The sequence below is a fragment of the Sphingobium sp. R-21 genome (assembly GCF_049913335.1).
GTDB lineage: Bacteria > Pseudomonadota > Alphaproteobacteria > Sphingomonadales > Sphingomonadaceae > Sphingobium.
In genome coordinates this window covers 284,697-341,379 of the sequence record NZ_CP184375.1, presented here as the reverse complement: position 1 = coordinate 341,379, position 56,683 = coordinate 284,697, and the positions used below count along the sequence as shown (strand labels likewise).

Genomic DNA, 56,683 nt, shown 5'->3' with positions numbered 1-56,683 from the left:
AGTTGCAGCCATATTCGCAGTTGCAATTGGCGAACTCGCGCCCCCTGAGCATCCAGTAGACCATGGTCCGACTCCCTCACAGCCCGCAACGATCATAGCAGATTCACGCAGCCGCGTCGCGTTTTCGGCGGAAGGGATAGAGGAATTGCGCGCGATATCCCTGGGGCACCTGTTCGGGCACGCCATAGCCCGTCGGCCATGCGCCGTCAGGCAGATGATGGGTGCCGAACAAACGGTCGAGAAAGGGGAAGTGGATCGCGAAATTCTTGTCGACCGCAACTTCTTCTATCGCATGGTGCCAATGGTGGAAGCGCGGGGTCGCGACGATCGCGCCCAGGCGATTGAAATCACCGCGCAGATTGGCGTGGAGGAGCGAGGAGTAGATATAGACGAAACCGATATAGGCCTGCATCACCAATGGCGAAAAACCGAAAGTGAGCAACGGCAGGGACGTCACGCCGCGCAGCGCGATGATCTCGAAGAAATGCATGCGCGCGCCCGCCAGCCAGTCCATGGATTTGGCCGAATGATGGACGGCGTGGAAACCCCAGAGAAAGGGGACGCGGTGGAAGGCGCGATGAAACCAATATTGGACGAAATCGGTCAGCAGCACCACTTCCAGGAACTGCAACGGCCAGGGCTGGCTGGCGATCATGCCGCGTATGCCTGCCAGGCCGGCCGTGTTGGCGTTGATAAGGCCGGATGGCGCCAGCGCAAGGAAGGTGATGAGCTGCACCATCATCGAACTGATCAGATAATAGAACAGGTCCTCCCGCCATTCCTGGCGAAACAGGCGCTGCTGGGCCCTGTGCGGAAAGAGGCGCTCGATCGGGGCGAACATCAGCCCGGTCGCCACCATGTTGACGGCGAAGAAATCCAGCCCGAAGAACACGCCCCAGTCATGGGTCTCCTGCGGCTGGACTTCCGCCCCTCCCAACAGGGTGGCGAACAGCGCGGCAAGGAGCGCGGTCGCGCCGATGGCTTTGCGTGTACGCAAAAGCAGGCTGAGCAACGCCAGCGCATAGCCGCCGATCAGAAGCGCGTGGACCAGAGGACGCAGCCCGCCCCACGCATGCAGCGCCGCCAGTTCGGGCGTCGAAAACCAGTCTGGCCAGCGTAGCGCCATAACCAGGCAAAGCCCGGTGAGGCTGAGCAGCAGCGCGAAGAAGCCCGAGAACCAACCGCTGCCAAGGCGCCGCACCGCGAGCGGCGATTGCAGGTCGCGTTCCAGGCTGTCGAACCAGTTTGCCACGATATGTCCCCTCTTGCCGCCCACCCGCCCATAGGGAGCGCCCACCGATATGTTAGAGCCTTGCCCCCGCCGCCCTCAAGCTTTCCTTGACGCGCGCCGTGGCCATTTCGAGGGGGGCAGTCTCACCCAACAGGGCAAAGCTGCCGTTGAGGGCGAAGGTGCAATGGCCGTGCACCGTGGCCACCAGCGATCGCGCGAGCCGCGGCGCGCCATCCCTGGCGCTCGGCGGCAGGACGGCGGCGACTTCGCGCACGACGACTTCCGTCAGCCCCGCCCGCTGCCGCGCATAATCCTCCGGCATGGCGACGCCAGGCGGCAGGCGATGGTCGTAGATCGCCATCCAGATATTCGTGTTTTCCGAGGCGAACTGGAAATAGCCCTCCACCAGCGCCGCGATCCGGTCCTGCGGCTGGCCGGCAAGGCGCTTTTCCAGGAAGGCGGCCCATTGGTCGAAGGTGCGCGTGTTGATGGCGACGACCAACCGGTCATAGCTGCCAAAGACGTTGTAGAGCGTGCCCACCGAATAGCCGATGCGCTTGGCCACCTCTCGCGAGGAAAAACGGGCGAAACCGGCCTCCGCCATGTGCCGGTGGCCTTCTTCAAGGATGAGCGCCTCCAGTTCCTCGCGGCTATGATCGGATCGTCTGCCCATGCGAACAACGGATAAGAGAACAATTAGACGCTGTCTAATTATTTTATTGAACAGTGTTGAATTTTTGGGTAGCCCTCATGCCATAGGCGGGGTTTACAGGGATTCGACTCATGCTCGTGACACTGGTTCTGCTGGTTTTCGGAATAGTGCTGTTCGACATGCGCGGACGGTTGAAGGCAACCGAGAAAAGGCTGGCACTATTGGAAGAGGTTATGGGAAATGCCTCTTCCCCCATGCGCCACGACCATCCCCGCGAGGATGAGGATGACGAGCCCGCGCAAGGGACGTCCGCACCCGCCCGCGTGGTGGAGCGGGATATCACGCCTCCTGCGCCAGCGGTCATATTGAGCCGTCGTTCCGGCGAAGACGGAACGCCCTCCACCCAAGCCGCCACCACGGATGCGATCGAGGAGACGGGTTCTCTCGCCCCGGAACATGATCGGATCGAAGCGCAAGCCATCGCCCCTGAACGCGCCCGGCCTGCCCGCGCCACCTTCAGTTTCGAGGAACTGTTCGGCCGCCAACTGCCGATATGGGCGGGCGGAGTGACGCTTGCCGTCGCGGGCGTGCTGCTCGTCAAATATTCCATCGATGCGGGATTGCTCTCACCGCTGGTGCGCGTGCTGTTGGGACTGTTGTTCGGCGGAGCGCTGATCGGCGGGGCCGAGGCAGCGTTGCGGCTGGAGGAACAGGTGCGCGACGCCCGGGTGCGGCAGGCGCTGGGGGGCGCAGGGCTGGCGACACTCTACGCAGCGATCCTGGCGGCGCACATGCTGTACGGTTTGGTGGGGCCAGGCGTCGCCTTTGCGGGGCTGGCGGGCGTCACCGGGCTGGCCATGGCGCTGTCGCTGCGCTTCGGCGCACCCAGCGCGCTTCTGGGACTGGTCGGCGGACTGGCGGCGCCCGCTTTGGTCAAGGCGGGGCAACCCAATATACCGTTGCTGAGCTGCTATCTCGCCCTGGCGGTAGGCGGTCTTTGCATGCTGTCGCGCACCCAGCGCTGGATGTGGTTGGGCATAAGTGCGCTGGTGGGCGGAGCCGGCTGGGGCGTTGTCATGCTAGCCATGGGCGCGCTGGATTGGGCATCATCGCTGTCGATCGGCTTGCTGGTGCTGATGCTGGGCGTGGCTTTGCCCGTCCTCGCCTTTCCCGGAACGCGGGCGGCGCTGCTGCGCACGGGCGCGGCATTGGCAGCGGCGGCGCAGATGGCGGCGCTGGTTGCGACGGGCGGCTTCGGCCTGTTGCAATGGGGACTGTTCGGACTCTTGTCGATCGCCCTGGTCTGGCTGGGACGGGAGGCGGCATTGCGGCCGCTGGCGGCGGTCGGGGTGAGCGTCGGGCTGCTTCTGACGGCGGTGTGGCCGGCGCCGGAAACAGGGCATTTCGCATTGGTGATGCTGGGCTTGACGGCGATTTACGGCGGTACGGCCCTGCTTCGGGTCTGGCGCAGTGGGCTTGTCGAGGCAGGGCAGATCGCAGGGTTGGCGCTGGGCGGCTTTGCCGTGGCGCTGGGACAGCTCTGGCGGGCCGGGCTGGATGGGGAATTTGCCCTGCTTGCGCTGGCCGCAGCCGGATTGCCGGGCGTGGCCATGGCAATGGGCTGGCGTTGCGAAACGCGACACAGGGACGCGCGCTTCGTAACGCTGGCGAGCGCGGCAGCGTTGCTGCTGGCTGTGGCGGGCGGACTGGGACTGCCGCAATGGATGCTGTCGATCGTGATCGCGGCCCTTGCCGTTGGCCTGCTGGCGCTGGCGGAGCTGGCGAAGGATAGACGGGTCGAATGGAGCGGCTGGAGCGGCTGGAGCTTCGCCTTCATCGCCCTGGTGGTTCTGGCCGGATCAGACGAGGTCGCCAGGCTGTGGGGCGATGGGGCGGATGTTCCGGGCTGGCAGGGCGTCCTCCGCTGGACGGCGGGCGCGGCGATGGCGACTCTCTTCGCCTGGCGCGCACGCTTTGCCGAGGGACGGATGGTGGCGCAGGGCGTGGCGGTGCTGCTCGCCTATGGGACGGTCGCGCAAGCCGTGCCGGCGCTCTGGCTGCCGGTGGCAGCTGCCCTGGGACTGGCTGTGTTGGCGCAAGGGGTGCGCAAGCTGTCGCTCCGGTCGACCATGCCCGCCCTGGGAGTCGCCTTGACGGTGGTGATGCTTTGGGCCGGCTGGCCTCTGGCCCTGTGGCTCGGCCGGGCTTTGCTGTCACTGGTGGGCGAACCCGTGCTGGTGAGCGATCTGCCTCCGATTGGCGAGGCGATGCGGCGGCTGGCCCTGCCTGCTGCGGCGACGGGATTTGCCCTATGGCGGAACGGTTCGATCATGGGTCCGATCGGGCAGCGGATCGGCTGTGCCGTCGTGGGAGCGCTGGGCGGCATTGCGGCGCATATCGCGTTCAAGCAGATCTTCGGCCTGGCGAGCCTTGGGGACGTGACGCGCCTCGCTCTGGCGGAGCGGACAGTTTGGGAGGGGATACTCATCATATCGGGGTTCGTCGCATGGCGAGGTGGGATCGCCCTGCCGCATTCCATGCCACCAAAGAACGACACGCGCCTTTCTGCGGCGCGGGCCAATGGGACGATTTCAGGGCGATTGGTAGGGACTATCCTCGTCGGCGCGGGATTGGGCCACTTGGTGGTTTATTCGCTGCTGCTGCACAATCCCCTCTGGTTTCCGCAGGTGGTGGGAAGCTGGCCCTTGTTCAATCTGCTGCCTGTCCTGCTGGCCCTTGCCTTCGTGGCGCTCGAGGTCGCCGACGACTGGTTGCCGCGCGTTGCGGATGGGGTCCGCATGGGTTTGATCTCGCTGGTCGGCCTGGCGATGCTGCGGCAGCTTTTCGTCGGGCCTCTGCTGACCGTGCCGGGAGTCAGCGCGACGGAGGATATTCTCCGGTCGGTGCTCGCCCTGGCGCTGGCGATCGGCTTCCTGCTCTGGGGCATCCGCAGGCAGGCGCGAGACTGGCGGATCGCTTCGCTGCTGCTGATGCTGCTTGCCGTGGCCAAGGTGTTCCTGTTCGATGCTTCGGGATTGACGGGGCTGCTGCGGATCGCATCGTTCCTGGCCCTTGGCTTCAGCCTGATCGGCATAGGGTGGCTCTATAATCGCCTGTTGCGCGAGCCGGTTAACAACTCCGCGACTATTGCTGCATAATGCGTGAAGGACGGGGGTAAGAAAATGTCCGCACCTGATCTGTCATTGCTGGGTAAGCGCCGTTTCGCGCCATTGTTCGTGGTTCAGTTCCTGGGCGCCTTCAACGATAATCTGTTGAAGTTCGCGCTGTTGTTCCTCGCCAATTTCGGCCTGTACCGGGCCGAGCCGGACAAGGCGGAGATGCTGGCGACCATCGCCACGGGCCTGTTCATCCTGCCCTATTTCCTCTTTTCCGCGCTGGCCGGCCAATTGGCCGACGCCTGGGACAAGGCGAAACTGGTGCGAGCGGTGAAGGCGGCGGAAATCATCATCATGACCCTCGCCGTCACGGGCTTCTGGCTGGAATCGGTGCCGCTGCTGCTGTCCTGCCTGTTCCTGATGGGACTGCATTCGACCATCTTCGGGCCCGTCAAATTCTCCATCCTGCCACAGCATCTGCATACCGATGAGATCATGGGCGGCACCGGCCTGATCGAGGCGGGAACATTCCTCGCGATATTGAGCGGACAGTTGCTGGCCGGCGTGATCCCGCCCTGGGAAGCGGGATTGGTGGCGGTGGGGCTGGCGACGCTGGGCTTCCTGGCCAGCCTTGCGATTCCCTCGGCACCGACCGTGGTGCCTGGCCTGCGGATCGAGCGGAACATCTTCAAGAGCACCTGGCATATATTGAAGGCGGCGCGGCACGGGCGCGGCGTGTGGCTGTCGATCCTGGGCATCAGCTGGTTCTTCGCCGTGGGCGCGGTGTTGCTAGCCGAGTTCGCTCCGCTGGTGAGCGGCGTGCTGAAGGCGAAGCAGGAGGTCGCGACCTTTTTCCTGCTGATCTTCTCGATCAGCGTGGCGCTGGGGTCGATGCTGGTGAACCGGCTGCTCGGCGGGCAGGTGTCTGCGCGCTTCGTGCCGGTGTCCGCGCTGACGCTGGCCGGATTCATGATCGACCTGTGGCTGTCGACCAGTTCCTATGCGCCCGCGCATTCGGGCGCGGGCATCACGCAATTCGTGGCATCGCCGGGAAGCTGGCGGATCATGGCCGACCTCACCGGCATCGCCTTTTCAGGCGGCATGTTCATCGTGCCGCTCTATGCGATCCTTCAGACGCATAGCCCGCGCGAAGAACGATCGCGCACCATTGCGGCCAACAATATCGTCAATGCGGCGGTCACGGTGGCGGTCGTCACGGCGGTGACGGCGATGCTGGCGCGGGGCGAGAGCGTGCCCGGCGTGATCGGGGTGATGGGCTTTGCAACCCTGGCAGTGGCGCTGATCAGCTGCTGGCTGCTGCCGGAAACGGTGATCAAGGCCATAGTGCGCGGGATGCTGCGGCTATGCTATCGGGTGCAGGTGGTGGGAGCCGAGAATATGCCCGGCGCGGGCGAACCGGCCGTCGTCGTGGTCAACCATGTGTCCTTCCTCGACGGCCTGCTGCTGGCCGCCTTCCTGCCGGGCAAGCCGACCTTTGCGGTGCACACGCGGATTGCCAGGGCGTGGTGGGTAAAGCCGTTCCTCTCGCTGTTCGACGCCTTTCCAGTCGATCCGACCAATCCGCTGTCGGCCAAGGCGATGGTGAAGGCTGTGCGCGAAGGACGGACGCTGGTGATCTTTCCGGAGGGGAGGATCACCGTCACCGGGGCCTTGATGAAAGTGTTCGACGGCCCCGGCATGGTCGCGGACAAGGCCGATGCGCCGATCATTCCAGTGCGGATCGACGGCGCGCAATTCACGCCCTTCTCGCGCCTCAGAGGCAAGGTCCGGCTGCGGCGCTTTCCCAGGATCACGCTTACCGTTCTGCCGCCGCGCCGTTTCGCCATAGAGGGCGAAATGACGGCGCGGGCACGGCGCGCGATCGCCGGTCGGCGGCTCTATGACGAGATGAGCCAGATGATGTTCGCGACGTCCGACACGGACAGGACCTTGTTCGAAGCGCTGCTGGAGGCGAGCCACGTGCATGGGCGCGGATCCCCCATCGTCGAGGATGTGAAGCGCGATCCGCTGACCTACGGGCGGCTCATGACCGGATCGCTTGTGCTGGGCCGTATCCTGGCACGATCGACGCGACAGGGCGAGGCGGTCGGCGTGCTGTTGCCCAATGTGGCGGGGGTAGCCGTGGCCTTCTTCGCCTTGCAGGCCGGCGGACGGGTGCCGGCGATGCTGAACTTCACCGCCGGGCTGGCCAATCTGAAAGCCGCCTGCATGGCGGCCGGCATTCGGACGGTGATGACGGCACGAACATTTGTCGAGCAGGGCAAGCTGGGCGACATCGTCGCGGGGCTGGAGGCTGAAGGGATCACCTTCCTCTGGCTGGAGGATGTGGCGGCAGGCATCGGCCCCGGCGCAAAGCTGCGCGGCCTGATCGCCAGCCGTTTCGCCGGGCGGGCGCACAGGCGGCTCAAGGTTTCGCCGGACGATGCGGCGGTGATCCTCTTCACCAGCGGATCGGAGGGCCTGCCCAAGGGCGTCGTGCTGACGCATCGCAATCTTTTGTCCAACTGCCGGCAATTGGCGGCCAGGATCGACTTCAACTCCGCCGATGTGGTGTTGAATGCCCTGCCGGTGTTCCACAGTTTCGGCCTGACCGGGGGCACTTTGCTGCCGATCTTCCACGGGGTTAAGACGCTGCTTTATCCCAGCCCGCTGCATTACCGGATCGTCCCGGCGCTCGCCTATGACGCCAATGCGACCATCCTGTTCGGCACTGACACCTTCCTGTCGGGCTATGCGCGAATGGCGCATGGCTATGACTTCTATTCGCTGCGCTACATCTTTGCCGGCGCCGAACGGGTGCGGGACGAGACGCGCAAAATCTATGCCGAGAAATTCGGATTGCGCATCCTGGAGGGCTATGGCGCGACGGAGGCGGGGCCGGTGATCGCCGTCAACACGCCGATGCATTTCCGCGCCGGGTCTGTCGGCCGGCTGCTGCCGGGGATCGAAGCGCAGCTGGACGATGTGCCGGGGATCGAGGAAGGCGGCCGGCTTTCGATCCGGGGGCCGAACATCATGGCGGGCTATATGAAGGCGGATGCGCCGGGCGTGCTGCAACCGCCGGAGGAGGGCTGGCACGATACCGGCGACATCGTGACCATCGACGACCAGGGATTCGTGACGATCCGGGGACGAGCGAAGCGCTTTGCCAAGATCGGGGGCGAGATGATCTCCCTGCCTGCTGTGGAGGGCTATGCCTCGGCCATATGGCCGGACGCGGATCATGCGGTGGTGACGCGGCCCGATGCGCGCAAGGGGGAGCAACTGGTGCTGTTCACCACTGCGCAGGACGCGAAGGCGGCGGCATTGCAGGCGTGGGGCAAGGCGAATGGTGTGGCGGAGCTGGCGTTGCCGCGCGATATCAGGGTGCTGGACGCGCTGCCACTGCTCGGAACCGGGAAGACGGACTATGCGTCCATGACGCAGATGGCGGCCGGGTAGGAAGAGATCCATCCCTGTCGACGACGCGTGGGGAGAAATCGGATGGTGGAACGGCCTTCGCGATTGATGCGGCGCCTGCTGGTCGGGAAGGTGCGGGGCGTGTTTCACGACAGCGCGGCGGGTCAGGCCCCGGTAGTCGCGTCGGACCAGGCGCTCTATCCCCCGGGCGCTGTGATCCGGCGGGTGCATGGCGATGTCACCAGCATGATGATCGGCGGCGTCAGCGCATTGCTGCTCCAGATGCTGCATCCCGCGGCGCTCGCGGGCATATGGGACCACAGCCGGTTTCGCGATGACATGCTGGGCCGATTGAGGCGGACGGCGCGCTTCATTGCCGTGACCACCTATGCCGAACGGGCGGAAGCGGAGGCAGAGATCCTGCGGGTGCGCAGGGTGCATGAGCATGTGCGCGGAACGCTCCCCGACGGGACGGCTTATGCCGCAGGCGATCCGTGGCTGCTTGCCTGGGTGCATGTTTGCGAGGCGACGAGCTTTCTCGACGCTTGGATGGCCTATGGCGAACCGTTCATGCCGCTGGCGGAACAGGATCGCTATTTCGCGGAGGCCGCGCTCGTGGCGCGGGCTTTGGGCGCCGATCCGGTGCCAGAGAGCCGGGCGGAGGCCAGAGCATTGATGACGCGCTTCCGCAGCGAACTTGCCGTGACGCCGCGCACGCGGGAGGTGGCCCGGATCGTGCTGCGGCAGCCGGCACCCTCCCTGGGGTTGATGCCGGCGCAGGCGATGATGATGCAGGCGGCCGTGACGCTGCTCCCCGGATGGGCGAGGCGGATGCATGGTTTTTCCATGCCTGCTCTTGCACGGCCGCTGGTTCGGGCCAGCGCCTTCGCGCTGGCGGGGACGATGCGATGGGCGTTCAAAGCGGAGAGGTAACGTTTCAGATTTTCGCGCCTGGTGATCAAGATATTTCATTTTGAAGGAATAATGGCGACAAACTGAAACCCGTTTTCTCTTCGAAGCTGCGATAAGATGCGCATGGCATATGTGATGGACCGCTCCGCAGACCTTCTGCACCGGACAATCCAGGGTTGTGGCCAGGGTTGTGGCCAGGATTATGCAGGGGCTGAAATAGCATGTTGATGCAGGAATCGGTGGCGGACCGCGAAATTTTCAGCCGTCTGGCGATCCAGCCTCCTGACGCGCTGCTGGGCCTGATCGGCCTGTATCGCGCGGACAGGCGGCCGGGGAAGATTGATCTGGGCGTCGGCGTGTTCCGGGATGATGCCGGTCGGACGCCGGTAATGCGTGCGGTGAAGGCGGGTGAGGCGAAGCTGCTGCGGGACCAGGAGAGTAAATCCTATCTGGGCGCCGAGGGTGACATCCGCTTTGTCGAATTGCTCGCGGAGGTGGCTTTCGGAGCCGGCGCGGATCGGCCGGTCGGGATCCAGACGCCCGGCGGCACCGGGGCTTTGCGGCTGGGCGCGGAACTGATCGCGCGCAGCAGACCCGACGCGACGGTATGGATCGGGACGCCGACCTGGCCCAATCATGCGCCGATCTTTCGGGAGGCGGGGATGATGACCCGCACGCACCGTTTCTACGACGTGGCGAGCGCCGCGATCGATTTCGACGGCATGATAGAGGATCTGCGCGAAGCCAAGGCGGGCGACGTGCTGTTGCTGCACGGCTGCTGCCATAACCCGACCGGAGCGGACCTCAACAGCGCGCAATGGCAGGAAATTGGCCTGCTTTGCGCGCGCCGGGCGCTGGTGCCGTTCATCGACCTCGCCTATCAGGGACTGGGCGATGGGCTGGAGGCCGATGCGGCGGGAATGCGCGGCCTGCTCGACATGTTGCCGGAGGCGCTGGTCGCCTATAGCTGCGACAAGAATTTCGGGCTGTATCGGGAGCGTGTAGGCGCGCTGTGGGTGCAATCCGGTGCGGCGGAACTGGTGCGCAGCAACATGCTGGCGCTGGCGCGGTCGCTCTGGTCGATGCCGCCGGATCATGGCGCGGCGGTGACGAGACTGGTGCTGGAGGATGACGCGCTGCGCGCCGATTGGGTGTCGGAACTCGATGCAATGCGGGCGCGCATCAACGAACTGCGCTCGGTGCTGGCGGCAAGTCATCCCCGGTTGGCGGCCATAGGCGATCAGCGTGGCATGTTTGCGCTATTGCCCCTGACGCCAGAGGCCGTTGATGCACTGCGCCGTGACCATGGCATCTACATGGCCGGCAATGGACGCATCAATATTGCCGGCCTCACGCTGGAAACCGTTCCTGCTTTCGTTGCGGCCCTTGCATCCTATCTGTAATCGACGGCCAGAGCGGATCGAGGAGTTCGTCAGTCGATAGCAGTTGAGGATATAGTTTAGCCCGTTTTGGACTTAATATATCCCCATCGGCTACCTCTTGCGTGATCCAAGCCCGCAAAACGCTGATTTGCAATCCGCCGACCGCATATCCCCGCGCCAATACTTTTCACCGTAACGGTTGCTTCTTTCATGCCCTGACAACAGCACTAGGGCTATGAATTTTCCAGTTGAAGCGTTTTGCGTTCACGCAAGGTGCTGCTGGGGGAAAGCAATGCGTCTGGGTTCCAAGGCCAAGCTGACGATCGCCGTCGGGCTGACTGCCGCTGCGGCTTTTCTGGCGCTGGGCGTTCGGGAATTGCGCAATAGCTCCGCCGCAGCGGCGCAGGGTCCGGCCGCGCCCATCAGGGCGGCTGCGCCTGTCCTGATGGTGCAGGCGGCCCGCCCGATCCGGACCGGTGAAACGATCACGGCGGCGATGATCCGCAACGCGGCGGGCGATCCGGCGCGCTATCCCTATGCGGCGACATCGACTGAGGTGGTGGGCAAGGTCGCGACGCGGGACATAGGCTTGCATGCGCTGATCGCCCGCGATGCGGTCGGGATGGAGAGCAAGCTTGCCATCCGCGTACCGATGGGGATGCGCGCCGTCAGCATCGACACCACGGCGGAGATTGCCGTGGCCGGTCTGATCCGGCCTGGCGATCGGGTCGATGTGCAGGTCGTCTATCCCGGTGCCGACGCGATCAGCGGGGCGCGCGGATCGGGACGCAGCCGGGCGCAGGCCTTGCTCCAGATGGTGCAGATACTGGCCGTTGGCGAGGTGGTGGTGGGAACGCAGCAGTCATCGGGGGCCGATGGTGCCGAGGGCGCTCTCTCCTCCCCTCCCCCACCCGCGCGGACCGTGACGCTCGCCCTGACGCCGGAACAGGTGTCCCTCCTTTCGCTGGCGAAGAATACGGGGGCGCTGACGCTGTCGCTGCGCAATCCGGCGGACAGCGCGCAGGTCGCGGTTGCCGTGGCGGCTTCGAGGGGTCCCGATCCAACAGCGGTGCAGGCGCCCCCGCCCATAGTGGCTGCACCCGCGCCCCGCGCGACAGCGCGTCCGGCGCCTCACGCCATCGAACTCGTCATGGGCAACCGGCGCGAGACCATCTATTCCGGGAGCGCCGCCAAGTGAGGATTTTGGGCTGTTGCGGGTTGGCGGCGATCGCGCTAGGCCTGCCCATGCAGGGCGCCGCGCAGACGGCGTTGCAAGTGAAGGAGCAGCGCACCCTCTCCTACCCCCGCGCCATCGGGCGGGTCGAGGTCGACCGGGAGGGTGTCTTATCGATCACCGCGCCCTCTTCGCGCTCGCTGCGGCTCACGGCGATCGGCGAAGGCGCGGCGACCGTCAGCGTCTATGGCGGCGATGGCGGGTTGATGGCGCGGGAGCCGGTCAGCGTCACGCCCGATGCGGCGGCGAGTGCGCCGATTGTCCGGGCGGGCGAGCAGGTGGTGGCGGTGGACGTACAGTTCGCGGCCGTCTCTGCGACGACGCTCAAGGCGCTCGGCTTCAACTTCTCCAAGCTTTCAGGCGATATCCAGGGGGCTATCGTTTCGCCCAGCAGTCTGGGGAGCGCTTCGTTCAATCCCGATGGGCTGGCGCTGGAGGCGAGCGCGCCGATCCAGAACGCCTTCAACCTGTTCCTTTCGGCGCCCAATCGAGGGATCGGGGCGGTGTTGAGTGCCCTGTCCTCCAATGGACTGTCGCAACTATTGGCGCAGCCGACCTTGCTCGTACGCTCCGGCGAGCAGGCGAGTTTCCTGGCGGGCGGTGAATTTCCGGTGCCGGTTCCGCAGGTTTCGGGATCGGGCAATAGTTTGTCCATCCAGTATAAGGAATTTGGCGTGCGGTTGTCGGTGACGCCCTTCGTGTTGTCGAAGGACCATATCGTGCTGAAGATCGCGCCGGAAGTCAGCGAACTCGACTATAATAATGGCGTGCAGTTGCAGGGCTATGTCGTGCCGGGACTGCGGCGGCGGTCGGCCGAGACGACGGTCGAACTGGGCAGCGGGCAGAGCTTCGTGATCGCGGGGCTCAGCTATTCCAGCCAGACGGTGACGACGGAAAAGACGCCCTTCCTGGGCGATATCCCCGTGCTCGGGGCCTTCTTCAAGCGGCAACAGAACCAGAAGGAGAAGCAGGAGCTGATCATCGTCGCCACGCCCCGGCTGGTGGGGCCGGTGAAGCCGGAGGAGTTGCCGCCCCTGCCCGGCGCGGCAACAGCAGGGATCGACCCCGGCATAGGCGACATGATCCTGGCGACGGACGGGCTGGACCAGACCAATATGCCCTTCGGCGTCGTGAGGCGCTGAGATGGCCAGGATCCTTCTGCTGTCGGTCGACCGCATGCTGGCACAGCGCATCGAGGACGCTGCGGGCGGGCGCGTACCAGTCGAACTGGTGCAATCGGTGGAACGAGAGGCGCTGGATGGGCCGGGGCTGATCATTATCGACCGTGCCGCCATCCCGCCCGATCGCGCCCTGTCGGTTGCGATCGGCGCCGTGGTGTCGAGCGCGGAGGGTCGGCCCGTGCTGCTCGCCACCGACGAGATGGAGGCCGAGCCCTTGCTGCGCGCCATTCGGGCCGGCGTGCATGATGTTGTTCCGCGCAACGGAGAAAAAGGGGAGATCGCCCCCATATTGGCGCGTCTTTTGAATGAGGCGGCGGTGGATCAGGGTAGCCGGGGGCGGTTGACGCTGCTGCTGGGTGCGGATCGCGATGCGTGCGCGATGGTGGCGACGGACATGGCCATTGCCATGGCGGGACAGGGATCGACGCTGCTGATCGACTGCACCCTGCCGACGAGCGCGGCGGCGACCTATCTGGACCTGGGCGTCGACTATGGGCTGGCTTCCGCGATCAGCGATATGGACCGGCTGGACGCCAGCCTGCTCGCCAGCACGGTGGCGCGGCATGGACCCAGCGGATTGATGCTGTTGACCTTCGACGGGGGGACTGGCGCCGAACCTGCGGGACTGACACCGGGCGACCTGGCGGCGCTCATCCGGCTGCTGCGGGGCTGTTGCAGCCATGTCGTGCTGAATGCGGGAAGCCTGCGCCATGGCGGGCTGCTGCGCGAGGTGGTGGCGGAGGCGAGCCAGGTGGAACTGCTGTGCGGCCAGTCGATCCGGGAGATCGAGGCGTGTCGCCGATTGCTGGACAGGATTGGGACGGAACGCGAGCGGATAGAGGCAATGCGGCTGCTGGTGTGGGATCATCTGCCCGGCGTGCTGCTCGACGCGCGGCGCATGGCGGATGCGCTGGGCGTCGGCGCGGCGATGGCGCTGCCCATCGACCGGGCGCGGATCCGCAATGCGCTGAACGCGGGCCGGCCATTGGCGATGGAGGCGGATGGCGGGACCTATATGGCGACGATCCGACGGGTTTGCGGGGTGACGTCGAAGGCCGGCGGGATCGACCGGCTGCGGGGGGCGATGCTGCGTATCGTCCAGCGTGCATCATGAGCCTGCTGACCGGCGAAGAGGCCTTCATTCCTGCGCGGGAGGTGCGGATCATGCCCGTCGCGCAGCCCGCGGCACAGCGGATGAGCGACATCTATCAGCTTGCCAAGGCGCAGACCTGCGCCCAGTTGATCGAGCAACTGGAAGCGCGCGGGGACACGGCTGAGACCTTGGGTCCGAGAGCGCTGCGCGAGGAGATCGAGCAGATCATCGCCAGCCGCAGCCGCCGGGGGCAAATGGCGCTCAACAGCGCGGAGCGGCTGCTGCTGATCGAGGATGTGGAGGACGAGGTGGCGGGCATGGGTCCGCTTGCGCCGCTGCTGCGCGATGCGGGCGTGGACGACATCATCGTCAACGGCCCGGGACATATCTATGCCGAGCGGGGCGGGTTGCTGGAGAAGGTCGAGACGCGGTTTCGCGACGACGCCCACCTCATGAACGTCATCCAGCGGATCGTCGGACCGATCGGCCGCCGGGTAGATGAGGCCAGTCCCTATGTCGACGCGCGCCTGGCTGACGGGTCGCGGGTGAATATCGTCATTCCGCCGGTGGCGCTGGACGGGCCGACGCTGTCGATCCGCAAGTTCCGGTTGCAGAGCATGACGATCGAGGACTGCGTCGCCAATCAGGTGATGAGTGCGGACATGGCGGAATATCTGAGCGCGGCGGTACGGTCCCGGCTGAATATCCTGATCTGTGGCGGGACCGGCGCGGGCAAGACGACTTTGCTGAACATGCTGTCGTCCTTCATCGGGGATCGCGAGCGACTGATCACCATCGAGGACGCCGCCGAACTGCAGTTGCGGCAGAGCCATGTGGTGCGGCTGGAGACACGGCCGCCGACAGTCGACGGCAGCCGGGAAGTGAGCAGCCGCGAACTGGTACGCAATGCGCTGCGGATGCGGCCCGACCGGATCATCCTGGGCGAGGTGCGCGGGGTCGAGGCGGTCGAGATGTTGCAGGCCATGTCGACCGGGCATGACGGGTCGATGGCAACGCTGCACGGCAATAGCCCCAGGGACGCCTTTGCCCGGCTGGAGATGCTGCTGGGCTTTGCCGGGGTACAGAGCGATGTGCGGGCGATCCGGCGCTTCATCGCCAACAGCGTGCATGTGGTGGTGCAGCTGCAGCGGCTTTCCAACGGCAGCCGACGGGTCATGTCGGTCAGCGAGGTGACGGGGCTGGAGGGCGACGCCTATTCGCTCAACGAACTTTTCGCCTTTCAGGAGCAGCCGGCCCTGTCGGGACTGGGCGAGTTCCGGACATTGTCGCTGCGGCCCCATTTCCTGCCAAGGCTGCGTGATTACAGGAGCGGCCGATCGTGCTGAGCGGGGCCGCCTACCTTCTGCTGTCGCTGCTGATCATAGCCGGGATTGGCTGGCAACTGCTGGCCGAACAAGCGCGGCAGCGGGCAGTGATCGACCGCCGGTTGGGACCGGCCTTGTCCGCCGCGCCGCCACGCGCCGCGGCGCTGACGGTGCCCGACCGGATAGCGCCCCTGCTGGCGCGGGCCCAGATCGAGTTCACGACGCGGGCGGTGGGGATGGCGGGCGGCCTGCTGCTTCTGATCGCGCTGTCCGCGCTGCTTGCGGCGGGGCCGGTGGCTGCGCTGGCGGTGATGGCGGGCGTGCCGACGGCGCTGCTCGGTTGGGTGCGCCGGCGGGCGCAGCGGCGCGTCGAAGCACTGATCGAGGCGCTGCCCTATTATATCGACGCCGTGCGACAGATGCAGGCGGTCGGCAATTCCCTGGCGCAGGCGCTGGAACGGGCGCTGGCCGATGCGCCCGCCGTGGTGCAAAGCTATATCGCGCCGGTCGCAAGACGGCTGGAACTGGGCGCATCGGTGGCCGACGCCATGCAGATGCTCGCGGAGCGGCTGCGCGTTCCTGAAATATCGATGCTCGCCGCCGCGATCCGCACGAACATGCGTTATGGCGGGTCGATTTCCACGGTACTGCTGAACCTGGCCAACATCCTGCGCGAGCGCATCCGCATCAAGCGCGAGCTGAAAGCCGCCATCTCCGAGGCGAAGATCAGCGGACGGGTGCTGATCGTCATGCCGCTGGTGGCAATGGCCGCGCTGGTGGCGATGAACCCGGATTATATCGACTTCTTCCTGCGCGATCCGCGCGGGCATCGGCTGGCCATCGTCGCCATGGTCCTGCAGGGGCTGGGCATGCTGGTGATGCGGCGGGTGATGAGGCTCACCTTCTGATGGGCGCGCTGTTGCTTTTCTGCGCGGCACTGGGCGTCCTGTGCGCCGTAATGGGCATGCGGATGCTGCTGGCCGACCAGCGGCTGGAAGCGCGGCTGGGCATGGCAGGGGATCGGCCCGGCTTTCGCCTCCCCGCGGCCTTCACCGCGCGCGGACGGGACCGATCGGAGATCGCTGACAAGCTGATGCTGGCAGGGTTTCAGGATGCAAGGGCTGCGGACCGTTTCGTCTGGGCGCGCATGGCGACGACCGTCGGCGCGGGGCTGGCAGCGATGCTGGCTTCGCGGATTGGCTGGGGCGGCTTGTTTGCCCAACCCCTGCTGATCGTCATTGCCACCGGCCTCGCCTATGTCGGGGCAAAGCAGGCGATCCACCTGCTCGCGGCGCGGCGAGCGCGGGCGATCATGGCGGAATTTCCCTTCCTGCTCGACCTGATGCTGATGATGCTGGAAAGCGGCATTTCGCTCGACCAGTGCTTTCGCTCCATCGCCCGCGACGAAGCCATTGCGGTGCCGCACCATGCACGGCTGGTGGCGATGCTGGTGGCCGATCTCGACCGGGGCATGCGCTATGATCAGGCGCTGGATCGCTGGGCAGCGCGGGTGGCGGTGAATGGGGCAAGGGAACTGGCCGCCCTCTTCCGTCAGGCTCTGTTCCAGGGGGTCGAACTGGCCCCTGCCCTGCGCGAATTCGTGCGGGAATTTACCCAGCGCCGCGTCGCCCGCGCGCGGGAGGCGATGGGCGGCATCACCGTGCGCATGGTGGTGCTGATGATCCTGTTCTTCATGCCCGCCCTGTTCGTGGTGCTGGGCGGGCCGCCGGTGGTGGCGATCTTCGATACTTTGCGTGGAGTGTCGCAATGAGGCGTTTCATGCTGGCCGCAATGCTGATGGCGGCGGTGCCCGTGCAGGCGCAGGAAACGCCAGACACGCGGGGACTTTATCTGCAACTCATCCATCAGGCGCGGGCGGACGGTCGGCCGCGGGCGGCACTGGCCTATCTCGACGATTTCGAGCGCCGCTATCCCGGCGATACGGAGGCCCGGCTGCTGCGGGTCAACAGCCTGATCGACCTGGGACAGATCGATGCGGCGGAGGCGGTGTCCTTGCCGCCTGAAACCACCGGCGGCGACGTCAGCGCGGTGCGCGGACATCTGCTGGCGGCGCGGAGTCGATGGGGCGAAGCGGCGGCCTGCTATGAACAGGCGAGCCGGTCGAGCCCGGCCGATCCGCTGCTGCGCAACGCACTGGGCTATGCGCTGTTGCGGTCCGGGCGGGTCGGCGCGGCGATAGAGGCGTTGCGTGGGGCAAGTGATCTGGCGCCGCAAATGGCGGTGGTCCGCAACAATCTGCTGCTGGCGCTGATGGTGGGCGGGCGACGCGATGAGGCGGAGGCTGCATTGCGTCGGTCCGGCGACGGCGCGCTGCGGCAAGAACTGGCAGCGGAAGCGGCACGGATCGGCAAGGGGGTTGAGAAATGATGGCGCTGTTACTGATGATGTCCACGACAACGCCAACATCCGCGACAACGCCGGTGCCGGCTGGCGAAGCACGGCAGGTCGTCGAGGCGCAGCTGAAGGCACCGGCACGCGAGGATGCCCTGCTGTCGGCGGAGGAGGCCGCGCTCATCCGGCAGCGATATCTGGAGTCGATTGGGCGGCAACTCGATCGGGCGGCGGATGCGGCGCGATGATCCCGTGGAGTTGGTCGATCAGAGCCACCATCCGATCCGAGTTATCGCGATTTTCTGGTCTCTTTCCGACGCCTTTGTGGGAGCAGCTATCCTGTTGGGCGCAGGTTCGCTCGCTGCTTGGCGACCAATCCGCCGCCGTCGCGCCAATGGTCGCTGCGCTGGGGGCGGTGTTGATCGGCGCGGTCGGATTCGCGCTGGATGCAGGGCTTTATTATGTGAGCGAGCGCGATCTGCGCGCCGCGACCGATGCGGCCGCGTTGGCTGCGGCGCAGAACCCGGCTCAGGCAGCGGCACGCGCGCGGGATAGCCTCAGCCGCAACGGATATGACCCCGCCATTCTCCGCTCGGTCGAATTGGGCCGCTATTGCGCCGATGCCGCGCTTGGTGCCGCGCAACGCTTCGACGCCAGCATGGCGCTTTGCCCCGGCAATGGGCGGGTCAACGCCGTGCGCATCCGCACCGGCAAGCCGGCGCGACAGTTCCTGATGCGCGTGCTGGGTCCGGCCAATCCCCTGCCCGACCTGTCCGCCACTGCCACGGCAGCGCGCATCGACGAGGCCGGCATCGGCATCAGCTCCGGCGTACTGACCGTCACCAATGCGCTGGTGAACAGCGTCAATGACCTGCTGGGCGCGCTGCTGGGCCTCAAGCTGCGCCTCTCCACAGCCGATGTGGAGGCGCTGATGGCGAGCGATATCGATGCCGGCCTTTTCTTCGACGCGCTGGCGCGGCGGGTCGGGGAAAGCGGCACCTATGGCGCGCTCACGGCCCGCACCGTGGGGCTTGGCGACCTGCTGGCCGCCGCGGCCAGTGCCGCAGACGACAGCGCCACCGCCGCCGCCCTCACCCTGCTCGCCGGGCAGGTCGGCAATGGCTATGCGGTACCGCTTAACGGCTTGTTCGGCCTTGGCGTGTGGAAGAACATGCCGGTCGGCGGCGCAGACGAAAAACCCGCTCTGCGCGCCGGCATCAATGCCTATCAACTCTTTTCCTACGCCGTTCAGGCGGGCAACGGCGCGGTGGACCTGTCGGACGCGGTCGGCACCGTCGCGCCGGGCAGCAGCGTCCTGCTGGCGGCAATGGCGACAGGGCCGATGGACCGGCCACGCTTTTCCTTTGGCCCAGTGGGCGAAACCCATGTTTCCACCTCCGCATTACGGCTGCAACTGGATGTCGGGATCAGGAATGTCAGCCTGCTCGGCGCTTCGTTGATCTCCGTCAACCTGCCGGTCACCATCGACATCGCGGCGGCCCAAGGGCAGGTCAGCGCCATCGATTGCCCCGATACGGCCGAACAGGCGCGCGACACGCGGGTGACGGTCCAGGCCAACAGCGGCCTCGTCAACGCCTATATCGGCGCGTTGCCGGCCGGTGCCATGACGCGGCCGATGCCGCCCCTTTCGGTCGCCGATCTGCGCCCGGTCCGGATCGTCAATGTCCTGGGTCTCATCACGGTGGACAGCCGCGCCGTGGCGCAGCCGGTCATGGGCGCGAGCGGCGCGATCATCTTCGGTCCCGGCGGACAGGGCAGCATAGGCCGCCCCGGATCGCCCGGTACGCCTGCCAGCATCGGCAATGAGGCGCAGGTCGGGCCGCTGCTGACCTCACTGGTGGGCAGCCTTGGCGGACAGGACGGATTGCAGATCAATCTGTTGGGCGCATGTCTGCCGCTTGTCTGCGACACGACCAGGGCGCTGGCACGATCACAATTGTTGAGCGCGGTAGTTAATCCGGTCGCCGGGCTGGTCGGCACCACCATCGATCCTCTGGTCACCAACCTGCTTGCAGCGCTGGGCATCCAGCTTGGCCATGCCACGCTCTGGGCGACCGGCGCGCGCTGCGGAGTGCCGGTGCTGGTGTGAGTCTTACGGCGGCGCGCGGTTCCCCCCGTCGCGCGCAGCCGGTCATTTGCCGAGGGGATAGGAGGACTAGGATGAACAAGTTTCTGGGTTCGCTGATCGCGAAACTGGCGCGGGATGAAAAGGGCCTGACGGCGGTCGAATATGCCGTTCTGGGCGCCGTGGTGGTCGCGGCCATCGTTGCGGTGGGCACCAATTTCCGCACGCAGCTCGGCGCCGCCTTCACGACGATGTTCAACAGCATCCCATCAAGCTGATCGCCATGCGAAAACGACAGCTGCGGACATGCGAGCAGGGGCTGGCGGCGCTGGAATTTGCACTGCTGGCTCCTGCCTTGCTCATGCTAGTCTTCGCGGTCGTGCTTTATTCCTTTTATTTCGCCGCCCTGATGGGCGTGCGCCATGCAGCGATCGAGGGCGCCCGCGCCGCTGTTGCCGGCCTTTCCACAGCGGAGCGTACGGCGCTGGCGCAGGATCGGGCACAGGCGATGATCAGCGGATACGGCACCTTGCTCGCGGCAGGGGGCGGGCCGGTCGTCACGGCCGTGCCGGATGCGACCGGCACCTTCCGGGTGCGTGTGAGCTACAATATGAGCGGCAGTCCGATGATGCGCTATGCAGCCTTTGTGCCCATGCCCTCTCCCACTGTCAGCGCCAGCGTCATCGTCACGAACGGAAGCTATTGAAGGGCGGGCTCTAACCTGTGTTAGCGGCCTTGCTCTTTGGCCCGCCGATCAGGAACCAGCGCTGCCGCGCGACGATTGCATGGGGTCACGCTCACGAACAAAGGAGTCTCCCATGCCCGTCATCGACAGGATCGTCGCCGCCGTCACTCCGCCGGAATCGGAAGAGGACCGCGCCCGTGGAAGAGAGAAAGCGCGGGCGGCCGCGACGGCGGGAGACTGGCTCGCTACGACAGCAGCCTTTAGGCGCAGGTCGGACCGGCTTGGGGCAGGTCCGGCAGAACCGGCCTGCCCCACAACATCCGTCACAAAGATTACCGGGCGTTCAGTCCGCCGGCGGCCGGGGCGGCGCCGCGCTCTTGAAGTGCACGGGCGGGCCAGGGACATTGGGATTTCCCTCGACGGCGTTCGCGTCCGAAGCCCAGGATGCAAGGATCGCGCGTTTCACCTCAGGCTCCATCTGGGGGTGATCGACCTTTTCAAAGGGTCCATGAAAATGGGAGAGGGACATGGGCTTGCCTCCTTTCTTCCAATCCTCTCTACCTTTCGGCGGTAGCCGCCAAACGACAAATTAAAGAAGGAAAAGCACTGTTCAAGAGCGCGGCACGCCTTCAGCTTTCTTGGCGCTGCCAAAAGAAGAAGGCGGGAATAGCGGGCTGCGTCGGCCGCGACATGCCCCGTTGGCCTGGCGCCGGATGACGGCGCAGAAGCTGACAAAGGCCGTCTGCCCAAGTCCAAGTGATCATCCCACCAGGAGGCAGGAAAGCGCACCTGGGGGACAGATATTGCGTATACGCAACGCCGGTCATCGTGCCGAAAGCGGATCGCTATACTATGGCGGAACCGCCGCGGGCCGCGACGATTGTCTCGCGCAGCCGTGCCAATAGTTCGTCCAGATCCGCATCATGAGCGATGCTGAGGTCGATTGTCAGGCACCCACTTCGACCGGGCCTGGCGCAGCCGATGCGCGATCCACCCGCGACAATCGTCATGTCGCGCGCTTCCTCCACGGGTTGCGGCATGGCCGCCTTGCGCAAGCGGGCAAGAACCGTCGCGGGCGAAATCATGCGGCCGCCTTCACGCGCCAGCGCCCCTTGCTGCCCTCCAATATACTGGGCTTCGGCAATCATGCGTGCCCGCTGGTCAGGACGGCGCAACAGCGGCGTCAGTATTTCCGAATAACGCACCCGAAGTTCATCCTTGGTGGCGAATGCGTCAACCACTTCCACGGGCAATTGCGCCAGGGCAAGCAGCCGGCTCAGCTGGCTGTTGGACAGGCTGAGCGCTTCGGCCATACGGGACTGCACCCCGCCGTAGAAGCGCTCGACCGCATGCTGATAGCTGCGCGCCCGGTCCAGTTCGCTGATATCCGACCGCTCGCGATTTTCGATGTCGGCCAGGCGGAAGGCTTCCTCGTCCGACAGGTCGACCACCAGAGCCGACAGCCGAATTTCCGGCCGCCCATTATGGTTGAGCCAGTCCACCGCGAAACGGCGGCGGCTGCCGACCAGAAGCTGATAGGTCCGGTCCGAACCCGGTGGATTGAGACGCACGAGGACGGGGATGCGATTACCCCCCTCGCTGGCGATGGAATCGATGAGCGACCGGCAGCCGTCCGCCGTCAGTCCCGGCTGGTCGCGCGGATTGCCGTCCCAGACTGAACATTCGTCCGGCTGGATCAAAATCGTGCCCCGCGATCCCGGCGCCCTGTCCGCGAACGGAGCAAGCCGCTGGTCGAGGCGGCTGAGCTCCTCCTCATCGGCCGCGCCCTTGTCGGCTGGTTCTTGGGCCAGGGTCGCCAGAATGTCGCGTATGAAGCGTGCCATGATTCACTTCCTTTGCGTGAGCTGGCCTACGCAATAGCGATATAGGCACGGTTGTGGGCCGGAATCGGGTTCGTTTCGGATCAATCACGCATTGCGTTGAAACGGATGCAGATCACGCGCTCCAAGCTTTTCCTGCCACATCATGACCAGTGGAAAGCCCGTTCCCACTTGTTCCGCTCTAGAAGCGCCGCCCCACGGTCAGCGTCGCCGCGTGGACATGGCGGTCGGAACTGAACTCGCCCGCATAGCCGAGACGGATCGTGGTGCGATTATTCCATGTTGCGCTGACCCCGGCATTCACCAATCCTGCATCTCGCGCCAGCCGCGTGGGAAGCAGCGTAAAAATCGGCAGGTCACGAGTGGCGAAACGCGCCTCGATCCGACTGTCGGGATGGCTGCGCAGCTCGCGCTGCCATTGTGCCTCGACCGAGGGCCTGAGCGTCCAGCCGCCTTGCATCACCGTGGCGGAGATGCGCCCGCCCAACCCGCTACGAAGCGATTTCGTGCGGAAGGCAGCAACCTCCAGAGCGGCGGGTCCGCCATTTTCGACGAAGCCACTGACATCCGCATAACGATAGTGCAAACCGGCAAAGGGCTGTATCCGGACAGCGCCGGATCGCAGCATCACCCCGGCCTCGCCCGAAGCGCCCCAGCCGTCGCCATCGACCGGCGCCACCATTTGTCCGGTGAAACCCGCCCAGCCGACTTGGCGCCTGAGCTTGTATTCCGAGAGCGTATAAACAGCCGTCGCATCGGCATAGAAGTGGCCGTCACTATAGCTGGCATAAGAGCCGATCTGGCTGTTGAACTGGCTGATGCGCGGGCGCTGCGCCGGACCAAGTCGTGCGTCGATGCCGTCGATGCCCAGGGTTGCGCCGACGATCAGGCCGGCGACGGGCTTCACATCGACGGCGAAGCGCAGCGACCGACTGTCGGACTCCGCTACGGGGCGATCGATACGCGCCTTATAGCTCGCCTGCTTTATCCCGCCGCTCAACATCATGGTAATGGTTCGGTCGCCGCGCACCGGAATATCGGCCGGCGCGTCGATGGCGACGCTGCGCCGCTCGGCCAGCCAGGAGCGGATATCCCGGTCGGCGGCGTCCATGGACTGGATCGACAGGCGGGGCAGCAGGGAATAGCTGCGCGGCGAAAGCTGACCCAGCGCATCGGCCCGCGCCGCAGCCGTGGGCAGGGCATCGATCGACGCAAGCATGGCTGAGCGGTCGCTGCCGGGCGCGACCGTCGCGGCGTCCAGCGTCATCCCGACTGCGGCTTCGCCTGGCGTTACGGCATAGGGCGTATAGGGACCGGCCATGGCGGGTTGGCCATAAAGCATCAGTAATGCCGCAGCGCCTTCGATAAGGCGCCGAACGGAGAAGAGGCGGGTGAGCAAGATGAGATTTCCCTTTTTGACGAAGTCATTTTTTGCGTGAACGCAAAGTCCACCGAGCTGCGTTCGAATGGGTTTGAGGAGGCAGTGCGCCCACTGCCTCCTCGCCCCCGCCCTACCCCGGGGGCTATTTGGGGGAGAGCATCGTCGGCGCGCGGTCCGTCATGCATGAGGACCATGGCGGACCGCGACGCCGCATCAGTTACTGCCCCCGAGCAACCCACCGAGCAGGCCGGTCACCGGCGCCGTGGCAGAACCCGATCCTGTCACCGGCGCGACGACGCCGTTCAACAGGCCGGTGACGGGTGCCAGGGCATTGCCGGCAGTTCCCTCCCCTGCCCCCAGCAAGCCGTTGACCACGCCGGTCACGGGAGCGAGCGGGGTAGCGCTTCCTGTTCCGGGCAGCGCGGGAGCCAGGCTGTTGACAGTGTCGAGCAACGGCGCGGCGACGCTATCGGCTGTGCTGGTGACGGTTGCGACCACTGGGGCAACGCCACCGACAACTTGATCGACCGTGCTTTGCGCCTGCGGCCCCAGAAGCCCCCCCGCCAGATTGCCGACCGGTTGCAATCCCGCCTGCACCCCGGCTGCAGTAGTGGGGACAGCGACGTCGACCAGATTGCCTTGGGTGAGGACATCGACCGTCGCCAGCTGCCCGGCAACCGCGCCGCCATCCGACGGCAGGAGATTGACACCAACCAACGTGCCTGCAGTGGAAGCACCCGTCAGCACATTGCCACCGACATTCGCGCCGACCAGCGGTGCGTTCAGCCCAGTAGCGGGGTCGCCGCCGACACCGCCCAGAGCGCCGGTCAGGCCGCCCACCGCGGTTTCCACCAGCCCCGTCACCGGGGAGAGGACGCCATTACCGCCCACCAGCGGGCCGGCAATGGGCGAGAGCGCCCCGTTGACCGTGTCCAGCACGGGCGTGGTGAGCTGGCTGACGGTCGAGGTGACAGCCGCAACCGTCGGGGAAAGGCCATCGGTAAGCTGAGTCACGGCCTCCCCGGCTGGCGCGCCAAGCAGGCTTCCGGCGAGCGTGCCCACCGGCGCAAGCCCCTGCTGAACGCCCTGGGACGTGGTCGGCAGGGTGACTTGCGCAACGGTGCCGTCGCCCGTCAGCAGATCGACCGTGGCCAGGTTGCCAGTCGCCGGAGTCTCGCCGGGAAGGACATTGACGCCGATCAGCGACCCCGGGCCGGTTGGGCCAACCACCGGCAGATTGCCGATGGATGCCCCGATGATTGATCCACTGCCGGTCGGGCTGGTGGGACCAGAAGATCCCGTTGGACCACCAGGTCCAGTGGGCCCACCAGGGCCGCTCGGTCCGGTCGGACCGGACGGGCCGGTGGGGCCTTCTGGACCTGTGGGACTGGTGGGACCTGTGGGACCGCCAGGGCCAGAGGGTCCGCCGGGACCGGTTGGTCCGCTTGGGCCAGATGGATTGGTCGGACCTGTCGGGCCGCTGGGACCAGTGGGAGACGGACCGCCGCCCGCCCCCACGTCGAAGCCCACGCCGTCGGCGCAGGCGCTGAGCAAAAGAAGAGGTATCGCCGTGGCGCACAGCAAATAATGCCGTCCCGAACGGACCGATCCATAACGTGGCATTGCAAGACTCCCTGTTTTCCTGCGAGCAGATCGCAACGGGAGCAAGTTAAGCGGGGCAGTCCTTATCGCCGCGTCAAGAAGAAACCAGTCTGGTTATAACAGTTCACACTGCCCGAATGCGCCCCGATCCACCGCGCAAAAGCATGCTGCCGCATGCGCAAAGCCTTCGTAAACATGAGTCAATCGCTGAATTTTAGCGCTTTTATGGGCTTCCAAAAAAGCCCTTCGCCCGCAAGGGTGGGGTTGAGGCAAGCAAATCTCCTTCCCTGGCTTTTCTTCCGATATGGTTCATTCTTCCTGCAGGGCGAGGATCGATCATAGAGCGGGTTTCGATCTGATTGAATCAGTTCGCCGCTCTGGTTTCCTTGTTTGCCGCGATTTCTTGACCAGCGATCGGTTCCGATCGTTTGGAAATCGCTCTAGGGGTCGTAAATGCGTCGGTCGCACGCATCCCGCCCGCGCCAGATCATCGCCTACGGTTCTTCGCTTGGGGACAAAATGCTGATCGAACCGTCAGCGACGACTCATCGCCATCTGGGCCCTTCGATCCAACTCACCAGGCTGCGACGCACGCCCTTGGTTACGGGCAGGACGCGATGCTGGAGGAAGGATGGAAAGATCAGCATGCTGCCGCGTGGCGCAAAATTGACGCCGGGCTGCTGAAGGCCGAAAAATTCGAAGGCGCCACCCTCATACTGCTCCGGGTCGGACAACTGCACCACGACCGAAAGCTTACGGTCAAAGGGACGGGAGGATTCCAGCCATACATCCTGATGCCAGTCATATTTGCCCTGAGCCCGCCCATGATATTCCGTATACTGCAGCTCATAGGGCCCCATGATGTCGACCCCGAAATTGGTGCGGTTGGAAGATTGAACGAACTGCATCAGCCGATCGACAATGTCCTTGTCGCGATGAATATCCAGCCAGCTTATGGTCGACGACCGATAGCCATGGTCGCTGCGCACCGCCTGCGCAAAGCCAACAGTCGCACTTTCCGGCTGGTAAAGTGCCGCGCGCTTGATGATCGCATCGCATTCCGCCCCGGTCAGGGCCGAGGGCCATAGCTCCCACACATTGTTCATTGTCCTGCTTCCCGCTTTTTGTTTTTGCGTATTCGCAAAAAGAACGGATCAAAAAGCCCGCCCTATCCCGAAGAAAAAACGCGCCTTGTCGCTATAGGCCGGATCGGGCCGCTTGACCGGCACGGCCATTTCCGCGCTGACCCGCCATTTCGGTCCCAGGCCCAGCCGCACCCCGCCGCCGGCAGATGCAAGGCTGTAGTCGCGTGCCGCAAGGCGGTAGGCCGGCCGCGCCGTCCCATGTGCCAGCGCACCGTCGACCGCGATGAACAACGCGCTGGCCTTCAGCAAGGGCGACCGGGCGGGCAGCGACCATGAGAGTTCCGCGCTGCCGGCAAGGGCCTGTTCCGCCGTCAGCGTTCCAGTGCGGAAAGCCATGCCGGCGCCACGGCCGCCCAGCGGAAAGCGCTCCGTTACCGGAAGACGATCTTTCGAATATTGGCCCTTGATCGAAGTTCTGAGACTGAGTTTGCCGCTGATCCCCTTCACCGCGACGGCCTGAACATTGACCTTGGTGAAGCCGGTTTCGGAAAAGCCGGCAAAGGGTCTGGCGCCCAATGCGTCGATACCCTGGCTGATGACTGAGGAAATCGCATAGCCGTTCGTCGCGTCGGCGCGGGACCAGGAAGCACCCAGGCGCAGCGCCCGCGATCGATAATCCCCGAAGCGGATATCGAGGAAATAATTGTCGCTATCGATGCCGTCGATGGATGCGGTGAGGGAAAGTTGGGTCTTCGTCGATCGAACAACGGGATAGTTGAGCGTAAGGCCCGCCAGTGTCGCCTTGCCGCTAATCATGCTTCCGCGTGACCGGCTCTCGACATGAGCGGCCTGCGCAGCCAGGGTCAGGCCGTCGCTGCCGATCGGCGTGCTGTGACTAAGCGAATAATATTGGTAGCGGTCGGGGTAGAATGGCAGATAGCCGGCAATGCGCGTGCTGTCGCCTTCGCGGACAAGGCCGTTGATCGTGACAGACATCTGCGCCTGCACGCCCTGCACGACGTTGCTGACCCCACTATTGTCGATCGTCAGCCCGATCTGCACCTGCTTGCGCTTGACGATAAGGTCGATCAGAAGGTCGCCGGGCGCGCCCGACTGCCGCAGCCGCGCATCGACCGTCTGCCCCGGAATGTCGCGCAGCAAAGCCAATGTTCGCTCCAGAAGGCTCTTGCGCAGCGGCGCGTCGCGCATCAGCCGACGCATATGTGCGGCGATAAGCCGGGCGGGCGCGCTGGGCGACATGCCCGCGAGACGATAATCCTTCACCCGTCCCTCGACCAGACGAACGGTCAATATGCCGCCGCCCGGCACCTGGGGTGGTATGGAGACGGAATAGAAAGCAATGTCGCTCTTCGCATAAGTCGCACTGATCGCATTGGCGATGCCCTGCAGGGTCTCGCCGGTCAGCGGCCGTCCGATATAGGATGAGGTGGCGGCATCGAGACGGGCCGTGGGCAGCGTCGTTCCGCTGTAGCGCAGGCGCGTCAACAGGATCTGGGAAGCGGAGGAAGCTCCGGGCGCCACCTGGACCGAGGGCGCAGGTTGCGGCGTGGCGACAGGCGTGGGGACGACCTGGGGTTCGAGCCGGTCTGTGCGGTCGCGATCAATAATCGGGGCTGCGCTCTGCTGACCCGGCGCGGTATCCTGCGCGACCGCGGGAACCGCCAGCATCAGCCCCAGGCCCCACGCGACCGCGCGTGCCGTGCGTCTGCGCCACCCTATCCCCGCCATCATCCGCCGCCACATCGTTCCGCACCATTTCCGCCACCAAGGGGCGGCCGCACAGCAGGATGGGCGAAAACGACCTGCCGTTCATCCGCAACAGGGACCGGATCGGTTGTATCGGCAAGTCTTTGTAAAAGACCCTCTGGGAACGAAGGCCGCGCCTTGGGCGATCCCCACCCGACGCGGCGCTGAACGGGCGCGCGGCAATTGCGACCATTTTGGCGGAACGGCCGTCTGTAGCCCTCTTTCCCAAGCGAAATGCCCGTTCCGGCATCCACATTGTAACAAGCCGGAGGAGTCGCCACGGACGGATAAATGCGGCCCAACCGCTCGCGCCGGCATGATTTTGACGTCTGAAAGCGTCAATAACGCGATTTTACTGCCGATTTTCGCCGGTTACCGATCGCAAAGGGGCTAGTTGAGCGCGCAGAGACAGGTTAAGACCAGCCGTCCACGAAAGGGAGATCATCATGAACAATACTGAACTCGCCGAAGCACTGGCCGCCGACCATGGACTGACCAAGGCCGACGCGCGCAAATATGTCGATGGCATATTTTCCACCATCGCCGGTGCTGCTGCTAAGGGCGAGGAAGTTTCGCTGAACGGATTTGGCAAGTTCAAGGTCAAGGACCAGCCAGCTCGCGAAGGTCGCAATCCGTCGACCGGCGCCGCTATCCAGATTGCCGCTTCCAAGAAGCTGACCTTCACCCCGGCCAAGGCCGTGAAGGACCAGTTGAACGGCTGAAGACGATCCTGGCGGCCGCATCCGGTCGCCGATCAAGTCTCCGTCGAAACATGATCGGAAGTTTTTGGTCCCAGATGGCGGACCGCATCTTCCTTTTATGAAATGGCGCGCACTGCCTTATTGGCGGGCGCGCCATTTTCACAGGAGCCTGCCTTTCCTCGTGAACTGACGAGCTGTCCAGCACATGATATGAGACCCGGACATGCCGGCCGTCACGACGCTGTTTCTGCAATTCCCGAGGCCCCTCTCAGCACTCCGTCCCACCGTGTCGCGACGGGTTGCTGCCCGCGGCTTCGTATTTGCCGTTGCAGACGTAGCGCCTTTGGGCGTCGTTCGGGCATCCTCTCTCAAAGTCCGCGGGCGGGTCGAAAGCTTGCATTTTATACAGGAAACAGCTTTCATACTATGGGATCTTATCTTGCATTGATCGAGCATTGATAGCCGGCACGCGAATATAGAATCTTGTCCGTCATCCTTGTACCAACATCTTATTTGCGAGACGTGGCCGCCAAAGGACCGATGAAGACAGCGGTTCATTGATGGAAACCCCTTCATCAAGTGTGCCATGTCGAGACAAATTGGAGTTGTTTAGCCGCGCTCGATAGCCCGTGTCTGTGCTGTCAAGTCGATTCGGATTTACATTTCACGCAAAACCGCGCAAAAGGCCGCTTCTATTACTCAAAGATGGGAAGCGGGGCCAATGTCTGAAAACAACCAGCCTGACATCACGACGCTCACTGTTCAGCTGGTGAGTGCCTTTGTCTCGAACAATAATGTCGCGAGCGAAGGTCTTGCCGACCTCATCCGGACCACCCGCCTTGCCTTGACTGATGATCCGGCCGCAAAGCCTGAAGAGGCGGCAGTGCCGACTTATACTCCAGCCGTATCGGTACGCAAAAGCCTGTCTTCGCCCGAACATATTCTCAGCATGATTGACGGCAAGCCATACAAGACGTTGAAGCGGCACCTGGCCAGCCATGGTCTGTCGCCCAATGAATATCGCGAACGCTATGGCTTGCCGAAATCCTATCCGCTGGTTGCGCCCAATTATTCGGAAGCACGGCGGGCGGTCGCCACGAAGCTTGGCCTTGGCCGCAAGCCCGTAACCGCGAAGAAGCCGGCGGAAGCGGCGCCTGCTCCAGCAGCCAGCGCAGCAGCAGCTCCGAAGAGTGCGCCCGCAAAGGCCAGCCCTGCCAAGCCGGCAGCGGCGAAGTCCCCGGCCAAGCCTTCGGCTTCCAAAACTGCGGAAGCAAAGACTGCCCCTGCCAAGTCGACAGACGCCAAGGTACTCGCAGTGAAGCCTGTGGAAGCAAAGCCGGTCGCAGCCAAGAAGCCTGCTGAAAAGCCCGCCGCTTCGCGCAAGCGTCTATCCATAGCAACGCCGGCCCCGAAGAAGAAGGCGGCTTCGGCCAGCGACAAACCGTCTGAAAAGCCCGGCGCAGGAACAGCATCGACGAAGGCGCCCGCCAAGGCTGCGGCCAAGAAGAAGCCCGCAGCCAAGGCACCTACAGCCGAAAAGGCCTGATTGGCACGCCGGCATGTCTTTGCCATGAGCAACGACATGCCGGCGCTTTACCTCCGCGAGCTTTGCGGAAGCTCGTTCGAAGATGGGCGGCTGAAAATGCCCGGCTCCGCGAAATATGAACTGCTGATCACGATATCACCCTGACTAATGTGACAGTTTTTGGGTAGAGTGGCGGAAGTGCTGTTCGCTTCAAGGGCATGTTCAGCAGATCACCCAAATCAATCCCGCCAGTTTAACTCATCATAATATCGCAATCCAATCACGCTGCTGCGAGATTTGGATCAGTGCAAGCCGTTACAAGACCCAAAATATCGCTTGGGAAATTTGAAACAGAGTGTCGAAAGAAGATTTGGAGCATTTTCCAATTGGGCGGTATCATCGGACGGCCAGGAAATCGCGGCAAGACAAACCACGCCGTGCATCAGATCGCGATCCGAAAATTGGCGCGCAAAAATTGCCCATGGCTGCGACGCGCCATGGCATCTGCCGATTGAATTTGCGTCCATCTTCAACTTGTAGAAGTTACCGGCGCCCGGTCGACTGCCTCAATCAAGCAAGACATTCATTGCAGCTATCAGAAGCGCAATGCTGGCAGTCATAAACTTTCACCGTCATTCAGCAAGGCATCGGGAAGCTTCCGCCCATCACTTCACATTCTGGGTGCTGCGTGATGAACTATCAGTGATCGATATTTTCCCCTGCGGATCGATAGGACGGCTTCTCAGGTCCGGCACCCCAGCGCCGTTTGAGCGAGAATGCCTAAAATTCGTGCAGCCTGGGGCGCTCACTGAGCGCGAAAAATCGCCTCCCCTATGCCCGATCATGCAGGCCGACCAAAAGCTCTCCAGAGGGCCCTGAAGGCAAATTATGGCCGTTTCCTGTTTTGTTCCACATTTGCCCCATTTGAGAGGATTTCCTCGGCTTGTACACGGCCATCGGGCAGCACGGCTCAAGGTGAAATGTCGCTGGCGGCGAGTGCTTCATTATGGCATGAGAATGATCGGTAGCAGATTGTTACGGCGGCTTGCTCCAGCCTTTCCTCCATCATAGCTGATACAACCAACAGGCATCTTTGGTTGTACACCATGCTGCGCTATGCTTAGGTAATGCGCGACTTTCCAGCCTCGTCGGACCATGCCCTTCTTCTCCTCGGTCGGCTTGATGGGCGCCTCTGCAATAGTCCTGCGGCCGACATCTGGCTCGCCAGGGCAAGGTTGAAGGGCGCCTCTGTCTTGTCGCGCTTTGCTGGTGTGCCTGTATCGGTCACGGATCTGCAGGACTGGATTTGCGGGCGCACGCCTCCCCCACGCCATAATGAAGGCCTCAACGATCCGCTCTCCGTCGCGGCCCTTTTTCATTTCGCACTCTCAGCGAGCGACAGCCATGATCCGGTCGCCCGAGCGACACTCAAAGTCTCCCGCACGCTGTTGGACGACCGAAAGGAGGCAGCGTTGTGGGCGCCTGAAGATCTTGTTCGCTTCGGTCCCGCATGGCGGACGGCTCAGATGCTGCTTGAGGCCCCCTATTCCGCACCGTCCTTCCTCGGGATCGCGCAGCGTCTGATCGACGCGAGGGGGAGCCTCGACACACCGGTTGGCGAAGGTCATCTGGTCACGACAGCCGATGGGCGCCAATGGCGCATAGATCCCCGGCGTTTCGATGTGGGCTGGATACTCGCCTGCCATCTTCCCGGCGCCATGTTCGCGGCAGGGCTGAGCTTACGTGCGTTACCGGCCTTCGTCGAACTGCCACGCTTTCTGCCAGATGATGCCAGTTTGCTGGCGGAGCAGATTGCGGCCATGGTTGCGCGCGAAGCGAAACGGGGACTGGCCGAACTGGGACGGCTGGAGGCAAAGCTCGCGCAACTCCCAACGGATGCGCGCGTGACACGGCGCAGCAAGGCTCCACTGTTGATGCGGCTTGAGCTTGCTTATCCGGGCCTCAGCAAGGTTGCGGTCGCCCACTTGCTGGGCATTTCCCATCAAGGCGCAACGAAATTGATCGCACAGGTGGAGAGGCTGACGGGGCGCCTTTGAACCTGGGCGAGCCAGTCCTTATCCAAATTTCTTCAACCAATAATATCATGGCCTGGTTATAAGGTTTCTAAGGAAGTTAAAGAGTTAATCGGTTCGGCTTGCGGTACGAATCGCAGGAAAAGCACGAGTCGGTTGTTCTGTCCTGTTCCCATAAGATCGATAGTTCGTTCCCGTAATGTCGATACTGTCGTTCCTGAAATGTCGGGTAAGCGTTCCCGAAGGGGCGAAGACCGTTCCTGTAATGTCGAAGCTCGCCTGGCGGTGGGGATTGGTGGGAGGAGATTGAATCATATTCGTGCGGGGTGTTGGAGAGGACGTTCAAATTCTTTGAGTAGGTGGAAGGAATGGAGCCGCCTGCAGCTTGGTTGTTGGGTGCCGTTCGAGTAACCCGACACTTCGGGAACGCACCTTGCGTTGAAAGAGGGATATGTCGAGGCATCCGCTGAAAATCGCTGCTTCCGCATGGAAATCGGTGATGTCGGCTGAACGGAAGGCGGAGAGCATCGGCGGACTTCGTCCGTTCCACCTGTGATGCTGATCTTCGGATGAGCGGTGCTGGAGCGGTCTGATCCATGATCAGGAAATCGCGATATCGGGGAAATCCAGAGCAGCGACCCGGTGCGGTCGGGTTCGGCGTGTCCTAGAGACGGTGCCGGTTCTTCTCGTGGAAGCGGCGGACGAAGCCGATAAATGCCTTTTGATAATTGACCGGCGTGCGTGCGGGATCGGCTTCGAGCCAGTCGCGAAATTCCCGATGGAGCGTCTGATAATCCCAGCCCGGATATTCCGCGCGAAGGGTCGCCATGGTTGCGTCCGTGATTTCGCCGGCGGTCGCCTTGGCGGACATTCCGGCCAAGGTCTTGCGGATCATGCTGCCGGCATCGATCAGCATGTCTTCGTCGGCGGACGCAGGCGTGGGGCTGGTGATACGGCCGGACTGGGGTGCCGCCCCTACTGTCGGGGTGGGTGCTACCGAGCGAGGCAGATCGTTGGAGCGACGACGGCGCATGCGAAGCGAGGGTTCGCGCTTGCCGTCGGGCTGTTCCAGTTCCACCGCATAGCCCGGCAGAGGATCGCGCTCTGCAATCTTGGCGATCTCGAATTTGAAGCGGCGATAGGGCCCTTCGGCGCCCGACTTTTCGAAAAGTGTCGGCAGGGAGATGGAGAAGCCCCCCTCCCCTGCCCCACCGGCATGTTTGCGTGCAACCTTGTAGAGCCAGCGTTCGCGCCCGCCGGTCAGGTCGAAATAGGCGCGGTCGATGCTGAGCACTCCACCCTGCATCAGCACGCCCTCATAGAACCAGTTGCTGAGTTCGATGGTCATGCCGCGGGATCGTTCGGTGCGTTCATCGACGAGCTGGGTCCAGCCGTCGAGCCAGCTGAAAGTGGCTTCCCGGCGGTTTTCGGCGCGAATGTTGGTCTTGATGGTGGTGGAGACGAGCCGGTCGAGCGACTGGCCGAGCAGTTCATAGGCGCGGCCGGTGGTAGGGCGGTGGATGGCGCGCAGCAGGTCATAGGGCATGAGATGCAGCTTGCGCGGAATGTCGTTGAGCCCGCGGCGCGCCATGTCGGCCAGCACCGAGGCGCAGTAGATCAATATGTCGGCGTCCCAGATGGTGGCCATGCCATAGTCGGGATTGGCGGAGACATGGACCCAGGCCTTGCCATCGGGGGAGGTGTAGTCGATCGGCTTGACCCGTTTTGTCTTGGCGAGACTGAAAAAGGGGCGCTCCATCATCTCGCGCTGATCGCGCAAGGGCATGTCCGCAATATAGGGGAGGAAGAGCTCGAACTGGTCGGTGATCTCTGTCCTGGCGGTGCGGGTCATGGGCGGATCCTGAAGATGAACGGCGGCGCATGGCGGGTGAGGCGGAGCCTCGGCAGGGCTGGACCGCGGCAATTCCATGAACGAGACGGCGACTGGGCGCGGGTTTTGAAATGATGGTGGGAGCGTGCGGTGGGCCGGATGGTGGAGTTGGGGTGTGGGTGGGTGTGGTTGTTTCCCCGGGGAAACGAGGAGCCGGAAGGGGAGGGGGAGAGAGAGACTGTTTCCCCGGGGAAACAGCTGGCAGGCGCGAGGAGGCTGGCGGCGCCTGCCTTCCTGCTTCCTGGATCAGATTGTGCCCCCCCAGCCTCCATCAGCGTTGAAGTCCCATGCCCTGGCGTTCGAGATGTTCGAGCGTGTCGCGCAGGGCGGTGGCGAGCGTTTCCATGTCGGCGCCCGACCCGGCGTGGAGGCGGATGGTGATGCCCTGCCGATTGACCGATTGCACGGTCAGCGCGGGGCGGCCGTAGCGGGTGGTCCAGGTGAAGGGTTCCTCCCTGGGCGCGGACTGCGCAATGCGCGGGGCGTCAAGCAGGCGCTTGAGCGCTTCCGCCGCGGGGATGGGGGCAGCGCCCGCCGCGCGCAGGGCACGCTGTTCGGAGGAGAGGCGGCCAGCCTCCGCCCGGATGGCCGGTGCCGCCTTCGGATTGTCCAGCGCCTGGGCCAGCGCATAGGCAGGCTTCAGCTGGACGTCGGCCGGAGAGGCGAAGGCGTGGATCACCGCGTCCTCGATTCCCGCGACCTTGATCATCTTGCTGAGCCACCCCTTGGAAAGCTTCAGCCGTTCGGCCATTCGGGTGAGGTGGCTGCCATAATGGGCCTTGAGCGCTTCCGCATAGTTGCGCGCGCGTTCGAGGTCCGACACGTCCTTGCGCGCGCGGTTTTCGAGGTCGGCGAGGCGGAAGGCGGCCTCATCGTCGAGCTGGGCGACCTGCGCCACGAACATCATGTCGGAATAGCTGTTGGCGCGCAGCCAACTGATCGACCAGTGGCGGCGGGTGCCCGCGATCACTTCATAATCATGGTCGGGATCGCCTTCGATCCGGCGGACCACCGCAGGCACCTTCTGCCCGCCTTCCGCGATGATCGAGTCGATCAGTTCACGGCAATTTTCCGCATCGAGATGCGCGTAGAGGCGGGCATTGCCGCTCCAGATCCGGACCTTTGCCGGGTCCAGCAGCAATTGCGTGACCTGCCGCACCTCTCCGGAAGCAAGGCGGGCGAGGGCGGATTCGCGGCCGAGCAGGGTGGTGCCCCGCGCGCGATCCTGGCGTGGCGCGACCGGCGAGGGGTCGGGAGGCGAGGGGGTCGGGCTCACTTCCTCCGGCTCGACCGATGGCGCCGCTGTCGCCTCCGGCTCGTCGGCGAGAAGGGCGGCCAGATAGTCGGATTGCTTACGCGCCATGACATTCCCCTTCGACCATATGGGAACATATCGTGAACATATGGATGAGGCCTTCACGCCGCATTGACGATGTCCTCTTCCCGCGCCGGGGCCACGCGGCCCCAGCCCTGGCGCACCAGCGCCTCGATCTGGCCCATGGCCTCGTCCAGATTGGCGCGGCACCGCTTGTGGGTGCGCGGCGTGCCGATCGGCTTCTCCAGCTCATAGACGGTCATCATGCGCAGCGCCGCATGGCTGATCTCCGCGCTGTCGAGAATGGGAATGGGCAGGAGGGCCGGGCCGAAGCTCTGTTCCATGATCGCGCGGACCATCGAATGGCTGGGATCATTGCTGTCGAATTTCGAGCAGAGCAGGCGGACGAACTGATAGTCGACCTCTATCCCGGCCTGCTGGAGCTGGCCGATCACCTGGTCCATCATCGAAAGGAACTGGACCGTGGAGCAGAAGTCGGGCGTGGTCGCGGCCAGCGGCACCAGCAGGGCATTGGCCGCCTGCATCACGGCGAGGCTGATCGTGCCGAGCGCTGGCGGCGGATCGAGCAGCACCACGTCATAATGGCGGGCGAGATCCATCAGGCCCTGTTTCAGCTTGCGGAACCGCGCCGCGAGGACGGAGCCGCCATCGCTGCCTGCGGCCGCCAGCTCATATTCGACGTCGAACAGTTCCAGATTGGACGGGATCAGGTCGACATTGGGCCAGGCCGTGTGCTTGACCGCATAGAGCAGGTCGACCTGCGTCGGGTCGATCGACAGATAGGGGTAGAGCGTCTCTTCCCGCTGGATGTTGAAATGCGGGTTGAAGCCGAACAAGGTGGTGGTAGTGGCCTGGCTGTCGCAGTCGACCACCAGCACGCGATAGCCCTGCACCGCGAAATAATGGGCGAGATGGGTGGTGACGGTCGACTTGCCGACGCCGCCCTTGAAATTCTGCACCGCGATGATGGCGGGAATGTCCAGCGGGGCGCGTTCGGGCGAGGCGCCCAGCACCTGCCGCATGTTCAGCAGCTCCTCCACCTTGTAGCCGGGGCGGCGTCCATTTTCGGTCGGCGGGGCAGGGGGGAGGCGTCCGTCCTCCTCCGCCATGCGAATACGATTCGTGGAGCAGCCGAGCAGTTGCGCCGCCTCCGCAATGCCGAAGCGGATGTTGAGTTCCTTCCGGCTATCCGGCAGAAACGCCTTGCGGCGCAGGCGTTCGACCATCTTTTCGCCGGCCTCCGCCAGATCCCCGATCTGGGTCACCACTGCGTTCATTCCTGCCCTCTTGCGCGAAGTTGAAGCTTGTTCAGGGTATATGTGGCATAAATAGTTCAAATTGGCAAATGAATGGGGATTGAGATGTGGTAGCGGGAAAGGGGCGGGTTGGAAGCTGTGTTAGGGTGGCGAGGTTGAGAGGTCAGGATGGGTGGAAGGCGGAATGTCAGCTTTCCGGCACAAAAGTTCAAAAACGGCCGTTTATTGCTCGGCCATAACCGCCCACGTAAGGCAGACAATCTTACCGATCAAAATCAAATCACTCGGCATGTTTTAAGACGAAATGCATGGGCAATGCCCGCATCGGACAAGGCTTGTCCAAGTTGGCCACTTAGAAAGACGGCTCGCATTAATGTCGGATCCATCCAAACATCCGGACCATCAAGTGAAAATTTTGAAACCGCAATGTCGCCATCTTGAACAACAAAGGGCATATTCCAGCGCGTTCCAGCGACACCAAACGGTCTTTTTGCAAGCGTTTCATCTGGCAAAAAGGCCGTCTTCACATTCCCAAATATCCAAGTGAAACAATCCCCCGGAATGCGCGTAAGATTGTCATTCTGATAAACACCCTCGCTTACCGAATACAGCGCGCCTCCCCCTAGATCGAACTGACGCAATATTTTGGCAGCCTTTTCAGAAACGATGTATTGGCCATTGGCGCAAAAGAGATCAGGAACAGAAGAAAGCGCAGGCGCATCTTCTTCCTGACTGCCCCATATCCGTTTTGGGCAAGCGCCTTCCTGCACAGGGGCGCCCTTTTTTAAAAGATTGATGCCTTCAAGAAAGATGTCCGAATGCCGAAGGTCATTTGTCACAAACAGGCTGACCTCTGAATCCGCCAGCATGTCACTAACCCAAACAATGTCGTTCATGGCCCCCTCTTTCAGACCTCGCGCCAATTTCGCGCACGCGCAATCATTCCGTCAATACGCGCGCGGTGCCATCTGCAAAACGCTAATTTTCCAGACTAAGCGGCTCGCAGTCCCCGAAAGCCGCTCTTCCCGCTTCCGCCTCTGTAACCCTGTCTCAAAATCTACGTCCGGAAATGGGTGGCTGATCCCCCGCCTAAACGGCGAGAAATGGTCGCTAGCCGCCCTGCTCCGGTAAATTTAACATAACGCAATGCCGTGGTGTTTGGATCAATCAGCGCTCGCCCGGTCAATAGACCAATCATTCTGGTGGATTGATATCCGTCCGAAGGCGACCGTGCGGGCGCGTGCGGAGTATGATGTGGGCGAGGGCGGCGGCAACCATGTCCGGCGCCGGACCACCGATACCGCCGATCAAACCGAAGGTGCGAAATCTGGCGACGCGGCGGCCAACAGCGGCAGATAAGGCTGTATGATGGAGGAACTGATGCCAGCAGTCATCGCGGTCTGACGCTTGTTTCCTTGATACGGCCGTCCAGCATGGAGATCTGCACGTCGGCTGCCGCCGCGACATCGGGATCATGGGTGACGCACACCACCGCGCGACCCTGATCATGAGCAAGATTGCGAAACATCTCGACCACGCGGGCGCTGTTTTGGCTGTCGAGATTGCCTGTGGGTTCGTCGCCCAGCACCAGTGCGGGATCATTGGCGATGGCGCGGGCGATGGCGACGCGCTGGCGCTCGCCGCCGGAGAGGCGATCAGGCGTCTTCGCGCTTTTCTCTCCAAGACCCATGCCTTCAAGCAACGCCTGCGCCTTTGCCTGTATTTCCGCCAGCGGGAGCTTGCCGAGTCTGCGCATGGGCAGCATGACATTTTCCAGCGCCGTGAACTCCGGCAGAAGGAAGTGGAACTGGAAGACAAAGCCGAAGCTCGCCAACCGGATCCGGGCGCGCGCGTCGCCGCGCAGCGAGTTCATGTCCTGCCCATTGAACAGCACCCGTCCGGATGTCGGCCGATCGAGCAGGCCGAGCAGATAGAGCAGCGAGGATTTGCCGCAGCCCGACGGCCCGACGATGGCGACGAAGGTGGCTGGCTGGATCGACAGGGACACGTCGGAGACCAGCGTCACCGGCGGCGTGCCGGGCAGGCTGCGGGACAGGTCCTGAACCTCTATGATCGCGCTCATACCGCGCCCCGCAATATGTCGACCGGATCGACGCGCGCCGCCTTTCGCGCGGGGAGCCATGCGGCAACCACCCCCGAGATCAGGGACGCTGCCGCTGCGATCGCATATTGACGCGCGGAGCGGTCCAGCGGCAGGCGTTGGTCTTCGCCCGCGATGGGGAATTTGAGCGAGCCGAGGATTGCCATCAGCCCGTAGCCCAGCAGCCATCCGGCGACGATGCCGATCAATGCCAGGGCGAGACCTTCGAATACGAAGATCAGTTGTAGATCGCGCTCTGAAAAGCCCATCGAGCGCATGATAGCGATGTCGCGCCTTTTGTCGGACACGCTGTTGGATACGACCGTGTAGATGCCGAAGCTGGCGACCAGCAGGATAGCCGACACGACGCTGTACATGATGACGTTGCGGGTCACGAGCAGGGAGAGGAAGTCGGCGGAACGCTCCTGCCAGCTTTCCGCCTTATAGGCATAGCGCGCCTCCAGGCGGCGGCTGATCGGCTCGGCCTCATAGGGATCGGCAAGGCGGACGCCGATGCGGTTGATGATGAAGGGACGGCCGAGCAGTGATTGTGCTTCCCGCAGCAGGACATAGCCCAGGCCGGACGAAATCTGCGTCTGGCCGCGCTTGAACAGGCCGACGATGCGGAGCGACCGGCTCTTTCCCGAAGCGGAGGTCGCGCCAACCACATCGCCCACGCCAAGGCCAAGCCGTCGGGCCATTTCCTCGCCTATGATAATGCCGCCCTGCGTGCTTTCGAGGTCGCGCAGGCGTCCGATGCGCAACTGGTCCTGGATCGTGCTGACCTTTTCCTCGATCGCCGGATCGACGCCCACGACGGTCAATGCTTCCTCGCGTCCGCCGCTGCGCAGGGTGATCGCGCCGCTGAGGCTGGGCGAACCGATGGCGCCGGGCACCGCGTCGACGGCACGCAATATCTCCGGCCAGCCTTTAAGCCCACGCACTTCGTTGCGGACCTTGTAGTGGCGAAGGTCCACAGCCGCGCCCTTGTAGTGGCTGATGCCGGGTTGAGGCGGCGGGCTGCGCAGCTCGTCGGAAATGATGATGTGCGGGGCGGCGTCGATCAGTGTCTTGATGAAGTCATTCTGGCTGCCGATCATCATGGCCGACACGGCGAGGAAGAATCCGACGCCGACGGCCACCCCGCTTACCGCGACGACGGTCTGGCGGCGACGGCCGACAAGATGACGGGCGGCGACGCTGGCCAGCAGCCGCAACTGGCCGGTCATCGTCGCACCCGAACGCGCATATCGTCCTTGAGCTTCCCTTCCGGCGTCTTCACCACCATGTCGCCACGCGACAGGCCGGAGAGGATCTGCACGTCGTTGGTCCCGGCAATGCCGGTGCGGACAGGTTTCGCATGAACGCGATTGTCGCGAACGATCCACACTTTGCCGTCTTCAATCGCGGTTGCGGGCACCAGCAGCGCTTGTTGCGCCCTGCGCGTGACGATGTTCACCTCCAACGTCAGGCCCAGCGGCAGCGCCACCGCGCCGTCGGTCACGATGCGGGCGCGAAAGGCGCGTTGTTCGGGATCGCCGCCCGGCGTCACCTCGCGCACATGACCATGCAGCACCCGGCCGGGCCAGGCGTCGCTCGACATCAATGCTTCCTGACCGGCACGAACGCGGGAAACGTCGCGTTCATCTACGGTGGCCGTGATCCATATGCGGGAAGGATCGCCCAGCGTCATGAGGATGCGGCCGGGGCTGGCGAGATCGCCGGGCTCCACATCCCGGCGCAGCACGACGCCGTCGATGCCCGACCGCACGATCATCTGGTCGAGCCGCGCGCGGGCGCTGTCTTCCGCCGCTCTCCCGCTTTGGGCGGCGGCTACGGCCGAGTCCCGTGCAGCGCGGGTGACCCAGCCCTTGGCGAAAAGCGTGAGCACGCGCCGCTCATCCTGCTGCGCAAGGCGGCGTTGCGCAGCCGCCTGTTGCAGCGCGTGGCGCTGCTCCTCGTCATCGAGAAGGATCAGCGGCTGACCGCGCACGACAGTTTGCGCTTCCTCAGCCAATACCTGGCGAACCGGAGCGGTGAGACGGGCCGAGACCGAAACGGGCTGCTGCGCCTCCACGAAGCCGGTGGCATAGACCAGTTCGACGGCCTGGCCGATACGGACGGGCGCGAGTTCGACCTTGTGCGCTTGGCTCGCGAGCAACCACCATGCCGCAGCCACCGCGACCAGCGCGAGCGGCAACAGCCAGAGCGCGATGCGTTTCATAAGAGGGTATATAGCATCACGCCAAGACCATTGCCTGCCCGTATCGATTTTTGTCCTGCTATTTCGATCCGACCGGAATCTGACGCGGCTTGCTTGCTTCCGTGGCGAGACGGGGGACGATGACTTTCAGCAGGCCCTTTTCCAAATGGGCGCTGGCCTTGTCCGCATCGGCTTCGAACGGAAGTGCAACGCGGCGCAGATAGCTGCCCCGACTGCGCTCGATCAGATGATAATTCTTCTTTTCATCCTTTTCCTCGCGGTCTTCCTTATGCTCGGCCTTTATGGTCAGGATATCGTCCTGCACGTCGAGAGACACGTCCTTTTCGTCAAAGCCTGGCAGTTCGGCGGTCAGTTCCAAGCCCTTGTCCGTTTCCGCAATGTCGACGCGGGGGAGGTTGAAGCCCCTGTTCCCGCCATCGCCGTTGGTGAGCCAGCCACGGCCGAGATCGTCGCTCAGGCGATCCATTTCCTTGCGCATCTCGGCAAAGGGATCAAAGCCGGTGCGGAAGAGATTGCTGCGCCCAAAGGGGATGAGTGAACGAAAATCAGTCATTTGTCCTTCTCCTGCTTTTGTGAAACTGGCGGTTCGCCGGGATGGTGCATCATCTGATGCTGTTGCCGGCGTTCGGCTGGATCATGCATCGCGCGGCAATGCTCCATCGCTCCGGGCATGGGACGCCCCTGCTGCATCGGCATGGCGCCCGATTGCATCATGTGCCCGCCTGCCCGGTCATGCATTGGGCAGTCCATCTTAGGCGCGGCCGGGGGTGACGGCGCGCGGGGCGGAGCGGTCTGCGCCGACGCTCCGACTATGAGCGAAAGGTTGAGCAGCGCGGCACTGGCGACATGGCGGCGCATGGGTCATTCTCCATTATAGAGTCCATGCTGAATTGTCGTCCGGAGCAGGATGCCGCGCCATAAGTAGAGTCACGCAGTCGGCATCGGCGGGACAAGGACGGCCGCGCCCTTGACCCTGCCTTCGCGCAGGCTTTGCAATGCCTGATTGGCTTGATCGAGGGGAAAGCTTTGGGTGACGATGTGCAGTTCCATGCCGCCGATCAGTTCGAAAAAGGAGGTGCCGTCTTCCCGCGTCAGGTTGGCCACCGACAGGATCTGTCTTTCCTCCCACAGGTCGGCATAAGGGAAGGAGGGGATGTCGCTCATGTGGATGCCTGCGCATATTACGCGGCCACCTTTCTTGACCGATCGCAGGGCACGGGGAACGAGTTCGCCGGCCGGGGCGAAGATCAGCGCGGCGTCGAGAAGCGCAGGCGGTTTTTCGGAGGAGCCGCCCGCCCAGGCACAGCCAAGCGAACGGGCAAAGTCCTGCCCCGCTGTGTCGCCGTCTCGGGTGAACGCGTAGACGGTACGCTGCTGATGCCGGGCGACCTGCGCCAATATGTGCGCGGCGGCGCCGAAGCCGTAGAGGCCGATGACGTTTGCCGGGCCGGCCAACCGCAATGCTCTCCACCCGATCAGGCCAGCACAGAGGAGGGGGGCGGCCTCCACGTCGGAAAAGCAATCGGGCAGGTCGAAGCAATATCGCGCGTCGGCGATCGCATGGCTCGCATAGCCCCCGTCGCGGGTGGCTCCGGTGAAGAGCGGAGCGTCGCAGAGATTTTCTCGCCCTGCCCGGCAATAGGGGCAGATGTCGCATGTGTGCCCGAGCCAGGGGACGCCCACGCGCTGGCCTATGGTGAAGCCCTCAACGTCGGTTCCCCGTGCCGCGACGCGGCCGACAATCTCATGGCCTGGTATGATGGGATAGTGGGCGGAGATTTCGCCGTCGAGGACATGCAGATCGGTCCGGCAGACACCACAGGCAGCGACTTCGATCAGAAGTTCGCCGGGTCCGGGATCGGGGATGGGGCGTTCGATCCGCCGGAGGGCAGCGCCCGGCGCGGGGATCTGCATCGCCACCATCTGCTTCATTGCACGTTGTCCGCCGAACGCAGGGAAAAACCGAACAGCATAAGCATCACGCCTTGCGATATGAGGTCTATGGCGAGCACCATGCCCAGCAGCCAGAGGCAGCTCCACGGCCACGAAACCGCCACCAGCACGGCTCTGGTGGCATAATACACGATCACGCCCTGATTCGCCGCAGAGACCTTATCGCATCGCCACCCGCTTGAGCGCTTCGGCACAGAGGAGGTAGGCGGCGACCAGTGCTGCCGTCACCATGAGGATGCCCGGCGGAGGCGCGGAGAAACCCAACGTAGGCGCGAACGGGAGGAAAGGCAGGGCGATCGCCGTGCCGAGGCAGAGGCTGGCGCTCATTACGAGCAGGCGGTGCGGCCGTTGCCGCCACAAGGGCGATGAGTGCCGCAAAGGTCGCGATGTCGAACAGTGACGACAAGGGCCCCATGATGAGGGTGAAGTGAACGAGGCCGCGCATGTCCCATCCACGCGACGTGGCAAGATCGCCGCCTTCTGCCCGGTCAAACGCTATGCCTGTCTGCGACAAATCATAGAGCATGTTGTTGAGCAGGATCTGGACCGGCGTCAGCGGCAGGAAGGGCAGGAACAGCGACGCGAGCGCCATCGTCAACATGCGGCATTGTCATCGTGCAGCTTGATGAGGCTTGCCTTGAGCGTAGCGTCGAGCGGCATGATCGTTCCGTCTGGCACTTGCGCCTGATCGCACAGGTCCAGGATCGTTTCTGGCGCCCCTTTGACGATCTCGATCCTGTCTCCTTCCTGCTCAGCCAACACCGATACGCGCCGTCTTTCGAAATCAAAGGGCCGTTCGTCGCCGCACATGCTGTCAGCTGGCATGAGCCGCCAGGCTTTTCCTGGCGATCCGGACGGTGGGATCGTCGGGATCCGCGATGGTGACGAAGCCAAGTTCCCGTTCCATGCGCAGGGCCGCCTCGTGATCTGCGGACTCGATAGACTCGATCGTCTCGATTCCCTCCGCCTTCGCATAGCGCAGGACATGTTCGAACAAGGTCCAGCTGAGGCCCTTGCCCTTCATGTCGGTGCGCGTGCTGAGTGCGATCTCCGCGCGGGTGCGATCAGGATCGGTCGCGAGCATGGCGATGGCGAGGAGGTCGCCCTCCTCTCCGAAGGCGACGAAGCTGATGGTGCGGACATAATCCACGCGGGTCATCATCGCGATCTGCTCGCGGCTGACCTTGGCTACGCCCGACATGAAGCGGAAGCGCAGGTCTTCGGGCGAGACATGGTCGAAAAGGGCCGCCACGGCGGGCCCGTCGTCAGGGCGCACCGGCCGCACATGGAAGCGAAGGCCCTGCTCCGTGACGAGGTCGGACGTCCATCCTTCCGGCGGCGCGCGCAGGACAAGGCGGGATGCCGTTGCCGCCCCGGCGGTGATACGCGCCCGTGCATCAAGGGCGATGACGCCGGCCGCGCTCACGATCAGGGGGTTGATGTCCAGTTCCATCAGGTCGGGAAGGTCGACCGCCATGGCCGACACGGCGTCCAGCACATCGGCGACGCTTTCCACATCGGCTGCCGGGACGTTGCGATATCCGGCGAGCATCCGGGAGACATGCGTCCGCGCAATGAGGGCGTCAGCCTGCGCATGGTCGATCGGGAGGAGGTCGATGGCCTTGTCGTCGAGAAGTTCAGTCGCGACCCCGCCCGCGCCAGCCATGATGATGGGGCCGAAAGCCGGATCGGTGCTGAGGCCCACGATCATCTCCCTCCCGTCTTCCACATTTATCATGTCCTCGACGGCGAACCCCTGGATGCGGGCCTCGGGCAAGTCGTGGCGGATGCGCCGTTCCATCTCTCGCGCGGCGGCCACGGCAGCCCCGGCGTCTGGCAGGTCGAGCGCGACCCCGCCCACATCCGATTTGTGCGGCAGGTCGCGCGAGACGATCTTCACCGCATAGGGCGCGCTCAGCCAGCAGCAGGCCTCTTCCACGGCGTCCGCCGAAGCGGCAAAGCGCGTGGGGGCGACAGGGATGCCATAGGCTTCCAGCAGCTTCTTCACCTTGATTTCGGAGAGCGTCGTGCATCCGTCCGCCTGCGCACCGGAGATGATGGCGCGGGCGGCGGCACGGTCGGCCTGCACATCGCGCGACCGGGCGGGCGCTTCCGTCAGGCTCTCGCGCAGGCGGCGAGCCTGGGCCAGATAGCCAAAGGCGCGGACGGCGTCATCGGGTGTCGAAAAGACCGGGATGCCCGCCGCCGCGAAGACGGGCCTTACCCTGTCGCTGTTGGCGTCACCGAGCCAGCAAGCCAGGACAGGCTTGCGGATGCGATCCTGCGCCGCCGCCGCGACTTCGCGGCAGATAGCCAGCGCCGTTTCCCTCGCTTCGCTGCGTGCGGTCGGGCAGTTCATGAGCAGCACCGCGTCGCTCCCGCTGTCGCGCAGGATGGCTCGTACAGCAGCGGCATAGCGGCCTGGGTCCGCGTCGCCCAATATATCGACGGGATTGGCGCGCGGCGAACCTGCGGGCGTGACCTCCGCAAGGGAGGCGATCGTTTCCGGCGCCAATGACGCGAGCTGCCCATCCGCCTGCGCCAAGGCATCAACCGCCAATATGCCGGCGCCGCCGCCATTGGTCAGGATCGCCAGGCGATTGCCGGGAATTGGCTCACAGGCGCAGAGGATCTCGGCGGCGTCGAACAGTTCCGTCAGGCTGTCCACCAGCAGGATCCCGGCGCGTTCGAAGGCGGCTTTATACACATCATAGGAGCCGATCATGGCCCCTGTGTGCGAAAGGGTCGCTTGCGCGGCGAGCTGGCTTTTGCCGGCCTTGATCGCAATGATCGGCTTATGGAGCGCAGCCGCGCGAGCAGCTGCCATGAACTCGGCCGCCTCGGTGACGCCCTCCACATAGAGCAGAATGGCGTGGGTGTGCGCATCGGCCGCGAGCAGGTCGATCAGGTCGCCAAGATTTGCATCGGTCATGTCGCCTGCGGAAATGATGCCGGAAAAGCCCACCCGGCGGGTTTGCGCCCAATCAAGTACTGCGGTGATGAGCGCGCCGCTCTGCGAGATGAGGCCAAGATTGCCCGGCAGCGCCGGGGTGCAGGCGAAGGTAGCGTTGATCCGCGCATGGGGCGCCATGATGCCCAGGCAATTGGGTCCGACGATCCGCATGTCGTGCCGCTGGGCCGCGGCCCTGATCGCGTGGTGAAATGCGCTGGCATCGTGAAGACCCGCCGAGAGGATGACGGCGCAGCGGGAGCCGAGGGTTCCAAGCTCGTCGATGATGCCCGCCACGGTCGGTTCGGGCGTCATGATGACGGCAAGTTCGGGTGCGGCGGGCAGGTCGGCGAGGCTGGCGACCCATGTCGCGCCTTGTCGCGTCACCGGGTGAGGATTGACCACATGGATGCTACCTTCGAACCCGCCCGCGAGCAGATTGTCGAGGACGAGCGTGCCGATGGCGCCTTCCTCCTGCGATCCTCCGATCAGGGCGATGGTCCTGGCGTGAAGAAGCGGCGACAGATTGCGGATGGTCATGGCTGATTTCGTCCTTGGCTGGGATCGCGCGGGTACGCAGCGATCCTAGGAAGGGCGATGTCCATGGAGATATCCGTAAATGCCACAGGGCGTCCGGCACGGTTAATGAAAAGCTACTTACGGGAAGTTGCGAATAGGGCGGCGATGCGCAGTTCGTAAAATGGCCTCATCAGCGAGGAGGCGAACATGCAGCGTTCAGGCGACATGGAAGGCGGTGCTCCACGGCACGATCCTGTCCGGGAAACGGTTCACGATCTGCGCAACCTGTTCGCTGTCATTGCTTCAATCAGGCATCTGCTGGACAAGCATCAAGACGGCCCCGAGCGGCAAACCATGCTGCGCGGGCTGGAGGAGGCGGCTGTGCGGGGCAACGAGCTCACGTCCCGGCTGCTTGCCAGGCAGAAGGCGGGACAGTGCTGCCCGGTGGATGTGGGCGCGCAGGTCGCACACGCCGCGCCCTTGCTCCACGCCATGGTGAACCACCCGGCGTCATTGGAGATCGACACGCAGATGGCCTTGCCCGATGCTCGGGTAAGCGCCGACCCGGCCGAACTGGAAGCGGTGATGCTGGAACTGGTCGCCAATGCGGTCAGGGCGGGTGCGCGGCATATCTGGCTCCGTTGCCGCAGGATCAACGACTGGATCTGGCTGGTGATTGCGGACGATGGTCCGGGCTTGCAGGCGAACGGCGCTGCGCGACCGCGACTAACCACAGTGGACGGATGCCGTGGGAACGGCTTGCAGCGGGTCCGTAGAGCAATCCGGGACATGAGAGGCAAATTATTCATTCGCGGCGGTGCCCGAGCAGGCTCGGGCACAGTGGTCGTCATGCTTTTGCCGGTGGCGCCTTCCGTCGCCAGCAAATCACGCGCCCGGCATTGGAGCGCACCCATCAACAAGGAGAGTTGCGATGAAGACCGATGGACAGTTGCAGCATGACGTGATGGACGAACTTGAGTGGGATCCCAGCGTCGATCATGCGGATATCGGCGTGGCGGTGAATGACGGGGTGGTGACCCTGTCCGGCTATGTTTCCAACTATCTGGAGAAGATGGCAGCGGAAAAGGCGACTCGACGTGTCAGCGGGGTCAAGGCGATCGCCGAGGAGATCCAGGTGCGCTTCAAGTCCGAACCCAAGACGGCGGACCATGAAATTGCCAAGCGCATCCTCGACATGTTTTCGTGGAACGTCTCCATCCCGCACGAGAAGATCAATGTGAAGGTGGAGAAGGGCTGGGTCACGCTGTCGGGCGTTGTCGATGCCTATTATCAGAGCGATGAGGCGAGACGGGCAGCCGCCGGGGTTTCCGGCGTGACCGGCGTCAGCAACCTTGTCGAGGTGAAGAAGCTGCCCGTCAGCGCTGACATTCGGGAACGGATCGCCGCCGCCTTCAAGCGTCAGGCGGATCTCGACGCTGCCGGCGTTACGATCGCGACGGTTGGGAACACGGTACGCCTCGGCGGACGGGTGAAGGCCTGGCACGAACGCGGCGTCGCGGAGCGGGCGGCCTGGGCAGCGCCCGGCGTGACCAAGGTCGAGGACAATATCGTCGTATCAACATTCTGACCCGGTCCCCCGGCGGGCGCCATTGCCTGCCGGGGTGCTCCATTGCGGGTCGGTCCCTGACGCTATTTCATTGGAGGAGCATATGTCCGTCATAGATCGCGTGCGCCAATCCGCAGACGCCATGTTTCAGGCAGCCATGACCATCGGACTGATGATCGCCATCGCGGCGATGATCCTGGCCCGAATGCCGGGATGACATCCGTTGGATAGCGAACATCTTATCATGAGGAAATCGACATGAAGAACGTGCTCTTGCTCGTCCATGATGATGCCGGTCAGGAGGCGCGCCTTCAGGCGGCGCTGGACCTGACCAGATGCCTTTCCGGCCATCTGACCTGCCTCGACGTCGTGCAGGTCCCGGTGCTGGCGGGCAGCGAATATTATCCGGACGCCGAACTGATGCTGCTTCAGGATGCGCGACAACGGGAAGAGGTCAATGCCGGACGTATCCGGGCGCGGCTACAGGCGGAAGACGTGGCCTGGAACTGGGTTGATCAAACGGGCTTCATCACGCCGCCGATACAGGACAGCGCGATGCTGGCGGACATCATCGTCCTCAATACGTCGCTCGCGGATCGCATGATGCCCGACATGATCCCAATCGTGTCAGATGCGGTGCTGAAATCAGGAAAGCCCGTATTGGCGGTTCCTGACGATAGCCGGGGCATCGACTTTGGCGGCCATGTGCTGGCCGCGTGGGATGGATCGTGCCCGGCTGCCGAAGCGTTGCGGGCGGCGGTGCCACTGCTGGCGAGCGCCGAGGGCGTGACGATCATCGAGATGGGCGAAGTCAGTGGCGAGCTTGCGGAAGATGCGGCGGCCTATCTTTCCCGACATGGCGTCAGGCCGCGGGTTGAGCACGTGGACGAGCCGGAAGGCGGCGTCGCGGCGGGACTGCTGGCCGAGATGAACAGGCGGCGGCCGGCTTTCTGCATCATGGGAGCATATGGACATTCGCGGTTGCGCGAGAGTCTGTTCGGCGGAATCACCCGGACAATGCTGGGGGAAGCGAATGTTCCGTTATTCCTGGCTCACTGAAATCCCATAATGAAAGCATCAATTGAAATGGCTTTGGGTGGAAGGCGGGGAGGCTGTCCAACCTAAAGGCGTAGATCATGGAGTCGTTTAGGTAGTGTAATGACCATCCGGGATTACACGGACATGGCCGAAATATCATCTGTGCCATATCAAAGACTTACGAGGGAATGGATAAGTCGTGTGTTGGAATACGGCCAATGATGTTAGGGTGCGCAGGGCCTTGCCAGGCTGACGTCAAAATCCCGCATAGGGTGAGGCCATGCCGTCATGGAAAACAGCGCGTCCGCAATATTACGCCCTCGCCATTCTAGGGGTTGCTTTAGTAGCGGCGGTCCGGCTGCTTCTTGATCCATGGCTGAGCGACCGGTCGGCCTATCTGCCCTATGTCATCGCAATCCTGGGCATCGCGCTCTGGCTGGGCAAGGGACCGGCGATCCTCGCTACCCTGCTGAGCGTTGCGGCAGGGGTGGCGATTACCTATCGGTCGACGCTACAGAACCGCGACCTGATCGAGATCGCGCTGTTCGTCGTGACCGCTGCCGGCATCATCCTGATGAGCCGCCTTGTCCGCCAGTCGAACCAGCGGCTGGAGGTGGCTGAAGTCGCCGTCGAACATGGCGGCGCGGCGAACGAGCAGCTGGCGGTCGAGCTCAACCTGTTGATCGATGGCGCGCACGGGTTGGCGATCTACATGTTGGATCCGGCTGGCCGGGTGATGATCTGGAACCGGGGCGCCGAGCGGTTGAAGGGCTGGACCGAGCAGGAGGTGCTGGGCAAGCCATCTTCCCTATTCTATCCCCGCGAAGCCGTTGCGGCGGGCAAGCCCGAGGCCGATATCGAGCGTGCCTGCGCAGAAGGGCGATTCGAAGAAGAGGATTGGCGCGTCCGCAAGGACGGGTCGGAATTCCTGGCGGCGGTTAGCTGGACCGCGCTTCATGACAAAGATGGCGCGCTGCGCGGCTTTGCGAAGATCGTGTCCGACATCACCGAAAAACGGTCGGCCGAAGGCCAGCTGCGCGCCCATGAAAGCCAGCTGCGCGCGATCCTGTCCACCGTGCCGGACGCAATGGTGGTGATCGACGAGGCTGGCACGATGCTGTCGTTCAGCGCGGCGGCAGAGGCGCTGTTCGGCTATGCCGAGCTAGAGGTGCTGGGCAAGAATGTGCGCATGTTGATGCCGTCCCCTGATCGTGAACGGCATGACAGTTATATCCAGCGCTATCTGGAAACCGGTGAAAAGCGCATCATCGGCAAGGGCCGGGTCGTTTCGGGCCGGCGGGCCGACGGGTCCATATTCCCCATGGAACTATATATCGGCGAGGCGGTGCGCGGGAATGAGCGCATCTTCACCGGCTTCATCCGCGACCTTACCGAAAGGCGGGCGGTCGAAGATCATATGGCGACATTGCAGGCCGAATTGATCCATGTGACGCGGGTGAGCGCGATGGGAACGATGGCGTCGACGCTGGCCCATGAACTCAACCAGCCGATCGCCGCCGTCGCCAATTATGTCGAGGCCGTGCGCGACCAGATGGCGCAGCCACAGCAAAGCGAGTGGCCGATGATGCGAGAGGCATTGCAAGAGGCGGCGAGCGAGGCGCTGCGGGCAGGCCAGATCGTTCGCAGACTGCGGGAGTTCGTGTCGCGCGGCGAGGTGGAAAAGACGATCGAAAGCCTGCCCGAACTGGTGCAGGAAGCATCTGCACTGGGCCTCGCCGGCGCGCGCGAAATGGGGATCGACGTACAGTTCGACATCGATCCGCTGGCGTCGCCCGTGCTGGTCGACAGGGTCCAGATCCAGCAAGTGCTGATCAACCTCGTTCGCAATGCGTGCGAGGCGATGGCGGACAGCGCGGTCAAGCAGCTGACCATCGCCACGCGCGCGGCCAAGGACGATCTGGTCGAAGTCATCGTGTCGGACACTGGCTGCGGCATTGCACCGGGGGTGGCGCGACAGCTTTTCACCGCATTCGTCAGCACCAAGCCCAACGGTATGGGCCTTGGCCTTTCCATATGCCGCACCATCGTCGAGGTGAATGGCGGCAAGATCTGGATGGAAAGCCGCAAGGGAAAAGGCACTGATTTCCACTTCACTCTCATTCGAGCGCAAGCCGAGGAGGCATATGACCGTGAAGAAGTTCGTTCACATCATCGATGACGAGGATGCCGTCCGGCGGTCGGCGGGCTATATGCTCAAGACGTCGGGCTATAGCGTGGAGACATGGGTGTCGGGGGTCTCCTTCCTGAAGGAAGCCAGATCGGCCGAGGAAGGCTGCATCCTGCTCGACGTTCGCATGCCCGACATGGATGGGTTGGAGGTGCAACGCGTCCTGGTGGAGCGGGGGATCGCGATGCCGGTCATCATCATGACCGGACATGGCGACATATCGATAGCGGTGCAGGCGATGAAGGCAGGCGCAATCGACTTTCTGGAGAAGCCGTTTGAAAAAGTGGTCCTGATCGATGCGATCGAGCGCGCGTTGGACCGGGTGCGCTCTGCCAAGGGGGCGACGGCCGATGCTGCGCGCGCGGAGCTGATCATCGGGGCGTTGACGGTGCGGGAGCGGGAGGTGCTGGAGGGGCTGGCGCAAGGGCTTCCCAACAAGACTATCGCCTATGACCTTGGCATTTCATCCCGGACGGTCGAGGTGCATCGCGCCAATCTGATGGCGAAGCTGCATGTCCATAGCCTGTCGGACGCCCTGCGCATCGCCTTTGCCGCAGGCATGGGCCGCAAGGACCTGACTGCGATCAATACGTAAAGACTTGGGCGCGCGCGCCATGGCACCATTTTCTCATGTTGCTCACACCAGCGGCGCAAGGCGCGCCGAAATTATCCAGCCCCCCGATTTTCGTCGCCCTGTTGGATGACGATGCCGGAGCGAGGCGTTCGATGCAGCTGCTGTTGCAGGGGCGGGGTTTTCAGGTGCGTTCCTTTGCCGACCCCGAGGCGCTGGTCGCCGATGTGAAGGCGAACAACCCGGCCTGTCTGGTGACGGATTACCGGATGGCGGGATGCAATGGCCTGGAGGTGCTGGACAGGTTGCGCGCGGCGGGATGGAGCGGGCCCGCGATACTGGTCACAGCCTATGGTTCGGCCGAATTGCTGCAAAAGGCGATGGCGCATGGCTTTGGCGCCGTGATCGACAAGCCGTGCAAGGATTCGGCGCTGATAAACGCCATCAGGGACGCGACGATGGGTCAAGTAGGGAATTGACAGGTGCCGTCATGACGAACGCTGGGAAAAAGCAGGCAGCCGCGCGGCCTTTCGCCGTCATGGACCTGCTGTCGCCCCGCGAACGCGAAGTGCTGGCCGCGGTGGCAAGCGGCCATACCAACCGGGAGACCGGCAAGCTGTTGGGCATCAGCCACAGGACGGTCGAGGTCCATCGCGCCCGGTTGATGCGAAAGCTGGGCGTGCAGTCGGTGGCCCAGCTCGTTGCCCTGTATGTGCTTCACGGCCAGTCGCACGCCGGCCAAGGCAGGCCGTCGCATTGAGGCCGATCGCCTGCCCGTCTCGCCGGGCGCAACCGGTCCCGGCGCTGGAGCACCTCGTATAATCCCCAATGTCGCCGGGCATGGATTGTGGGATCATGGCGGTGGGACCCCGGAATAGTGGCCCCTCTATCTTCAGCGATTGCATGCGAGGAAGATGATGACCGAGGCAAGAACCGCCCGCCATTCGACCATGGAAGCGTCCGACGAGCTGGTGCAGATGCTGCGCCGCCATGCCGAGCTGCTGCCTTCGCCCGACGAGGTGGAGGCGTTCGGAAGTTTCTTCGACCGTTTCGGGGATGCGCGCGTCGTCCTGCTGGGCGAGGCGAGCCATGGCACGTCGGAATTCTACCGCGCGCGGGCGGCGATCACGCGGCGGCTGATCGAGCGGCATGGCTTTACGCTGGTGGCGGTGGAGGCGGATTGGCCCGACGCGGCGCGCATCGACGATTATGTCCGGCATCAGGCACCGCGCCCCAGAAAAGGCGATGTGTTCGTCCGCTTTCCGACATGGATGTGGCGCAACCAGGAAGTGCTGGCCTTTGCCGACTGGCTGCGTGGCCATAATCAGGGACTGGAGGCACAGCGGCAGGCGTCCTTTCACGGGCTGGACGTCTATTCCCTCAGCGAATCCATCCATGCCGTGCTGGCCTATCTGGACAAGGTCGATCCGCGGGAAGCGGAGCAGGCTCGCCGCCGATATGGATGTCTGACGCCATGGCAGGACGAACCGGCCCAATATGGCCGCACCGTCATGATGTCGGGCGGCAATGGGTGCGAGGACGGCGTCGTGGCGCAGCTTCGCGAGTTGCTCGACCAGCGGCTGGACCTGTTGAAACACGATGGCGATGCGTGGTTCGACGCCTATCAGAATGCGCGCATCGTGCGGGCGGCCGAACGCTATTACCGGGCCATGTATCGCAGCTCTACCGAGAGCTGGAATCTGCGCGACCGGCATATGTTCGAAACGCTGCAAAACCTGATCGCGCATCGCGGCAGTGGCACGAAGGCGGTCATCTGGGCGCATAACAGCCATATCGGCAACGCCGCCGCCACGGCCATGGGATGGCAGGGGGAATTCAACATCGGCCAGCTTTGCCGCCTTGCTTATGGCGACGATGCGGTGTCGATCGGGTTCGGCACCGATACGGGCCTGGTCGCGGCGGCGAGCGATTGGGGCAGCGCGATGGAAATCAAGACGGTGCGGCCGGCGCGGCCCGACAGCTATGAGCATGCCTTTCGTCGAACGGGCGTGGCGCGCTGCCTGACCGACTGGCGCGGGCGGGACAAGGCGGCATTGCGCGATGCGCTGAGCCAGCCGCTGCTGGAGCGCGCCATAGGTGTCGTTTACCGGCCCGAGACCGAGCGGCTCAGCCATTATTTCGAGGCCGTGATGGCGGAGCAGTTCGACGCGTGGGTGTGGTTCGCTCAGACGACAGCGGTGGTGCCGCTGGGCGCCGAACGGCCGCATGGCGCGCCAGAAACCTGGCCTTTTGGATTATGATCATGACAGAGCTTATCGCGAACAGACATGATGTGGTCATTGGCGCGCATCGCCTGTCGGGCTTCCTGGACGTTCCGGAAAACGCAACCGGGCTGGTGATATTTGCCCATGGCAGCGGCAGCGGGCGGCACTCGCCACGCAACCAGCATGTGGCGGCGGGCCTGAACCGTGTGGGCATGGCGACGTTGCTGGTCGACCTGCTGACGCCGGAGGAGGAACGGGACCGACGCAATGTGTTCGACGTGGGGTTGCTCGCACGGCGACTGCGCGAGGCGGCGGAATGGGCGGAGAAGGTGCCGCAGCTTGGGCCGTTGCCGCTCGGCTATTTCGGCGCGAGCACGGGCGCGGCGGCGGCGATCATCGCGGCGTCCATGCCGGGGGATCGGGCCGCGGCCATCGTGTCGCGCGGCGGGCGGCCGGACCTGGCGGGCGCGGCTGCATTGGGGGGCGTGAAGGCGCCCACGCTGCTGATCGTCGGTAGCCTGGACCAGGATGTGCTGGCGCTCAACCATGATGCCAAGACGTTGATGAAGGCGCCCGCGGAACTGGTGGTGGTTCCGGGTGCCAGCCACTTGTTCGACGAGCCGGGGACGCTCGACCAGGTGATCAAGCTTGCGGCGCGCTGGTTCACCTCTCACCTGAAAGGAGCGGCGCGATGAAGCTGCCATCGATGCTGTTCCACGATCGCCGCGATGCGGGTGTACGTCTGGCAAAGGTGCTGTCCCATCTGGCCGAGGACAATCCCCTGGTGCTGGCGTTGCCGCGCGGCGGCGTGCCGGTCGCTTTCGAGGTGGCGAAGGCGCTGAGGGCGGACCTTGACCTGCTGTTCGTGCGCAAGCTGGGCGCGCAGGGATATGAAGAACTGGGCATCGGCGCGGTGGTCGACGGCGCGAACCCGCAGCTTGTGCTTAACGAGGATGTGGTGCGGCAATTGGGGCCGACGCCCGAATATGTCCGGGCCGAAATGCGCAAGCAACTGGCCGAGATCGACCGGCGGCGGCGGGCCTATCTGGGCGACCGGGAGCCGATTGCGGTGGCCGGCCGCACGGTGATCATCGTCGATGACGGGATCGCCACCGGCGGCACGGTGAAGGCGGCGCTCAAGGGACTGAGCAAGGCGCATCCCGCGCGGCTGATATTGGCGGTGCCGGTTGCGCCCGCCCATGTTGTCGCGGGGCTGCGGGAGGAGTGCGACGATGTGATATGCCTCTATGAACCCTATCCCTTTTATGCGGTGGGAGCGCATTACGTCGTCTTTGATCAGACGACTGACGAGGAAGTGGTGAGCCTGCTCAGCGAGGCGCGGGCTTTGCGGAGCGGGTAGTCGGCCTGAGGGCTGTCAGCGCAGTTCGTGCTGCATGATGCCGTTCAGGATGACCCAGAGCCACTCCATGCCGATCAGTTGGAGGACGAGGACGGCAAGGATCAGCGCTACGGCAAGGGTGGCGAGGATGAGCCGGTAGCGCATGGTACGCAACCCGTCAGGGCGTGGTGCGGCTGGTGACGACCGCCGATCCGTTGGGCTGGATCTGGATCAGGTGATAGGCCTTGTCCTCGCACTGGGCGCGCCAGACGACGGCGGGCGAGGGCGCGCCCGGCATGGGGTTGCTGCTCACGATAGTTTGGCACGGCAGGCCCGCATCGCGGATGGCGCGGAAGAAGACGGCGTCGCGGGCCTGCTTGGGCAGCACGGCGACCTCCGTAGCGTAGTTCGTCGCCGACGCATTGGGGTCGGGGGCGGGAGCCTCTGCCTTCTGGGCGGGCTTGCATGCGACCGCCAGCAGAGCCGTCGCCAGTACGGCCATCGTCCGCATCGCACCTTGTCCTTTACTGGTCATCAGCATCCCCCTTTTCCCACGCCCGCCACGCGGGACCAATGGGGACATATACTTATGCTGGCGTGGGCAGCGCGGCGCGCGAGCTGGCCGGCGGCGCGTGGCCGAGATCATGACGGAGTGGAGGGCTTCGGCAAGCACCGCCCGAGCGGGATTGGTGCTTCTATGATCTAAGCCAGCCCGTTGTCCCTCATCGCGTGGGCGATGAGGGGGGCGAGCGCGGCCTTGCTTGTTGGTCCGTCGATGCTGTCGCTGCTGGCGATGCGCGCGATCCCGTGGGCAGCCATGAAGGCGAGGTCGTCAGGGTGAGCGAGGCAGTGAGTGGCGATGGCTTCGATGGAGGTTGCGCCTGCCTGACGCAGCAATTTCGCCGCTTCCACCAGCGTGCG

At 64.0% G+C, this 56,683-nt stretch carries 54 protein-coding genes (2 of these 54 only partly in view); 28 read left to right on the top strand and 26 right to left on the bottom strand.

The genetic code is table 11. The features are described 5' to 3' along the window. The 3 genes in view from ACN9MX_RS16360 to ACN9MX_RS16350 are tightly spaced (at most 52 nt apart) and all read right to left on the bottom strand, a layout consistent with a single transcriptional unit that may run on beyond the window. Positions 1–64, bottom strand: partial view of a DUF1326 domain-containing protein gene (locus ACN9MX_RS16360; protein WP_363736831.1) — the 5' portion only. 569 nt of this gene lie to the left of the window's left edge; only the first 64 of its 633 coding nucleotides appear in the window; it begins with the start codon at positions 62–64; the stop codon falls past the left edge of the window. 39 nt (positions 65–103) lie between these two features. Then, positions 104–1,252, bottom strand: a complete 1,149-nt coding sequence (locus tag ACN9MX_RS16355) for a sterol desaturase family protein (protein WP_363832475.1) — start codon at positions 1,250–1,252, stop codon at positions 104–106. Between the two features lie 52 nt (positions 1,253–1,304). After that, positions 1,305–1,904, bottom strand: coding sequence for a TetR/AcrR family transcriptional regulator (locus tag ACN9MX_RS16350; protein WP_363736829.1), 600 nt, complete (start codon positions 1,902–1,904; stop codon positions 1,305–1,307). A gap of 110 nt (positions 1,905–2,014) precedes the next feature. Between ACN9MX_RS16350 and ACN9MX_RS16345 the strand changes: the two genes are divergently transcribed. From ACN9MX_RS16345 to ACN9MX_RS16275, 15 genes are all read left to right on the top strand, one after another. Continuing rightward, the gene (locus ACN9MX_RS16345) at positions 2,015–5,041 is read left to right on the top strand and encodes a DUF2339 domain-containing protein (protein ID WP_363832478.1); all 3,027 of its coding nucleotides are present in this window, start codon (positions 2,015–2,017) and stop codon (positions 5,039–5,041) included. A 24-nt stretch (positions 5,042–5,065) separates the two neighbouring features. After that, a complete protein-coding gene (locus ACN9MX_RS16340; protein ID WP_363832481.1) occupies positions 5,066–8,461 on the top strand; it encodes an acyl-[ACP]--phospholipid O-acyltransferase in 3,396 nt (1,131 codons plus the stop codon). A gap of 45 nt (positions 8,462–8,506) precedes the next feature. Further along, the gene (locus ACN9MX_RS16335; RefSeq protein ID WP_363832704.1) at positions 8,507–9,352 is read left to right on the top strand and encodes an oxygenase MpaB family protein; all 846 of its coding nucleotides are present in this window, start codon (positions 8,507–8,509) and stop codon (positions 9,350–9,352) included. Between the two features lie 200 nt (positions 9,353–9,552). Continuing rightward, positions 9,553–10,734 (top strand): amino acid aminotransferase, encoded by a 1,182-nt coding sequence (locus ACN9MX_RS16330; protein WP_363736821.1) that lies wholly within the window; start codon positions 9,553–9,555, stop codon positions 10,732–10,734. 271 nt (positions 10,735–11,005) lie between these two features. Further along, positions 11,006–11,911, top strand: a complete 906-nt coding sequence (gene cpaB, locus ACN9MX_RS16325; RefSeq protein ID WP_363736819.1) for a Flp pilus assembly protein CpaB — start codon at positions 11,006–11,008, stop codon at positions 11,909–11,911. Positions 11,912–11,931: 20 nt separating this feature from the next. Further along, complete coding sequence (locus ACN9MX_RS16320) at positions 11,932–13,089, top strand: type II and III secretion system protein family protein (RefSeq protein WP_363736903.1); 1,158 nt, start codon at positions 11,932–11,934, stop codon at positions 13,087–13,089. Between the two features lies 1 nt (position 13,090). After that, positions 13,091–14,242, top strand: a complete 1,152-nt coding sequence (locus ACN9MX_RS16315) for an AAA family ATPase (protein WP_363736817.1) — start codon at positions 13,091–13,093, stop codon at positions 14,240–14,242. Further along, positions 14,239–15,567, top strand: a complete 1,329-nt coding sequence (locus ACN9MX_RS16310; RefSeq protein WP_363832486.1) for a CpaF family protein — start codon at positions 14,239–14,241, stop codon at positions 15,565–15,567. Before ACN9MX_RS16315 ends, ACN9MX_RS16310 begins: the two co-directional genes overlap by 4 nt. After that, complete coding sequence (locus tag ACN9MX_RS16305; protein WP_363832489.1) at positions 15,561–16,454, top strand: type II secretion system F family protein; 894 nt, start codon at positions 15,561–15,563, stop codon at positions 16,452–16,454. Before ACN9MX_RS16310 ends, ACN9MX_RS16305 begins: the two co-directional genes overlap by 7 nt. Beyond that, positions 16,454–17,317 carry a type II secretion system F family protein gene (locus tag ACN9MX_RS16300; protein WP_363832492.1) on the top strand — a complete coding sequence of 288 codons (864 nt, stop codon included), beginning with the start codon at positions 16,454–16,456 and terminating at the stop codon, positions 17,315–17,317. The genes ACN9MX_RS16305 and ACN9MX_RS16300 overlap by 1 nt, the downstream gene beginning before the upstream one ends. 8 nt (positions 17,318–17,325) lie before the next feature. After that, positions 17,326–17,934 carry a tetratricopeptide repeat protein gene (locus ACN9MX_RS16295; RefSeq protein WP_363832706.1) on the top strand — a complete coding sequence of 203 codons (609 nt, stop codon included), beginning with the start codon at positions 17,326–17,328 and terminating at the stop codon, positions 17,932–17,934. Beyond that, the gene (locus ACN9MX_RS16290) at positions 17,931–18,146 is read left to right on the top strand and encodes a hypothetical protein (RefSeq protein ID WP_363832494.1); all 216 of its coding nucleotides are present in this window, start codon (positions 17,931–17,933) and stop codon (positions 18,144–18,146) included. The genes ACN9MX_RS16295 and ACN9MX_RS16290 overlap by 4 nt, the downstream gene beginning before the upstream one ends. Before the next feature lie 146 nt (positions 18,147–18,292). Then, complete coding sequence (locus ACN9MX_RS16285) at positions 18,293–20,008, top strand: TadG family pilus assembly protein (RefSeq protein ID WP_426387718.1); 1,716 nt, start codon at positions 18,293–18,295, stop codon at positions 20,006–20,008. Positions 20,009–20,079: 71 nt separating this feature from the next. Continuing rightward, positions 20,080–20,262: a Flp family type IVb pilin gene (locus tag ACN9MX_RS16280; RefSeq protein WP_066562160.1), complete on the top strand. Its 183-nt coding sequence runs from the start codon at positions 20,080–20,082 to the stop codon at positions 20,260–20,262. Between the two features lie 5 nt (positions 20,263–20,267). Then, positions 20,268–20,690, top strand: coding sequence for a TadE/TadG family type IV pilus assembly protein (locus tag ACN9MX_RS16275; RefSeq protein ID WP_363832500.1), 423 nt, complete (start codon positions 20,268–20,270; stop codon positions 20,688–20,690). Between the two features lie 322 nt (positions 20,691–21,012). On the opposite strand, the gene ACN9MX_RS16270 is transcribed toward ACN9MX_RS16275, so the two are convergent. From ACN9MX_RS16270 to ACN9MX_RS16245, 6 genes are all read right to left on the bottom strand, one after another. Continuing rightward, the gene (locus ACN9MX_RS16270; RefSeq protein WP_363832503.1) at positions 21,013–21,198 is read right to left on the bottom strand and encodes a hypothetical protein; all 186 of its coding nucleotides are present in this window, start codon (positions 21,196–21,198) and stop codon (positions 21,013–21,015) included. Positions 21,199–21,514: 316 nt separating this feature from the next. Then, positions 21,515–22,513 carry a ParB/RepB/Spo0J family partition protein gene (locus ACN9MX_RS16265; protein ID WP_363832506.1) on the bottom strand — a complete coding sequence of 333 codons (999 nt, stop codon included), beginning with the start codon at positions 22,511–22,513 and terminating at the stop codon, positions 21,515–21,517. Between the two features lie 178 nt (positions 22,514–22,691). Next, complete coding sequence (locus tag ACN9MX_RS16260) at positions 22,692–23,909, bottom strand: autotransporter outer membrane beta-barrel domain-containing protein (protein ID WP_363832509.1); 1,218 nt, start codon at positions 23,907–23,909, stop codon at positions 22,692–22,694. A gap of 195 nt (positions 23,910–24,104) precedes the next feature. Continuing rightward, positions 24,105–25,121: a hypothetical protein gene (locus ACN9MX_RS16255; protein WP_363832512.1), complete on the bottom strand. Its 1,017-nt coding sequence runs from the start codon at positions 25,119–25,121 to the stop codon at positions 24,105–24,107. Between the two features lie 917 nt (positions 25,122–26,038). Next, on the bottom strand, positions 26,039–26,599 hold the full coding sequence (locus ACN9MX_RS16250; protein ID WP_426387717.1) for a 2OG-Fe(II) oxygenase: 561 nt from the start codon (positions 26,597–26,599) through the stop codon (positions 26,039–26,041). 48 nt (positions 26,600–26,647) lie between these two features. Continuing rightward, entirely contained in the window at positions 26,648–28,330 is a 1,683-nt protein-coding gene (locus ACN9MX_RS16245) for a ShlB/FhaC/HecB family hemolysin secretion/activation protein (protein WP_426387716.1), read from the bottom strand. A 461-nt stretch (positions 28,331–28,791) separates the two neighbouring features. Between ACN9MX_RS16245 and ACN9MX_RS16240 the strand changes: the two genes are divergently transcribed. The 3 genes from ACN9MX_RS16240 (at position 28,792) to ACN9MX_RS16230 (ending at position 32,628) form a co-directional block, all read left to right on the top strand. Then, a complete protein-coding gene (locus tag ACN9MX_RS16240) occupies positions 28,792–29,067 on the top strand; it encodes an HU family DNA-binding protein (RefSeq protein WP_363736793.1) in 276 nt (91 codons plus the stop codon). Between the two features lie 700 nt (positions 29,068–29,767). Next, on the top strand, positions 29,768–30,592 hold the full coding sequence (locus tag ACN9MX_RS16235) for a MucR family transcriptional regulator (RefSeq protein ID WP_363832520.1): 825 nt from the start codon (positions 29,768–29,770) through the stop codon (positions 30,590–30,592). A 1,505-nt stretch (positions 30,593–32,097) separates the two neighbouring features. Beyond that, the gene (locus tag ACN9MX_RS16230; RefSeq protein ID WP_363832523.1) at positions 32,098–32,628 is read left to right on the top strand and encodes a hypothetical protein; all 531 of its coding nucleotides are present in this window, start codon (positions 32,098–32,100) and stop codon (positions 32,626–32,628) included. 640 nt (positions 32,629–33,268) lie between these two features. Here the strand turns inward: ACN9MX_RS16230 and ACN9MX_RS16225 are convergent. The 14 genes from ACN9MX_RS16225 to ACN9MX_RS16160 form a co-directional block, all read right to left on the bottom strand. After that, positions 33,269–34,456, bottom strand: coding sequence for a replication initiator protein A (locus ACN9MX_RS16225; RefSeq protein ID WP_363832526.1), 1,188 nt, complete (start codon positions 34,454–34,456; stop codon positions 33,269–33,271). Positions 34,457–34,766: 310 nt separating this feature from the next. Continuing rightward, on the bottom strand, positions 34,767–35,858 hold the full coding sequence (locus ACN9MX_RS16220; RefSeq protein ID WP_363832529.1) for a ParB/RepB/Spo0J family partition protein: 1,092 nt from the start codon (positions 35,856–35,858) through the stop codon (positions 34,767–34,769). Positions 35,859–35,911: 53 nt separating this feature from the next. Further along, positions 35,912–37,108 (bottom strand): AAA family ATPase, encoded by a 1,197-nt coding sequence (locus tag ACN9MX_RS16215; protein WP_013054122.1) that lies wholly within the window; start codon positions 37,106–37,108, stop codon positions 35,912–35,914. Positions 37,109–37,362: 254 nt separating this feature from the next. Continuing rightward, a complete protein-coding gene (locus ACN9MX_RS16210) occupies positions 37,363–37,983 on the bottom strand; it encodes a hypothetical protein (protein ID WP_363832532.1) in 621 nt (206 codons plus the stop codon). Positions 37,984–38,477: 494 nt separating this feature from the next. Further along, positions 38,478–39,170, bottom strand: a complete 693-nt coding sequence (locus tag ACN9MX_RS16205; protein ID WP_363832535.1) for an ABC transporter ATP-binding protein — start codon at positions 39,168–39,170, stop codon at positions 38,478–38,480. Next, positions 39,167–40,417, bottom strand: coding sequence for an ABC transporter permease (locus ACN9MX_RS16200; RefSeq protein WP_363832537.1), 1,251 nt, complete (start codon positions 40,415–40,417; stop codon positions 39,167–39,169). Before ACN9MX_RS16200 ends, ACN9MX_RS16205 begins: the two co-directional genes overlap by 4 nt. Next, the gene (locus tag ACN9MX_RS16195; protein WP_363832540.1) at positions 40,414–41,412 is read right to left on the bottom strand and encodes an efflux RND transporter periplasmic adaptor subunit; all 999 of its coding nucleotides are present in this window, start codon (positions 41,410–41,412) and stop codon (positions 40,414–40,416) included. Before ACN9MX_RS16195 ends, ACN9MX_RS16200 begins: the two co-directional genes overlap by 4 nt. 58 nt (positions 41,413–41,470) lie before the next feature. Further along, positions 41,471–41,965, bottom strand: a complete 495-nt coding sequence (locus ACN9MX_RS16190) for an Hsp20/alpha crystallin family protein (RefSeq protein ID WP_363736781.1) — start codon at positions 41,963–41,965, stop codon at positions 41,471–41,473. Further along, positions 41,962–42,270 (bottom strand): hypothetical protein, encoded by a 309-nt coding sequence (locus ACN9MX_RS16185; RefSeq protein ID WP_363832543.1) that lies wholly within the window; start codon positions 42,268–42,270, stop codon positions 41,962–41,964. The genes ACN9MX_RS16190 and ACN9MX_RS16185 overlap by 4 nt, the downstream gene beginning before the upstream one ends. Before the next feature lie 69 nt (positions 42,271–42,339). Next, positions 42,340–43,344 carry a zinc-dependent alcohol dehydrogenase family protein gene (locus ACN9MX_RS16180; protein ID WP_363832545.1) on the bottom strand — a complete coding sequence of 335 codons (1,005 nt, stop codon included), beginning with the start codon at positions 43,342–43,344 and terminating at the stop codon, positions 42,340–42,342. Next, positions 43,341–43,496 (bottom strand): hypothetical protein, encoded by a 156-nt coding sequence (locus ACN9MX_RS16175; protein ID WP_426387715.1) that lies wholly within the window; start codon positions 43,494–43,496, stop codon positions 43,341–43,343. Before ACN9MX_RS16175 ends, ACN9MX_RS16180 begins: the two co-directional genes overlap by 4 nt. Positions 43,497–43,498: 2 nt before the next feature. Beyond that, positions 43,499–43,966, bottom strand: a complete 468-nt coding sequence (locus ACN9MX_RS16170) for a hypothetical protein (protein ID WP_363832550.1) — start codon at positions 43,964–43,966, stop codon at positions 43,499–43,501. After that, the gene (locus ACN9MX_RS16165) at positions 43,960–44,190 is read right to left on the bottom strand and encodes a hypothetical protein (protein WP_363832553.1); all 231 of its coding nucleotides are present in this window, start codon (positions 44,188–44,190) and stop codon (positions 43,960–43,962) included. The genes ACN9MX_RS16170 and ACN9MX_RS16165 overlap by 7 nt, the downstream gene beginning before the upstream one ends. Next, complete coding sequence (locus ACN9MX_RS16160; protein WP_363832554.1) at positions 44,180–46,855, bottom strand: bifunctional acetate--CoA ligase family protein/GNAT family N-acetyltransferase; 2,676 nt, start codon at positions 46,853–46,855, stop codon at positions 44,180–44,182. The genes ACN9MX_RS16165 and ACN9MX_RS16160 overlap by 11 nt, the downstream gene beginning before the upstream one ends. Positions 46,856–47,041: 186 nt before the next feature. On the opposite strand from ACN9MX_RS16160, the gene ACN9MX_RS16155 reads away from it, so the two are divergent. From ACN9MX_RS16155 to ACN9MX_RS16110, 10 genes are all read left to right on the top strand, one after another. After that, entirely contained in the window at positions 47,042–47,794 is a 753-nt protein-coding gene (locus tag ACN9MX_RS16155) for a HAMP domain-containing sensor histidine kinase (protein ID WP_363832557.1), read from the top strand. Beyond that, a complete protein-coding gene (locus ACN9MX_RS16150; protein ID WP_363736775.1) occupies positions 47,766–48,422 on the top strand; it encodes a BON domain-containing protein in 657 nt (218 codons plus the stop codon). The genes ACN9MX_RS16155 and ACN9MX_RS16150 overlap by 29 nt, the downstream gene beginning before the upstream one ends. 237 nt (positions 48,423–48,659) lie before the next feature. Then, positions 48,660–49,460: a universal stress protein gene (locus ACN9MX_RS16145; RefSeq protein ID WP_363832560.1), complete on the top strand. Its 801-nt coding sequence runs from the start codon at positions 48,660–48,662 to the stop codon at positions 49,458–49,460. Between the two features lie 259 nt (positions 49,461–49,719). Further along, positions 49,720–51,618, top strand: a complete 1,899-nt coding sequence (locus ACN9MX_RS16140; protein ID WP_363736773.1) for a PAS domain S-box protein — start codon at positions 49,720–49,722, stop codon at positions 51,616–51,618. Further along, positions 51,584–52,222, top strand: a complete 639-nt coding sequence (locus ACN9MX_RS16135) for a response regulator transcription factor (RefSeq protein ID WP_363832562.1) — start codon at positions 51,584–51,586, stop codon at positions 52,220–52,222. The genes ACN9MX_RS16140 and ACN9MX_RS16135 overlap by 35 nt, the downstream gene beginning before the upstream one ends. A 35-nt stretch (positions 52,223–52,257) precedes the next feature. Then, positions 52,258–52,677, top strand: a complete 420-nt coding sequence (locus tag ACN9MX_RS16130; protein ID WP_363832564.1) for a response regulator transcription factor — start codon at positions 52,258–52,260, stop codon at positions 52,675–52,677. 11 nt (positions 52,678–52,688) lie between these two features. After that, a complete protein-coding gene (locus ACN9MX_RS16125; RefSeq protein WP_363736767.1) occupies positions 52,689–52,958 on the top strand; it encodes a response regulator transcription factor in 270 nt (89 codons plus the stop codon). A 154-nt stretch (positions 52,959–53,112) separates the two neighbouring features. Then, positions 53,113–54,459, top strand: a complete 1,347-nt coding sequence (locus tag ACN9MX_RS16120; RefSeq protein ID WP_363832567.1) for an erythromycin esterase family protein — start codon at positions 53,113–53,115, stop codon at positions 54,457–54,459. 2 nt (positions 54,460–54,461) lie between these two features. After that, on the top strand, positions 54,462–55,118 hold the full coding sequence (locus tag ACN9MX_RS16115; RefSeq protein WP_363832568.1) for a dienelactone hydrolase family protein: 657 nt from the start codon (positions 54,462–54,464) through the stop codon (positions 55,116–55,118). After that, the gene (locus ACN9MX_RS16110) at positions 55,115–55,783 is read left to right on the top strand and encodes a phosphoribosyltransferase (protein WP_363736762.1); all 669 of its coding nucleotides are present in this window, start codon (positions 55,115–55,117) and stop codon (positions 55,781–55,783) included. The genes ACN9MX_RS16115 and ACN9MX_RS16110 overlap by 4 nt, the downstream gene beginning before the upstream one ends. Before the next feature lie 15 nt (positions 55,784–55,798). On the opposite strand, the gene ACN9MX_RS16105 is transcribed toward ACN9MX_RS16110, so the two are convergent. The 3 genes from ACN9MX_RS16105 to ACN9MX_RS16095 all read right to left on the bottom strand — a co-directional run. Continuing rightward, on the bottom strand, positions 55,799–55,927 hold the full coding sequence (locus tag ACN9MX_RS16105) for a hypothetical protein (RefSeq protein WP_363736761.1): 129 nt from the start codon (positions 55,925–55,927) through the stop codon (positions 55,799–55,801). A gap of 13 nt (positions 55,928–55,940) precedes the next feature. Further along, positions 55,941–56,297, bottom strand: coding sequence for a hypothetical protein (locus ACN9MX_RS16100; protein WP_363832571.1), 357 nt, complete (start codon positions 56,295–56,297; stop codon positions 55,941–55,943). 167 nt (positions 56,298–56,464) lie between these two features. Beyond that, positions 56,465–56,683: the end of a ribose-phosphate diphosphokinase gene (locus ACN9MX_RS16095; RefSeq protein WP_363832573.1), read on the bottom strand. 666 nt of this gene lie beyond the right edge of the window; 219 of the gene's 885 nt are visible here — the last part of the coding sequence; its start codon lies beyond the right edge, outside the window — the gene reads right to left on this strand; the stop codon is at positions 56,465–56,467.

Bases quoted from the DNA above. Each gene is read 5' to 3' on its own strand.
- ACN9MX_RS16350 (WP_363736829.1), bottom strand. From the start codon at position 1,904: ATGGGCAGACGATCCGATCATAGCCGCGAGGAACTGGAGGCGCTCATC.
- ACN9MX_RS16345 (WP_363832478.1), top strand. From the start codon at position 2,015: ATGCTCGTGACACTGGTTCTGCTGGTTTTCGGAATAGTGCTGTTCGAC.
- ACN9MX_RS16340 (WP_363832481.1), top strand. From the start codon at position 5,066: ATGTCCGCACCTGATCTGTCATTGCTGGGTAAGCGCCGTTTCGCGCCA.
- ACN9MX_RS16330 (WP_363736821.1), top strand. From the start codon at position 9,553: ATGTTGATGCAGGAATCGGTGGCGGACCGCGAAATTTTCAGCCGTCTG.
- cpaB (WP_363736819.1), top strand. From the start codon at position 11,006: ATGCGTCTGGGTTCCAAGGCCAAGCTGACGATCGCCGTCGGGCTGACT.
- ACN9MX_RS16315 (WP_363736817.1), top strand. From the start codon at position 13,091: ATGGCCAGGATCCTTCTGCTGTCGGTCGACCGCATGCTGGCACAGCGC.
- ACN9MX_RS16310 (WP_363832486.1), top strand. From the start codon at position 14,239: ATGAGCCTGCTGACCGGCGAAGAGGCCTTCATTCCTGCGCGGGAGGTG.
- ACN9MX_RS16300 (WP_363832492.1), top strand. From the start codon at position 16,454: ATGGGCGCGCTGTTGCTTTTCTGCGCGGCACTGGGCGTCCTGTGCGCC.
- ACN9MX_RS16295 (WP_363832706.1), top strand. From the start codon at position 17,326: ATGCTGGCCGCAATGCTGATGGCGGCGGTGCCCGTGCAGGCGCAGGAA.
- ACN9MX_RS16290 (WP_363832494.1), top strand. From the start codon at position 17,931: ATGATGGCGCTGTTACTGATGATGTCCACGACAACGCCAACATCCGCG.
- ACN9MX_RS16285 (WP_426387718.1), top strand. From the start codon at position 18,293: ATGGTCGCTGCGCTGGGGGCGGTGTTGATCGGCGCGGTCGGATTCGCG.
- ACN9MX_RS16280 (WP_066562160.1), top strand. From the start codon at position 20,080: ATGAACAAGTTTCTGGGTTCGCTGATCGCGAAACTGGCGCGGGATGAA.
- ACN9MX_RS16275 (WP_363832500.1), top strand. From the start codon at position 20,268: ATGCGAAAACGACAGCTGCGGACATGCGAGCAGGGGCTGGCGGCGCTG.
- ACN9MX_RS16270 (WP_363832503.1), bottom strand. From the start codon at position 21,198: ATGTCCCTCTCCCATTTTCATGGACCCTTTGAAAAGGTCGATCACCCC.
- ACN9MX_RS16265 (WP_363832506.1), bottom strand. From the start codon at position 22,513: ATGGCACGCTTCATACGCGACATTCTGGCGACCCTGGCCCAAGAACCA.
- ACN9MX_RS16250 (WP_426387717.1), bottom strand. From the start codon at position 26,599: ATGAACAATGTGTGGGAGCTATGGCCCTCGGCCCTGACCGGGGCGGAA.
- ACN9MX_RS16245 (WP_426387716.1), bottom strand. From the start codon at position 28,330: ATGATGGCGGGGATAGGGTGGCGCAGACGCACGGCACGCGCGGTCGCG.
- ACN9MX_RS16240 (WP_363736793.1), top strand. From the start codon at position 28,792: ATGAACAATACTGAACTCGCCGAAGCACTGGCCGCCGACCATGGACTG.
- ACN9MX_RS16235 (WP_363832520.1), top strand. From the start codon at position 29,768: ATGTCTGAAAACAACCAGCCTGACATCACGACGCTCACTGTTCAGCTG.
- ACN9MX_RS16230 (WP_363832523.1), top strand. From the start codon at position 32,098: ATGCTGCTTGAGGCCCCCTATTCCGCACCGTCCTTCCTCGGGATCGCG.
- ACN9MX_RS16225 (WP_363832526.1), bottom strand. From the start codon at position 34,456: ATGACCCGCACCGCCAGGACAGAGATCACCGACCAGTTCGAGCTCTTC.
- ACN9MX_RS16220 (WP_363832529.1), bottom strand. From the start codon at position 35,858: ATGGCGCGTAAGCAATCCGACTATCTGGCCGCCCTTCTCGCCGACGAG.
- ACN9MX_RS16215 (WP_013054122.1), bottom strand. From the start codon at position 37,108: ATGAACGCAGTGGTGACCCAGATCGGGGATCTGGCGGAGGCCGGCGAA.
- ACN9MX_RS16210 (WP_363832532.1), bottom strand. From the start codon at position 37,983: ATGAACGACATTGTTTGGGTTAGTGACATGCTGGCGGATTCAGAGGTC.
- ACN9MX_RS16205 (WP_363832535.1), bottom strand. From the start codon at position 39,170: ATGAGCGCGATCATAGAGGTTCAGGACCTGTCCCGCAGCCTGCCCGGC.
- ACN9MX_RS16200 (WP_363832537.1), bottom strand. From the start codon at position 40,417: ATGACCGGCCAGTTGCGGCTGCTGGCCAGCGTCGCCGCCCGTCATCTT.
- ACN9MX_RS16195 (WP_363832540.1), bottom strand. From the start codon at position 41,412: ATGAAACGCATCGCGCTCTGGCTGTTGCCGCTCGCGCTGGTCGCGGTG.
- ACN9MX_RS16190 (WP_363736781.1), bottom strand. From the start codon at position 41,965: ATGACTGATTTTCGTTCACTCATCCCCTTTGGGCGCAGCAATCTCTTC.
- ACN9MX_RS16185 (WP_363832543.1), bottom strand. From the start codon at position 42,270: ATGCGCCGCCATGTCGCCAGTGCCGCGCTGCTCAACCTTTCGCTCATA.
- ACN9MX_RS16180 (WP_363832545.1), bottom strand. From the start codon at position 43,344: ATGAAGCAGATGGTGGCGATGCAGATCCCCGCGCCGGGCGCTGCCCTC.
- ACN9MX_RS16170 (WP_363832550.1), bottom strand. From the start codon at position 43,966: ATGTTGACGATGGCGCTCGCGTCGCTGTTCCTGCCCTTCCTGCCGCTG.
- ACN9MX_RS16165 (WP_363832553.1), bottom strand. From the start codon at position 44,190: ATGCCAGCTGACAGCATGTGCGGCGACGAACGGCCCTTTGATTTCGAA.
- ACN9MX_RS16160 (WP_363832554.1), bottom strand. From the start codon at position 46,855: ATGACCATCCGCAATCTGTCGCCGCTTCTTCACGCCAGGACCATCGCC.
- ACN9MX_RS16155 (WP_363832557.1), top strand. From the start codon at position 47,042: ATGCAGCGTTCAGGCGACATGGAAGGCGGTGCTCCACGGCACGATCCT.
- ACN9MX_RS16150 (WP_363736775.1), top strand. From the start codon at position 47,766: ATGAAGACCGATGGACAGTTGCAGCATGACGTGATGGACGAACTTGAG.
- ACN9MX_RS16145 (WP_363832560.1), top strand. From the start codon at position 48,660: ATGAAGAACGTGCTCTTGCTCGTCCATGATGATGCCGGTCAGGAGGCG.
- ACN9MX_RS16140 (WP_363736773.1), top strand. From the start codon at position 49,720: ATGCCGTCATGGAAAACAGCGCGTCCGCAATATTACGCCCTCGCCATT.
- ACN9MX_RS16135 (WP_363832562.1), top strand. From the start codon at position 51,584: ATGACCGTGAAGAAGTTCGTTCACATCATCGATGACGAGGATGCCGTC.
- ACN9MX_RS16130 (WP_363832564.1), top strand. From the start codon at position 52,258: ATGTTGCTCACACCAGCGGCGCAAGGCGCGCCGAAATTATCCAGCCCC.
- ACN9MX_RS16125 (WP_363736767.1), top strand. From the start codon at position 52,689: ATGACGAACGCTGGGAAAAAGCAGGCAGCCGCGCGGCCTTTCGCCGTC.
- ACN9MX_RS16120 (WP_363832567.1), top strand. From the start codon at position 53,113: ATGATGACCGAGGCAAGAACCGCCCGCCATTCGACCATGGAAGCGTCC.
- ACN9MX_RS16115 (WP_363832568.1), top strand. From the start codon at position 54,462: ATGACAGAGCTTATCGCGAACAGACATGATGTGGTCATTGGCGCGCAT.
- ACN9MX_RS16110 (WP_363736762.1), top strand. From the start codon at position 55,115: ATGAAGCTGCCATCGATGCTGTTCCACGATCGCCGCGATGCGGGTGTA.
- ACN9MX_RS16105 (WP_363736761.1), bottom strand. From the start codon at position 55,927: ATGCGCTACCGGCTCATCCTCGCCACCCTTGCCGTAGCGCTGATCCTT.
- ACN9MX_RS16100 (WP_363832571.1), bottom strand. From the start codon at position 56,297: ATGACCAGTAAAGGACAAGGTGCGATGCGGACGATGGCCGTACTGGCG.